This window comes from Microbacterium sp. P5_E9, assembly GCF_054049175.1.
This window is the reverse complement of record NZ_JBFUMV010000012.1, coordinates 57,672-111,238: the sequence shown is the minus strand read 5'-3', so window position 1 is coordinate 111,238 and position 53,567 is coordinate 57,672. Positions and strand designations below refer to the sequence as shown.

The 53,567-nt window shown below is 69.2% G+C and carries 46 protein-coding genes (1 of these 46 only partly in view); 19 read left to right on the top strand and 27 right to left on the bottom strand.

What is annotated here, in order from left to right:
• Window positions 1–2,700 (bottom strand): preprotein translocase subunit SecA (secA, locus tag ACXJ3V_RS14620; RefSeq protein WP_457101054.1); only part of this gene is annotated, 2,700 nt, incomplete at its 3' end.
• Window positions 2,701–2,918: 218 nt separating this feature from the next.
• On the opposite strand from secA, the gene ACXJ3V_RS14615 reads away from it, so the two are divergent.
• Window positions 2,919–3,521 carry a PadR family transcriptional regulator gene (locus tag ACXJ3V_RS14615; RefSeq protein WP_457101053.1) on the top strand — a complete coding sequence of 201 codons (603 nt, stop codon included), beginning with the start codon at window positions 2,919–2,921 and terminating at the stop codon, window positions 3,519–3,521.
• 67 nt (window positions 3,522–3,588) lie between these two features.
• Window positions 3,589–5,331 (top strand): DEAD/DEAH box helicase, encoded by a 1,743-nt coding sequence (locus ACXJ3V_RS14610; protein ID WP_457101052.1) that lies wholly within the window; start codon window positions 3,589–3,591, stop codon window positions 5,329–5,331.
• 26 nt (window positions 5,332–5,357) lie between these two features.
• On the opposite strand, the gene ACXJ3V_RS14605 is transcribed toward ACXJ3V_RS14610, so the two are convergent.
• The 6 genes from ACXJ3V_RS14605 to mtrA all read right to left on the bottom strand — a co-directional run bounded on the left by ACXJ3V_RS14605 (window position 5,358) and on the right by mtrA (window position 12,741).
• Window positions 5,358–7,037, bottom strand: coding sequence for a SulP family inorganic anion transporter (locus ACXJ3V_RS14605; protein ID WP_457101051.1), 1,680 nt, complete (start codon window positions 7,035–7,037; stop codon window positions 5,358–5,360).
• Window positions 7,038–7,148: 111 nt separating this feature from the next.
• Window positions 7,149–7,805: a ribosome hibernation-promoting factor, HPF/YfiA family gene (gene hpf / locus ACXJ3V_RS14600; RefSeq protein WP_457101050.1), complete on the bottom strand. Its 657-nt coding sequence runs from the start codon at window positions 7,803–7,805 to the stop codon at window positions 7,149–7,151.
• A 66-nt stretch (window positions 7,806–7,871) separates the two neighbouring features.
• Window positions 7,872–8,588 carry a ComF family protein gene (locus tag ACXJ3V_RS14595; protein WP_457101049.1) on the bottom strand — a complete coding sequence of 239 codons (717 nt, stop codon included), beginning with the start codon at window positions 8,586–8,588 and terminating at the stop codon, window positions 7,872–7,874.
• A gap of 100 nt (window positions 8,589–8,688) precedes the next feature.
• Complete coding sequence (locus ACXJ3V_RS14590; protein ID WP_457101048.1) at window positions 8,689–10,368, bottom strand: GerMN domain-containing protein; 1,680 nt, start codon at window positions 10,366–10,368, stop codon at window positions 8,689–8,691.
• On the bottom strand, window positions 10,365–12,053 hold the full coding sequence (gene mtrB, locus ACXJ3V_RS14585) for an MtrAB system histidine kinase MtrB (RefSeq protein WP_457101047.1): 1,689 nt from the start codon (window positions 12,051–12,053) through the stop codon (window positions 10,365–10,367). The genes ACXJ3V_RS14590 and mtrB overlap by 4 nt, the downstream gene beginning before the upstream one ends.
• Before the next feature lie 7 nt (window positions 12,054–12,060).
• Window positions 12,061–12,741, bottom strand: coding sequence for an MtrAB system response regulator MtrA (gene mtrA, locus ACXJ3V_RS14580; protein WP_457101046.1), 681 nt, complete (start codon window positions 12,739–12,741; stop codon window positions 12,061–12,063).
• 182 nt (window positions 12,742–12,923) lie between these two features.
• Here mtrA and ACXJ3V_RS14575 point away from each other — a divergent pair, with 182 nt between their 5' ends.
• The 6 genes from ACXJ3V_RS14575 to ACXJ3V_RS14550 all read left to right on the top strand — a co-directional run bounded on the left by ACXJ3V_RS14575 (window position 12,924) and on the right by ACXJ3V_RS14550 (window position 19,385).
• Complete coding sequence (locus ACXJ3V_RS14575) at window positions 12,924–14,267, top strand: glycerophosphoryl diester phosphodiesterase membrane domain-containing protein (protein ID WP_457101045.1); 1,344 nt, start codon at window positions 12,924–12,926, stop codon at window positions 14,265–14,267.
• Window positions 14,264–14,941, top strand: coding sequence for a DUF4129 domain-containing protein (locus ACXJ3V_RS14570; RefSeq protein ID WP_457101044.1), 678 nt, complete (start codon window positions 14,264–14,266; stop codon window positions 14,939–14,941). The genes ACXJ3V_RS14575 and ACXJ3V_RS14570 overlap by 4 nt, the downstream gene beginning before the upstream one ends.
• The gene (locus tag ACXJ3V_RS14565; RefSeq protein ID WP_457101043.1) at window positions 14,938–16,128 is read left to right on the top strand and encodes a DUF4350 domain-containing protein; all 1,191 of its coding nucleotides are present in this window, start codon (window positions 14,938–14,940) and stop codon (window positions 16,126–16,128) included. Before ACXJ3V_RS14570 ends, ACXJ3V_RS14565 begins: the two co-directional genes overlap by 4 nt.
• Window positions 16,125–17,144: an AAA family ATPase gene (locus ACXJ3V_RS14560; protein ID WP_457101042.1), complete on the top strand. Its 1,020-nt coding sequence runs from the start codon at window positions 16,125–16,127 to the stop codon at window positions 17,142–17,144. The genes ACXJ3V_RS14565 and ACXJ3V_RS14560 overlap by 4 nt, the downstream gene beginning before the upstream one ends.
• Before the next feature lie 5 nt (window positions 17,145–17,149).
• Window positions 17,150–18,451 carry a DUF58 domain-containing protein gene (locus ACXJ3V_RS14555; protein ID WP_457101041.1) on the top strand — a complete coding sequence of 434 codons (1,302 nt, stop codon included), beginning with the start codon at window positions 17,150–17,152 and terminating at the stop codon, window positions 18,449–18,451.
• 133 nt (window positions 18,452–18,584) lie between these two features.
• Entirely contained in the window at window positions 18,585–19,385 is an 801-nt protein-coding gene (locus ACXJ3V_RS14550; protein ID WP_457101040.1) for an aquaporin, read from the top strand.
• 69 nt (window positions 19,386–19,454) lie between these two features.
• On the opposite strand, the gene ACXJ3V_RS14545 is transcribed toward ACXJ3V_RS14550, so the two are convergent.
• Window positions 19,455–20,450, bottom strand: coding sequence for a stage II sporulation protein M (locus ACXJ3V_RS14545; protein ID WP_457101039.1), 996 nt, complete (start codon window positions 20,448–20,450; stop codon window positions 19,455–19,457).
• A 15-nt stretch (window positions 20,451–20,465) separates the two neighbouring features.
• Here ACXJ3V_RS14545 and ACXJ3V_RS14540 point away from each other — a divergent pair, with 15 nt between their 5' ends.
• Window positions 20,466–21,347: an RDD family protein gene (locus ACXJ3V_RS14540; protein ID WP_457101038.1), complete on the top strand. Its 882-nt coding sequence runs from the start codon at window positions 20,466–20,468 to the stop codon at window positions 21,345–21,347.
• A gap of 3 nt (window positions 21,348–21,350) precedes the next feature.
• On the opposite strand, the gene ahcY is transcribed toward ACXJ3V_RS14540, so the two are convergent.
• Together ahcY and ACXJ3V_RS14530 are read right to left on the bottom strand one after the other, a co-directional pair.
• A complete protein-coding gene (gene ahcY / locus ACXJ3V_RS14535) occupies window positions 21,351–22,835 on the bottom strand; it encodes an adenosylhomocysteinase (protein WP_457101037.1) in 1,485 nt (494 codons plus the stop codon).
• Between the two features lie 40 nt (window positions 22,836–22,875).
• Entirely contained in the window at window positions 22,876–23,082 is a 207-nt protein-coding gene (locus tag ACXJ3V_RS14530) for a DUF3499 family protein (RefSeq protein ID WP_457101036.1), read from the bottom strand.
• A 133-nt stretch (window positions 23,083–23,215) separates the two neighbouring features.
• On the opposite strand from ACXJ3V_RS14530, the gene ACXJ3V_RS14525 reads away from it, so the two are divergent.
• A complete protein-coding gene (locus tag ACXJ3V_RS14525; RefSeq protein ID WP_457101035.1) occupies window positions 23,216–23,656 on the top strand; it encodes a metallopeptidase family protein in 441 nt (146 codons plus the stop codon).
• A gap of 12 nt (window positions 23,657–23,668) precedes the next feature.
• On the opposite strand, the gene ACXJ3V_RS14520 is transcribed toward ACXJ3V_RS14525, so the two are convergent.
• The 4 genes from ACXJ3V_RS14520 to manA all read right to left on the bottom strand — a co-directional run bounded on the left by ACXJ3V_RS14520 (window position 23,669) and on the right by manA (window position 29,678).
• Window positions 23,669–25,075, bottom strand: coding sequence for a DUF5719 family protein (locus ACXJ3V_RS14520; protein ID WP_457101034.1), 1,407 nt, complete (start codon window positions 25,073–25,075; stop codon window positions 23,669–23,671).
• Window positions 25,072–27,909, bottom strand: coding sequence for a glycosyltransferase (locus ACXJ3V_RS14515; protein ID WP_457101033.1), 2,838 nt, complete (start codon window positions 27,907–27,909; stop codon window positions 25,072–25,074). Before ACXJ3V_RS14515 ends, ACXJ3V_RS14520 begins: the two co-directional genes overlap by 4 nt.
• A gap of 78 nt (window positions 27,910–27,987) precedes the next feature.
• Window positions 27,988–28,314 carry a WhiB family transcriptional regulator gene (locus ACXJ3V_RS14510; protein ID WP_457101056.1) on the bottom strand — a complete coding sequence of 109 codons (327 nt, stop codon included), beginning with the start codon at window positions 28,312–28,314 and terminating at the stop codon, window positions 27,988–27,990.
• A gap of 194 nt (window positions 28,315–28,508) precedes the next feature.
• Window positions 28,509–29,678: a mannose-6-phosphate isomerase, class I gene (manA, locus tag ACXJ3V_RS14505; protein WP_457101032.1), complete on the bottom strand. Its 1,170-nt coding sequence runs from the start codon at window positions 29,676–29,678 to the stop codon at window positions 28,509–28,511.
• Window positions 29,679–29,720: 42 nt separating this feature from the next.
• Between manA and ACXJ3V_RS14500 the strand changes: the two genes are divergently transcribed.
• From ACXJ3V_RS14500 to ACXJ3V_RS14490, 3 genes are read left to right on the top strand one after another with little or no spacing between them, the layout of a single operon-like run.
• Window positions 29,721–31,121, top strand: a complete 1,401-nt coding sequence (locus ACXJ3V_RS14500) for an O-antigen ligase family protein (RefSeq protein ID WP_457101031.1) — start codon at window positions 29,721–29,723, stop codon at window positions 31,119–31,121.
• Window positions 31,118–32,425 carry an O-antigen ligase family protein gene (locus ACXJ3V_RS14495; protein ID WP_457101030.1) on the top strand — a complete coding sequence of 436 codons (1,308 nt, stop codon included), beginning with the start codon at window positions 31,118–31,120 and terminating at the stop codon, window positions 32,423–32,425. The genes ACXJ3V_RS14500 and ACXJ3V_RS14495 overlap by 4 nt, the downstream gene beginning before the upstream one ends.
• 55 nt (window positions 32,426–32,480) lie before the next feature.
• Window positions 32,481–33,443, top strand: a complete 963-nt coding sequence (locus tag ACXJ3V_RS14490) for a glycosyltransferase (RefSeq protein ID WP_457101029.1) — start codon at window positions 32,481–32,483, stop codon at window positions 33,441–33,443.
• Here the strand turns inward: ACXJ3V_RS14490 and ACXJ3V_RS14485 are convergent.
• Genes ACXJ3V_RS14485 through ACXJ3V_RS14475 form a run of 3 tightly spaced genes read right to left on the bottom strand, consistent with a single transcriptional unit; the run spans window position 33,440 to window position 35,482 of the window.
• Window positions 33,440–34,189, bottom strand: a complete 750-nt coding sequence (locus tag ACXJ3V_RS14485) for an ABC transporter ATP-binding protein (RefSeq protein WP_457101028.1) — start codon at window positions 34,187–34,189, stop codon at window positions 33,440–33,442. The two genes, ACXJ3V_RS14490 and ACXJ3V_RS14485, sit on opposite strands and share 4 nt — an antisense overlap.
• Window positions 34,189–34,980 carry an ABC transporter permease gene (locus tag ACXJ3V_RS14480; RefSeq protein ID WP_457101027.1) on the bottom strand — a complete coding sequence of 264 codons (792 nt, stop codon included), beginning with the start codon at window positions 34,978–34,980 and terminating at the stop codon, window positions 34,189–34,191. Before ACXJ3V_RS14480 ends, ACXJ3V_RS14485 begins: the two co-directional genes overlap by 1 nt.
• A 10-nt stretch (window positions 34,981–34,990) precedes the next feature.
• Window positions 34,991–35,482 (bottom strand): GtrA family protein, encoded by a 492-nt coding sequence (locus tag ACXJ3V_RS14475; RefSeq protein WP_457101026.1) that lies wholly within the window; start codon window positions 35,480–35,482, stop codon window positions 34,991–34,993.
• A gap of 88 nt (window positions 35,483–35,570) precedes the next feature.
• On the opposite strand from ACXJ3V_RS14475, the gene ACXJ3V_RS14470 reads away from it, so the two are divergent.
• Together ACXJ3V_RS14470 and ACXJ3V_RS14465 are read left to right on the top strand one after the other, a co-directional pair.
• A complete protein-coding gene (locus ACXJ3V_RS14470; protein WP_457101025.1) occupies window positions 35,571–36,572 on the top strand; it encodes a glycosyltransferase in 1,002 nt (333 codons plus the stop codon).
• A complete protein-coding gene (locus ACXJ3V_RS14465) occupies window positions 36,569–37,510 on the top strand; it encodes an NAD-dependent epimerase/dehydratase family protein (protein WP_457101024.1) in 942 nt (313 codons plus the stop codon). The genes ACXJ3V_RS14470 and ACXJ3V_RS14465 overlap by 4 nt, the downstream gene beginning before the upstream one ends.
• A 15-nt stretch (window positions 37,511–37,525) precedes the next feature.
• On the opposite strand, the gene ACXJ3V_RS14460 is transcribed toward ACXJ3V_RS14465, so the two are convergent.
• From ACXJ3V_RS14460 to ACXJ3V_RS14445, 4 genes are read right to left on the bottom strand one after another with little or no spacing between them, the layout of a single operon-like run.
• Entirely contained in the window at window positions 37,526–39,643 is a 2,118-nt protein-coding gene (locus ACXJ3V_RS14460) for a hypothetical protein (RefSeq protein WP_457101023.1), read from the bottom strand.
• The gene (gene gmd, locus ACXJ3V_RS14455; RefSeq protein ID WP_457101022.1) at window positions 39,640–40,671 is read right to left on the bottom strand and encodes a GDP-mannose 4,6-dehydratase; all 1,032 of its coding nucleotides are present in this window, start codon (window positions 40,669–40,671) and stop codon (window positions 39,640–39,642) included. Before gmd ends, ACXJ3V_RS14460 begins: the two co-directional genes overlap by 4 nt.
• Window positions 40,672–40,716: 45 nt before the next feature.
• A complete protein-coding gene (locus ACXJ3V_RS14450) occupies window positions 40,717–41,886 on the bottom strand; it encodes a DegT/DnrJ/EryC1/StrS family aminotransferase (RefSeq protein WP_457101021.1) in 1,170 nt (389 codons plus the stop codon).
• A 2-nt stretch (window positions 41,887–41,888) separates the two neighbouring features.
• Window positions 41,889–42,830: an NAD-dependent epimerase/dehydratase family protein gene (locus ACXJ3V_RS14445; protein ID WP_457101020.1), complete on the bottom strand. Its 942-nt coding sequence runs from the start codon at window positions 42,828–42,830 to the stop codon at window positions 41,889–41,891.
• Between the two features lie 218 nt (window positions 42,831–43,048).
• On the opposite strand from ACXJ3V_RS14445, the gene ACXJ3V_RS14440 reads away from it, so the two are divergent.
• Window positions 43,049–44,329 (top strand): oligosaccharide flippase family protein, encoded by a 1,281-nt coding sequence (locus tag ACXJ3V_RS14440; RefSeq protein WP_457101019.1) that lies wholly within the window; start codon window positions 43,049–43,051, stop codon window positions 44,327–44,329.
• Complete coding sequence (locus ACXJ3V_RS14435; RefSeq protein ID WP_457101018.1) at window positions 44,326–45,213, top strand: alpha-1,2-fucosyltransferase; 888 nt, start codon at window positions 44,326–44,328, stop codon at window positions 45,211–45,213. The genes ACXJ3V_RS14440 and ACXJ3V_RS14435 overlap by 4 nt, the downstream gene beginning before the upstream one ends.
• 23 nt (window positions 45,214–45,236) lie before the next feature.
• On the opposite strand, the gene ACXJ3V_RS14430 is transcribed toward ACXJ3V_RS14435, so the two are convergent.
• Window positions 45,237–46,343 (bottom strand): UDP-N-acetylglucosamine 2-epimerase, encoded by a 1,107-nt coding sequence (locus ACXJ3V_RS14430; RefSeq protein WP_457101017.1) that lies wholly within the window; start codon window positions 46,341–46,343, stop codon window positions 45,237–45,239.
• A gap of 226 nt (window positions 46,344–46,569) precedes the next feature.
• On the opposite strand from ACXJ3V_RS14430, the gene ACXJ3V_RS14425 reads away from it, so the two are divergent.
• Both ACXJ3V_RS14425 and ACXJ3V_RS14420 read left to right on the top strand, forming a co-directional pair.
• Complete coding sequence (locus ACXJ3V_RS14425) at window positions 46,570–47,697, top strand: glycosyltransferase family 2 protein (protein WP_457101016.1); 1,128 nt, start codon at window positions 46,570–46,572, stop codon at window positions 47,695–47,697.
• Between the two features lie 106 nt (window positions 47,698–47,803).
• The gene (locus ACXJ3V_RS14420; RefSeq protein ID WP_457101015.1) at window positions 47,804–49,366 is read left to right on the top strand and encodes a DUF2142 domain-containing protein; all 1,563 of its coding nucleotides are present in this window, start codon (window positions 47,804–47,806) and stop codon (window positions 49,364–49,366) included.
• Here the strand turns inward: ACXJ3V_RS14420 and ACXJ3V_RS14415 are convergent.
• The 5 genes from ACXJ3V_RS14415 to ACXJ3V_RS14395 all read right to left on the bottom strand — a co-directional run.
• The gene (locus tag ACXJ3V_RS14415) at window positions 49,339–49,713 is read right to left on the bottom strand and encodes a DUF2304 domain-containing protein (RefSeq protein ID WP_457101014.1); all 375 of its coding nucleotides are present in this window, start codon (window positions 49,711–49,713) and stop codon (window positions 49,339–49,341) included. The two genes, ACXJ3V_RS14420 and ACXJ3V_RS14415, sit on opposite strands and share 28 nt — an antisense overlap.
• A complete protein-coding gene (locus ACXJ3V_RS14410; RefSeq protein WP_457101013.1) occupies window positions 49,710–50,447 on the bottom strand; it encodes a glycosyltransferase family 2 protein in 738 nt (245 codons plus the stop codon). The genes ACXJ3V_RS14415 and ACXJ3V_RS14410 overlap by 4 nt, the downstream gene beginning before the upstream one ends.
• A gap of 54 nt (window positions 50,448–50,501) precedes the next feature.
• A complete protein-coding gene (gene glf, locus ACXJ3V_RS14405) occupies window positions 50,502–51,638 on the bottom strand; it encodes a UDP-galactopyranose mutase (protein ID WP_457101012.1) in 1,137 nt (378 codons plus the stop codon).
• A 126-nt stretch (window positions 51,639–51,764) separates the two neighbouring features.
• Window positions 51,765–52,766: a Gfo/Idh/MocA family oxidoreductase gene (locus ACXJ3V_RS14400; protein WP_457101011.1), complete on the bottom strand. Its 1,002-nt coding sequence runs from the start codon at window positions 52,764–52,766 to the stop codon at window positions 51,765–51,767.
• Window positions 52,766–53,567, bottom strand: the 3' portion of a protein-coding gene (locus ACXJ3V_RS14395) for a DegT/DnrJ/EryC1/StrS family aminotransferase (protein ID WP_457101010.1). Its footprint extends 296 nt past the window's final position; the window shows 802 of its 1,098 coding nt (coding positions 297–1,098); the start codon falls outside the window, past its right edge — the gene reads right to left on this strand; the stop codon is at window positions 52,766–52,768. The genes ACXJ3V_RS14400 and ACXJ3V_RS14395 overlap by 1 nt, the downstream gene beginning before the upstream one ends.

Here is a 53,567-nt window from a genome sequence, read left to right as displayed (position 1 = left end):
CGCGGCGGGCGCGGGGGTGGCCGCCGCGGCGGCAGYGGCCTGGCGCACGCGGCTGGTGGCCGCCTGCTGCACCTGGCCGCGGTCGTTGCGGACCTCGACCTCGCCGGCGTCGTTCGCCGCAGAGTACTCCAGGCGCTGGCCCTCGATCGGCGTGGCGCCGAGTCCCTTGGCCTCGACCTCGGTGGCGTCGCCGTCGGCGCGGCGCACCTCGACCTCGAGGTTGTAGAGGTAGCCGACCGACTCCTCCTTGATCTGCCCCATCATCGACTGGAACATCTGGTAACCCTCGCGCTGGTACTCGATGAGCGGGTCGCGCTGGGCCATGGCGCGCAGGCCGATGCCGTCCTTCAGGTAGTCCATCTCGTAGAGGTGATCGCGCCAGCGGCGGTCCAGCACCTGCAGCACCACGCGGCGCTCGAGTTCGCGCACGGCCGTCTCGCCGAGGGTCTCCTCGCGCTTGCGGTAGGCGATCATGGCGTCCGAGAGCAGCTCGCGCTTGAGGCCCTCCGGTGTGATCCGACCCTTCGTCCCCGCCTCGGCGACGACCTCGTCGATCGTCACCGACACCGGGTAGAGCGTCTTGAGCTCGGTCCAGAGAGCGTCGAAGTCCCAGCTCTCGGTGTGGCCAGTGGAGGTGTGATCGTCGATGACAGCCTTGATCGCATCCTCGATGAAGTGTCCGACGCGGTCCGCGATGTCATCGCCCTGGAGCATGTGACGGCGGTCCGAGTAGATGGCCTCGCGCTGGCGGTTGAGGACATCGTCGTACTTGAGCACGTTCTTGCGGATCTCCGCGTTGCGCGCCTCGACCTGCGACTGGGCGCTCTTGATCGCGCGTGACACCATGCCGGACTCGATGGCGACGTCATCCGGGAAGTTCGTGCGCGCGAGGATCGCCTCGGCGGCGCCGGACTGGAACAGGCGCATGAGGTCGTCGGTCAGCGACAGGTAGAAGCGGCTCTCGCCGGGGTCGCCCTGACGGCCCGAGCGTCCGCGCAGCTGGTTGTCGATGCGCCGCGACTCGTGGCGCTCGGTGCCGAGCACGTACAGGCCGCCGGTCTCGACGACCTTCGACGCCTCTTCAGCCACACTCGCCTTGGTGGCCTCGTACACCGAGTCCCACTCGGACTCGTACGCCTCGGGGGTCTCGACCGGGTCGAGGCCCTTGGCCTTGAGGTCCTGGACGGCGAGGAACTCGGCGTTGCCGCCGAGCATGATGTCGGTGCCGCGGCCGGCCATGTTGGTCGCGACGGTGACCGCGCCGTAGCGGCCGGCGCGGGCGACGATCTCGGCCTCGCGCGCGTGGTTCTTCGCGTTGAGCACCTCGTGCTTGATGCCCTTCTTGGCGAGGAGCCGCGAGAGGTACTCGCTCTTCTCGACGCTCACCGTGCCCACGAGGACGGGCTGGCCGGTCTCGTGGCGGCGCGCGATGTCTTCGACGACCTGGGCGAACTTGGCCGGCTCGTTCTTGTAGACGAGGTCGGCCTGGTCCTTGCGGACCATCGGCCGGTTGGTCGGGATGGGCACGACACCGAGCTCGTAGGTCGACATGAACTCCGCGGCCTCGGTCTCGGCCGTTCCGGTCATGCCGGCGAGCTTGTCGTACAGGCGGAAGTAGTTCTGCAGCGTGACGGTGGCGAGGGTCTGGTTCTCGGCCTTGACCGGCACCGCCTCTTTCGCCTCGATGGCCTGGTGGATGCCCTCGTTGTAGCGGCGGCCGACCAGGATGCGGCCGGTGTGCTCGTCGACGATCATGACCTCGTCGTTCATCACGACGTAGTCGGTGTCGCGCTTGAAGAGGGCGAGGGCCTTGATCGAGTTGTTGAGGAAGGAGATCAGCGGCGTGTTGGCCGACTCGTACAGGTTGTCGATGCCGAGGTAGTCCTCGACCTTCTCGATGCCGGGCTCGAGCACGCCGATGGTGCGCTTCTTCTCGTCGACCTCGTAGTCGACGCCGACCTCGAGCGTCTTGGCGATCTTGGCGAACTCGACGAACCAGCGGTTCGCCTCCCCCGAGGACGGACCCGAGATGATCAGCGGCGTGCGTGCCTCGTCGATCAGGATCGAGTCGACCTCATCGACGATCGCGAAGAAGTGACCGCGCTGGACGAGATCCTCCTTGCGCCACGCCATGTTGTCGCGCAGGTAGTCGAAGCCGAACTCGTTGTTGGTGCCGTAAGTGATGTCGGCGTCGTACTGCTCGCGGCGCACCTGCGGGGTCTGTCCCGCGATGATCGTTCCGTTCGTCATCCCCAGGGCCCGGTAGATGCGGCCCATCAGCTCGGACTGGTAGCTCGCGAGGTAGTCGTTGACGGTGATGACGTGCACGCCCTTGCCGGCGATCGCATTGAGGTACACCGGGAACACAGCGGTGAGGGTCTTGCCCTCACCGGTCTTCATCTCGGCGATGTTCCCCAGGTGCAGCGCGGCACCGCCCATGATCTGCACGTCGTAGGGGCGCTGACCGAGCGTGCGCTTGGCGGCCTCGCGGACGGCCGCAAACGCCTCCGGCATGAGCTGGTCGAGAGTCGCGCCGGCTTCATAGCGGGCCCGCAGCTCGGCGGTCTCGCCGCGCAGCTCGTCGTCCGTGAGCTGGGTGTACTCGTCTTCGAGGGCACCGACGGCCTTCACGATCTGCTGTAGGCGTCGCAGGATCCGGCCTTCGCCGGCGCGGAGCAGTTTCTCGAGCGGATTGACCACGGAAAGTTCCCATCTATCGGGTCAGCGCGCGGAACTCCGGGGCGACCGGCTTCCGCGCGCAGGCATACCTCCCCATGTTACCTGCCCGTGATCTTGGAGTGGGCTGTGGATGCCGCGGCACCCGGCCCCGGCGACACGCCGGTTGCGGCATCCGATGAATTCGCTTCTCGGTATTCATATACTCGGCAACGAGATCGACTGACCCGAAGAGGAGATCCATGTCCGTGAGGGGAAGTCTGCTCGCGATCCTCGATCAGGGTCCGTGCTACGGCTATCAGCTGCGGGCGGAGTTCGACCGCCGCACCGGTTCGGTGTGGCCCCTCAACGTCGGGCAGATCTACAACACCCTCGAACGACTCGAGCGCGAGGGCCTCGTCGCGAAGAGCGAGATCGACGACGAGGGTCACGTCTACTGGGAGATCACGGATGCCGGGCGCGCGGGCGCGCGCGATTGGCTGACCGCGCCCTTGGATCGGCCGCAGGGCGGGCGTGATGAGCTCGCGGTGAAGATCGCACTCGCGGCGACCCTCCCAGGCGCCGACGTCGCGGCGGTCATCCAGACGGAACGGCTCGCTGCGCTCGCGCGGCTCGAGCGCCTCACCGATGCCAGGACCCCACGAGGGCCGCACGACCACCGGGAGGAGTTCGCGCGGGCGCTCGTCGTCGACGCGATGATCTCCCGAGCCGAGGCGGAGATGCGCTGGCTCGACCGGACCGAGGACCGCCTCGCGGGGCACCAGCACCACACCATGGCGCTCGGTCTCTCGACGGCGCGGCCCAAGCGCGGACGGCCCGCCAAACTCGGCACTACGGCGGCGTGACGCACTCGCGGGCAGCCTCTGGGCGTCGGATCCTGTCGGAGACCCACTGCGCGGACTAGCCTGAAGCGTGCCCACATCCGATGACCACGTCGAGTCCGAGGCTCCCGCCGAGCCCGAAACGACCACATTCCGCGACCTCGGCCTGGGCGAGTCGGTGCTCAAGGCATTGAGCGACGTCGGCTACGAGACGCCCTCCGCCATCCAGGCGGCGACGATCCCGACCCTCCTCGCCGGCCGCGATGTCGTCGGCCTCGCACAGACCGGAACGGGCAAGACGGCCGCCTTCGCCCTGCCGATCCTCGACCGGCTCGATCTCGCGCAGAAGACCCCGCAGGCCCTCGTCCTCGCCCCGACGCGCGAGCTCGCCCTGCAGGTCTGCGAAGCGTTCGAGAAGTACGCGGGGCATGTCCGCGGCGTCCACATCCTGCCCGTCTACGGCGGCCAGGGCTACGGCGTGCAGCTCTCGGCGCTTCGCCGAGGCGTGCACATCGTGGTGGGAACGCCCGGCCGCATCATGGACCACCTCGACAAGGGCACGCTCGATCTGTCGGAGCTGAGATTCCTCGTGCTCGACGAGGCCGACGAGATGCTGAAGATGGGGTTCGCCGAGGACGTCGAGACGATCCTCAAGGACACTCCGGCGACCAAGCAGGTCGCCCTCTTCTCTGCCACGATGCCCTCGACGATCCGGCGCATGTCGAAGCAGTACCTGAACGACCCCGAAGAGATCACGGTCAAGACGAAGACCACGACCTCGGCGACGACCACCCAGCGCTATCTGATCGTGTCCTACCAGCAGAAGATCGACGCCCTGACTCGGATCCTGGAGACGGAGAACTTCGAGGGCATGATCGTGTTCGCGCGCACCAAGAGCGCGACCGAGGAGATCGCCGAGAAGCTGCGGGCGCGAGGCTACTCCGCGGCGGCGATCAACGGCGACGTCGCCCAGCCCGTCCGCGAGAGGACCGTCAACCAGCTCAAGTCGGGCAAGCTCGACATCCTCGTCGCCACCGACGTCGCCGCCCGCGGCCTCGACGTCGAGCGCATCTCGCACGTGGTCAACTTCGACATCTCGACCGACACCGAGTCGTACGTGCACCGGATCGGGCGCACCGGTCGCGCAGGCCGCTCGGGAGACGCGATCAGCTTCGTGACACCGCGCGAGCGCAACCTCGTGTCATCGATCGAGCGGGCGACGCGCCAGCCGATCACCCAGATGCAGCTGCCGAGCGTCGACGACGTCAACATCACCCGCCTGACCCGGTTCGATGACCGCATCAGCGCGGCGCTGGCCCAGACCGACCGCATCGACGGATTCCGCGACGTCATCGCACACTACGTGCGCAATCACGACGTGCCCGAGGTCGATGTCGCCGCCGCACTCGCGGTGGTCGCGCAGGGCGAGTCGCCGCTGCTGCTCGAGCCCGAGCCCGAGCAGCAGCGCCGAGGGTTCGACGACCGCGCAGACCGGGGAGACCGCCCCGGCCGATTCGATCGCGACGACCGTGGCGACCGCGGCGAGCGTCGGCAGCGACCGAGCAACGGCCGTCTGGCGACGTATCGGATCGCGGTCGGCAAGCGCCACCGCGTCGAACCCCGACAGATCGTGGGCGCCCTCGCCAACGAAGGCGGACTCAGCCGCGGCGACTTCGGCGCCATCCAGATCCGCCCGGACTTCTCGCTCGTCGAACTGCCGGCGAACCTGCCGCCCGAGACGTTCGCGCGGCTCGCGGAGACCCGGATCTCCGGCAAGCTCATCGAGATCCGCCCCGACACCGGCGGCCCCCGCCGCACTCACGGAGACCGCTAGCCGCGGCACGCGGCGCCCGCGCGGCGCTAGGTGCGCGGGAAGGCGGCGACGGCGGCGCTGAGATCGTCGAAGACGTGGTCTGCGGGGATGCGCGACTCGATGCCGTAGCGGCGCAGCGTCTCCAGCAGCACCTCGTCGGGCCGGGCAAGGATCAGGGTCACTCCGCGCGAGTCGAGGAAGTCCATGATCCCGGACATCACCTGGCCGGCCGAGTAGTCGATGTCGCTGATGCCGGCGCAGTCGAGGATGACCCAGCGGACCTTGTCCGGCGCCCCGTCCACCACTGCCTGGACGTCGTCGGCGAATCGGCTCGCGTTCGCGAAGAAGAGGTCGGCCTCGTAGCGGAACACGACGAGCCCCGGCTCGCTCTGCTGGCCGGGCTTGGCGGGGTTGTAGGCATAGCCGCCGTTGCTGCCGGTGCCGAGCACGAAGTCGCGAGCCCGGTACTGCCGCGCGATCACGTCGAGCAGCGACAGGGCGAGCGCGAGGAAGATGCCCGCGGTCACACCCACGAGGAACACCGTGAGCGCGGTGACGATGGCGATGCCGAACTCGATGGGCCGGCGGCGCAGGATGCGGCGCAGGCCCTTCACGTCGATGAGGTCGATGCCGATCAGGAACACGATCCCGCCGAGGACGGCCTTCGGCAGGTCGGTGAGCAGGTTCGTCAGGAACAGCAGCACGACCAGCGTGACGAGCACCACGGTCAGGTTGGCGATCTGCGATCGGCCCTTCTGCTCGTCGAGGATCTGCGTCTTGGTCGGTGAGCCGTTCACGACGAAGGTGCCGCTCAGGCCCGCCGCGAGGTTCGCCGCGGCCAGTCCGACGATGTCGCGATTCACATCGACGCGGTCGCCGTGCTTCATCGCGAAGCTCCGGGAGGTCGCGGCGCTCTGCGCGATGATCAGGACGAAGCACGCGAACGCCGTCGACGCGACCGCAGGCACATCACCCCAGGTGATGCCTACGGGAAGGCCGATCGGCGGGAGTCCGCCCTGGATCGCCCCGACGACGTCCACCCCGTAGGACGACGCGTCGGTGATGGTCGCGACCGCGAGCAGTCCGACCACGGCGATGATGGGCCCTGGCACCTTCGGCAGGAACAGCTTGAAGCCGAGGATGATCGCGATCGTCCCGGCCCCGTAGGCGAAGGTCGGCCAGGACACCTCACCCAGCGAGGTCATCCACGCCCACTGCTGCTGGAACCAGTTGCCGCTTCCCTTCGGGATCCCGAGGATGTCCGGGATCTGCCCTGTGGCGACCTGGATCCCGACGCCGGTCAGGAAGCCGATCAGCACCGAGGCCGAGAGGAAGTCGCCGAGGAAGCCGAGCCGCAGCACCCGCGCGAGCACCAGCAGCACGGCGCACAGCAGCGCCGCGAGCCCGCAGAGCGCGACCCACTTCGCGGAGCCCGGCTGCAGCCCTCCGATCCCCGCCGCGAGCAGGCCAGCGGACAGGATCGCCGCGGTCGCCGAGTCCCCGCCGACGACCAGCAGCTTCGAGGAGCCGAGCAGCGCGAACGCCGCGAGCGGGAACAGGATCGTGTACAGCCCGGTCACGATGGGCGTCTGCGAGATCGACGTGTAGCCCATCACCTCGGGGATGGCCACGGCGGCGAGGATCACTCCGGCGAGGATGTCCGGCCCCAGCCAGCTGCGCTGATATCCGCGGAGCGACACCGGAACGATCCACTTCGGAGCTGGCATGCAGCGTCCTCCCCCTGTTTCGGGTGATTCTGACGTGCCGCGGCATATCGCCGCAAGTGCATACGACGAAGCGGATGCCTCGAGCCGAGGCATCCGCTTCGTGTCGTCAGGTCAGGACGCGAGCTCTGACGCCGCTTGGGCCGTCAGTGCGATCACCCCGTAGTCCCAGCCCTTGCGTCGGTAGACGACGCTCGGATGATCGCTGCGCGCATCGATGAACAGGAAGAAGTCATGGCCGACGAGCTCCATACGGTCGACGGCCTCTTCGACGGTCATCCACTCCGCATCGAAGCTCTTCTGACGGATGACGACCGGGGTGTAGTCCGCCTCGTCCTCGGGTCCGGTGATGACCGGAATCTCGCCGGTCGCCACAGCGCGGAGCCTTTCGACGGACACCGGCTGCACGTCGATGCCCAGGAGGGCGCCAGTCTCCTTCTCGTACTTCGCGCCACGCGGGTGATTGCGCGAATCGACCCGCTTGTCCTTCGCTCGACGCAGCTGCTCGCACAGCTTGTCGACCGCGAGGTCGAGCGCCGCGAACTTGTCGGCGTCGGTCGCCTCGGCGCGGACGATCGGGCCCTTCCCGGTGAGGGTGAGCTCCACGGTGTCGTCTTCCATGCGTCCGTTGTGGTACGCCCGGTGCGTCACCTTGATGTCGACTCGCTGCGCGCGAGGAGCAAGGTGCTCTATCCGGAGGGTTTTCTCTTCGACAACCGATCGGAAGCGGTCGGTGATACCCACTCCCACGCCGACGATGCTCGATTCCATCCTTGACCTCCTTGTTCCGGTCCGCCCGGTCAAGGGCGGACCGTCAGTCGCCTTGTCCTCCCCACGCTATCTCCGCGTCACCGGGAAGTCACCTATGACTTTCGAATGTGTCGCGCCGGTGACCATTCGGGGCGTCGCGGCGATCGTCGCCGCCCCGACGACGTCCCATCCAGCAGCGCGCAACGCGCGTGCCGCCTCGTCGAGCGTCGCGCCGGTGGTGACGACGTCGTCGATGATGACGACGCGCCGGATGCCGGCAGCCGGCGCACTCGTCCGCGCCGCGAGCGACGCGGCGACGTTCGCCTGCCGCTGGTCGCGGTCGAGGCCGCGCTGGTCAGCGGTGCGGCGGGTCGGCGCGAGCAGAGACCTGCCCGTGAGCCCGGCGCGGCACGCGACGAGGTCGGGAACCCGGAACCCTCGACGCCGCATGGCCGCGCGCGAGGTGGGGATCGGCACGACGAGGGCTCGATCGCGGCCGGCCGCCGCGATGAAAGCGGCGCGCAGCGCAGGGGCAAGTGCCCGGGCGAGCCCGGTGCGGCCGTCCTCCTTGAGAGAGCGGATGACGCGTGCCGCCGTCCCCTCGAAGGTCAGCCCACTCCACACCGCCAGTCCGGAGGGGAGCACGCGCCGGGTCGGGGCCGGCTCCAGCGCGCGGCTGCACGCATCGCACAGCACGATGTCGGGCTCGTCGCAGCCGGCGCAGTCGACCGGAAAGAGGAGCGTGAGGGCATCCGCGAGCGCACGGCGGACGGGCGCTGGGAGGGCGACGGGAGGAGACTCCATCGGGCCAGCCTGAACGGCCGGCGGCAGGCACGTCGCCCCGATCGGTCCGACCGCGCGTTCTCACGCCGCCCGACGGCGTGGGGAGGAGAGGACGCCGCTGTCAGCGGGACAGGCCCTGCTGGGTCGCCAGCACCAGGATCCCCTCCGCCGTCTGAGTCCAGTTCGACCCGCGCTGGACATAGAGGGCGCCCTCGGCGGCGCGCAGCCGCACCGTGGTCGCCTGGTTCGCCCCGGCGATCTGCGTGACGCCCTCCGGCGCGAGCGTCGTGACGGTGGGTCCGCCGACGACGAGATCGACGACCGCCGGCACGTCGCCGCTGCGGGTGAGCACCCCGACGGAGATGTCGTCCAGCCAGGCGAGCGCCGCCCCAGGTCCCGGCAGCTGCGTAAGCAGGAGCGGCTGTTCGCCGAGGCCCGACGGCACACCGTCGGAGTTGCGGATCACTCCGGCGATCCACAGTGCCGGTCGTCCGCCGCTGGTCACGACCGCGGCGAGCCGAGTCCCGTCGCGGGACAGCGACATGGCGGCGATCTGCGTCGCGTCGGGCCAGGCACCCGTCATGTCGATCCGCTCCCCGCTGCCGCTGAACGCGGCGAGCCCTGCCGGCGCGTCACGGGGGGCGCTCCAGGTGTAGCCCCACGGGTCCACAGTGGGGTCCACGAGGCCCGCACGGGTGTCGAAGACGGCGACCTCCCCGTCCGCCGACACCCGGGCCACCGTCCCGTCGACCAGGCGCACGCCGGCGAAGTCGCCGTCCGGTGCCACTTGGATGGCCGCGGGCACGACGGTGGCCATCGTGGCCGACAGCCCGTCGAGCGGCTCCAGCTGGTCACCGGAGAGGAAGCCGAAGCCGTCGGCGGTGTCCACCAGGGGCAGGGTGCTCACCCGGGTCGAGCGGGTCTTGACGGGCTCGATCTCGAGCGGCGTCGACGACACCGAGATCTCCACGCTCGATACGTTCGCCGATGCCAGGCTCGCATCGAGCTGCGTCTGCATCCGCGACAGCGTGTCCGGCGTCGCGGCGAGCGCGCTGTCATCGAGTTCGACGTGCGCGACGCCGTCGACGACCGGCACCGACGGCCGCGCGAGCGAGACGTCTTGGAACGCCGTGAAGACGGATGCCGCCAGCCACGGGCTCGGTCCGCCCTGGATGAGCGCGTCGGCGATGTGGGTCGCCGCGTTCACGGCGGGGAACCACCGGACGTCCGGCACGAGGAACTCCCACGTCGGGTCGAAGTACATGAGCGAGTAGCGATGGAACACGGACGCGAACTGGTCCCGATCCAGGACGATGCCGTCCCGGGCCTCGGTGATGCGCCATTCGCCGTCTTCCTGCTTCGCCAGCTGGAAGGGGACTTCCGTCGGACCGGCCTCGACCTGGGCGTAGGCGCCGATCGCGTCGGTGGAGGCCACAGCGGTGAGGGTCAGCACGACCTGGTCCTCGGCCGGCGATTCGTAGTCGCGGTCGCTCTCCACGTCGATCGTCACCCCGGCGCTCGGGTCCCAGGTGCTGCTGATCGAGGGCGCGAGATACTCGCGGGCGATCGCCCAGTTGTCGGCCGGGCCGGAGCCGGCCCGGATGAACCCGGTGACGATCTGCTCGGGCGTCGCCCCCGGCTGCGGGCTGTCGGGCCGGAACGAGAAGTCGGGGTTGCCGGCATCCGTCCCTGCCGGGAGTCCCGGGGTCACCGGTCCGCTCGTCGGAAGGCCCGCACACGCCGAGAGCGCGAGCGCCGCCGTCGCCAGGAAGGCGGCCAGGATGCCGCGGCGCCGGGTCATGCCGACCCTCCTCGCCGCGAGGCATCCGTCTCCACCACGATCGGCTGCGTGAGTCCGAGCTCATCGGTCGCGGTCTCGCCCGGGTCGACCGGGATCGGCGACGGCGCGGTGAGCCTCGTTCCCCGGCGAGGCAAGGTGAGCACGAAGTGGGACCCGCGACCGGGCTCCGACCACACCGCCAGCTCGCCGCCGTGCAGCCGCGCGTCGCCGAGCGCGATCGACAGCCCAAGACCCGTCCCGCCGATCGTGCGGGTGCGCGAAGGGTCCGCGCGCCAGAACCGGTCGAAGACCCGTTCGACGTCCTGGGGCTTCATGCCCATGCCGTAGTCGCGCACGCTCACCGCCACCGCCTGCTGGTCGCTGTCGACCGTGACGACGATCGGCCGGCCCTCGCCGTGCTCGATCGCGTTGCCGAGAAGATTCCGCACGATCCGGCGGACGCGACGGGGGTCCATCTCGACGGGCGAGTAGCCACCAGGGGCGACCAGCCGCACGTCGGTGCCGTGCTGGTGGGCGAGCTGCTCCATCGAGGCGATCTCGCCCTCCGCCAGCTGGGCGAGGCTGGTCGGCTCGAGTTCGAGCTGCACGGATCCGGCGTCGTAGCGGCTGATCTCGAGGAGGTCGGTCAGGAGCACTTCGAAGCGCTGGACCTGCGCGTTGAGCAGCTCGGCGGCGCGCGCCGTCGCGGGGTCGAAGTCGGCGCGCTGGTCGTTGATCATGTCTGCCGCCAGCCGGATCGTCGTCAACGGCGTGCGCAGCTCGTGCGAGACATCCGAGACGAAGCGCTGCTGCACGAGCGACAGGTCGGCGAGCTCCTTGATCTGTGATTCGATGCTGTCGGCCATCGCGTTGAACGACCGTCCGAGCGTGGCGAGCTCGTCCTCGCCCCGCACCGGGATGCGCACGGTGAGCTCGCCGGCGGCCAGCCGGGCGCTCGTGTCAGCGGCCTCCGAGATGGGTGTCGTGACCGACCGGAGCACGAACCAGGCGATTCCGCCGATGAGGATGACGAGCCCGATTCCGACGGTCCACAGCGTCACCTGGATGAACCCGAGGGTCTGCTCCGCGCTGCCGAGGTCGTAGGCGAGGTAGAGCTCGTACGGACCGACGTCCGGCACCAGCAGCTGCTGACCGACGACGATCCCGGGCATTGTGCCGCCGAGCGGCGCGGGGAGCGCGACGGACTGCCACCACTGCTGCTCCGCGTCGGCGCGCACAGCCGTCCGCAGGCCCGGCGAGATGAGGTCCTCCTCGAGTCCCCCCGAGGTGAAGTCCTGCGGCGCGATCTGGGACGGCGTGCGGTCGATGCGGAAGGCGGCGATCATGTCGCTCGAGGACTGCTCGGCGAGCGTCGCCTGGACGCTGCGCATGAGGTTCTGCAGCTGCACTCCATCGCCCTGCGCGGCGGCGGAGTCGAGCGACTCCTGCGCGGCTTGCGTGGCGCGGCGCGAGTCGACCAGCACCTGGTCCCGCCGCGAGACGAACAGGTCGTTCTGCACCTGGAGCGCCATCCAGACGCACGCCACGAGCACGGCGAGCGCCGTGAGCCCCAGCGTGACCACCACAATCCGGAACCGCAGCGAGCGCCGCCATAGCCGCGCCAGGTCGTCCGGCCACTCGCGCCACTCCCGCAGCCAGGCGAAAATGCGGCGGGATGCCGAGGCCGGCGCCTCCGCCAGGGTCATGGTGGGCTCAGACCACCGCGCCGGCGCGGTAGCCGACGCCGCGCACCGTCGTGACGATCTTCGGGTTGTCGGGGTCGAGCTCGACCTTCGCACGCAGCCGCTGCACGTGGACGTTCACGAGGCGCGTGTCTGCCTTGTAGTGGTAGCCCCACACCTGCTCGAGCAGCATCTCGCGCGAGAAGACCTGCTGCGGCTTGGAGGCGAGTGCCACGAGGAGCTCGAACTCCAGCGGCGTGAGCGCGATCGCCTCGTCGGCCCGGCGCACCTCGTGCGCCGCGACATCCACGGTGAGGTCACCGATCCGCAGCGCCTCGCCACCGGGCTGGGCGGCCGGGCGGAGCCTCGTGCGGATGCGGGCGACGAGCTCCTTCGGGTTGAACGGCTTGACGATGTAGTCATCGGCGCCCGACTCCAGGCCCTTCACGACATCGGCCGTGTCGGTGCGGGCGGTCAGCATGATGATGGGCACGCCGGACTCGGCGCGCACGCGCGTGCAGATCTCGATGCCGTCCATGCCCGGGAGCATCAGGTCGAGCAGGATCAGGTCGGGGCGCTCGGCGCGCCAGGCGTCGACGGCCTTGCTTCCGTCTGCGCAGAAAGCGGTCTCGAACCCCTCCGTGCGCAGCACGATGCCGATCATCTCGGCCAGAGCGGTGTCATCGTCGACCACCAGGATGCGTGAAGTCATCGCGCGGGTTTCGTCCTTCTCTCGCGGCCTCGGGGCGCGTGCAGCGCACACGCCGGTCCGTGACGCTCTCCACAGAGTAATGGACAGTGTCTGAGACCGCGCCGAGCACGCGCGGAGGGGTGTGACACGATAGGGATCGCCCGGTGCGCCGAGAGGACGGCGAGGCCGCGCGAGGAGGCACAGTGACGACCTATCCGGCATGGACGCCCGCATCCCGCCCGGGCATCATCCCGCTGCACCCGCTGTCGTTCGGCACCATCCTCGGGCGCTCGTTCGCCGCCCTCCGGCAGAACCCGAAGGTCCTCCTCGGATTCGCGCTGTGCGTGCAGGCGGTCGCCTACCTGGTCGTTCTCGTCGCGGTCGGCGCCGTGGGATGGGCGTCGTTCTCGCGCTTGGACACCCTCACCCCGGGCAGCGAGGACTACGACGCCGTGATGGCGGGCTCGATCGCGCTGACCGCGATCGCGGGCATCGTGCTGGGCCTCGCCGCAGGGGCACTGGGCGTCATCGTCCAGGGCGTGGTCGTGGCCGAGGTCGCGCACGCCGCCCTCGCCGAGAAGCTGACCCTCGGCGCGCTTTGGCGCCGCGTGAAGCCCGTCGCCTGGCGCCTGCTCGGCTACTCGTTCCTGCTCGTGCTCGCGACGCTGGCCCTGGTCGCCGTGGGCGGCGTCGTCGTCTTCGCGACCGGTACGGTCGCGCCGCCCGCCGCGATCGCGCTCTTCCTGCTGCTCGGGCTCGGCGCGGTGCCCCTCACCCTCTGGCTGACCGTGAAGCTGCTGCTCGCGCCCTCGGCGATCATCCTCGAGCACGCGACGATCGGCGGCGCGATCGGACGATCGTGGCGACTCACCCGCGGACGGTTCTGGCCGGCCCTCGGCATCGTCGTCATCGTCTCGCTGATCTTCGGCGCGATCGCCCAGGTCGTCGGTCTGCCGTTCCAGCTGATCACCACGGGACTGACGTCGATCATCGCGCCCACCGGCGACCCCGGACCGACCGACGTCATCGGCCTGATCGTGTCGCTCCTGCTGGTGCAGGCCGTCACCCTGCTGATCCAGTCGGTAGGCTCCGTCGTCCAGTCCACCTCGACGGCGCTCATCTACCTCGACTGCCGCATGCGCCACGAAGGGCTCGACCTCGACATGCTCTCGTACGTGGAGCGACGGGATGCCGGGGTCACCGGCCTCCCGGATCCCTACCGCGAGCACATCGGCCGCGTACTGGTGCCCCGCCTCGCGCCCCCGCCGCCGATGGCGGGTTACGCCGCGTATCCGCCGTACTCGCCCTACGTGCAGCCGCAGCCGTACTCGCAGTACTCGCAGTCGTACCCGCCCTCCGCGCAGCCGCAGCAGTACCCGCAGTATCCGCAGCCGTACGCGGCCGCTCCGGCGGCGGCCGCCCCGACGCCGCCGGTTCCATCGGCCGAGGGCGATGTCGCGGCGCCGCCCGCAGGCGAATCCCCGCCCAGCGCGACCCGCTGGACCGCGCCCGATGCGGCCGCCGACCGTGAGTCGCCGTGGGCGTGAGCGTCGCATCGGCCTTCCGGCTTGCCGACGCGGTGCCACCGCTGACGCCGGACGGCGAGGAGGCGCGTCGCTGGGCGCAGGAGGAGCTGGCCGACCCGGTTTACACGGCCGCCGAGCCCACCCCGCTCGATCGGGTCGCCCGGGCGATCGGAGGATTCTTCGACCAGCTGTTCTCCTCGGAGATCCCGAACGGCTGGGGGCCGACGCTCGCCGTCGTGGCCGCGCTCGTGGTCATCGTCCTGATCGTCGCAGCGTTCCTGATCTGGGGTCTCCCCCGCGCCTCCCGCCGCACCAGGGCGGCGGGAGCTGAGCTCTTCGGGGTCGCCGAGGAGCGCAGCGCGGCCCGCCTGCGGCGGGACGCGGCATCCCTCGCCGACCGCGGCGATTGGGACGGCGCCATCGTGCTCCGCTTCCGCGGGCTCGCGCGCGCCATCGTGGAGCGGGACCTCCTCGAGGTGCCGCCTGGCGCCACCGTTCACACGTTCGCGCGCACCGCGGGGCGCGTGTTCCCCGGCTGCGCGGCCGCCCTCGAGGAGGCCGCGGCGGCGTTCGACGACGTGCGCTACCTGCGCAGACCGGGAACGCCGGACCTGTACGCCCGGGTCGTGGCGGTCGACGAGGCGATCATGGCCGCACGACCGCTGCTCGCGGAGTCGGGGGCTGTGCCTCGATGACCGCCGCCATCGACACCGCCGCCGATCCCGCCACCGCGCCGCGCACGCGCCGTCGCAGCATCGGCACCTGGATCGCGATCGGCGTGACTCTGCTAATGATCGGGGCGATCGGTGCGGGTCTTTCCGGCCTCTCACGCTGGGCGGAGCGCGACGTGCTCGACCCGGATTCGGCGGGTCCGGATGGAACTCGGGCGCTCGTGCAGATCCTGCGCGACCAGGGCATCGACGTCGTGGTGGCGCGCGATCGCGCGGCCGCCACCGAGGCGCTGACCGGCGCCGCCGACACCCTCGTCCTCACCGACCCGCCTGCTCTCTCGGACGACGCCGTGTCGTCCATCGCCGATGCCGCGACCGACGTCATCCTCGTGGATCCCCGAGCCCGCACCCTGCGACTGCTGCTTCCCGGCGCCGCACCCGCGGGGGTCTCCGCCGGAGAGCTGGTCGATCCGCAGTGCGATCTGCCGGAGGCCACGCGGTCCGGGCCGGTCGCTCCCGGATCGATCTTCGACCCAGGGGACTCCGGGCTGGTCTGCTATCCGACCGATGCCGGCGCGGGGGTCATCGGGCGTGACGACGGCCCACAGCGCGTCGTGGCCGTAGACGCGCGAGCACTGTTCGTGAACGCCCACCTCGCCGAGAACGGCAACGCCGCCCTGGCGCTGAACCTCATGGGGCGGCATCCGCTCGTCGTCTGGTACTCCCCCGGCGTCGACGACACCGACCTCGAAGGCGGCGATCCGACCCTCGGTGAGCTCACTCCACCCTGGGTGAGCCCCGCCATCCTGATCCTGCTGTGCGCGGCCGCGGCAGCCGGGGTGTGGCGTGGGCGACGGTTCGGTCCGCTCGTGCCCGAGCGGCTGCCGGTCACGGTGCGCGCCGCCGAGACGACCGAAGGCCGCGCGCGCCTCTACGCACGCTCCCGCGACGCCGTCCACGCCGCCGATCAGCTCCGCATCGCCGCACTCACCCGCATCGGCCGCCTGCTCGCCCTCGGACCCGGGGCAGCCGCGACGGAGATCTCCGACGCCGCCGCGGCGCGGCTCGGGTGGGATCCGCGCGTGGTGCGCGGCATCCTCCTCGACGAGATCCCCCGCGGCGACGCCGACCTCGTCGCGCTCTACGAACGCCTCCGCCACCTCGAGGACGCGGTGCGCACCGCCGTCCGCCCGGAAAGGAACCTGCCATGACCGACCCGACGCCGCACTCCGCCCCGCCGGCCGCGAGCCCGCCCCCTCTGCCCGGCGCGTCTTCGCCCGAGCAGCTGCGCGAGGCGATGAACCGCGTCCGCATCGAGGTGGGCAAGGCCGTCGTCGGCCAGGACGGGACCGTGACCGGCCTGCTGATCGCCCTGCTGTCGCGCGGGCACGTGCTGCTCGAGGGCGTCCCCGGCGTCGCCAAGACCCTCCTCGTGCGCGCCTTCAGCCGTGCGCTCGGGCTCGACACCAAGCGGATCCAGTTCACGCCCGACCTCATGCCCGGCGACGTGTCCGGCTCGCTCGTCTACGACGCCCGCACCGGCGAGTTCGAGTTCCGCGAGGGCCCGATCTTCACGCACGTCGTGCTGGCGGATGAGATCAACCGCACACCCCCGAAGACCCAGGCGGCGCTGCTGGAGGCCATGGAGGAGCGCCAGGTCTCGACCGACGGCGTGACCCGGCCGCTCCCCGACCCGTTCCTCGTGGCCGCGACGCAGAACCCCATCGAGCACGAGGGAACCTACTCGCTGCCCGAGGCGCAGCTCGACCGGTTCCTGCTGAAGCTCATCGTCGAGGTGCCCGCGCGCGACGCCGAGTTCGCCGTCCTGCGGCGGCACGCGAACGGATTCGACCCCCGCGACCTCGCGGCCGCAGGGCTCACCCAGGTCGTGACGGCGGAGGAGATCCGCGGCGCGCAGCGGGCCGCGGCATCCGTCACCGTCTCCGACGACGTGCTCGGCTACGTCGTCGATCTCGCCCAGGCCACCCGCCGCAGTCCCTCGGTGCAGCTCGGGGTGAGCCCGCGCGCGGCGACGGCGCTGCTGGCGGCGGCGAAGTCGTGGGCGTGGCTCGGCGGCTACCCCGCGATCACCCCCGACCACGTGCAGACCATGATGGTGCCGACCTGGCGCCACCGCATCCGGCTGCGGCCCGACGCCGAGCTCGAGGGCGTGTCGGTCGACGCCGTGCTGACGTCGGTCCTGCAGCAGACCCGCGTCCCGATCTGATCTCCGTGTACGTCACCGGCCGGCTCCCCCTGCTCGTCGCCCTCGGCGTCGTTCCCCTCGTGCTGCTCACCGCGGCCGGGGTGAACGCGTGGGCCGTCGGGGCGGGCTGGGTGCTCCTGTGCACGGTGCTGGCGCTCCTGGATGCCCTGCTCGCTGCCCCGGCCGCCGGCATCCGGATCGAACGACGGATGCCGCGCCGCTCCCTGCTCGGCCAGCCGGTGGAGACCGAGCTCGCTCTCGTCAACACGAGCGGGCGGCGGATCCGAGGGCGCCTGCGCGATGCCTGGCAGCCGACGGCCGGCGCGCCGGCAGAGCGGATCCCGCTGGACCTCCCGGCCGGAGAACGCCGCCGGATCACTGTGCCGCTGCTCCCCCGCCGCCGAGGTGAGCTGCGCAGCGAGTTCGTCGTGATCCGCTCGGACGGTCCGCTTCGACTCGCGGGCCGCCAGGCGCGCATCGCGGCGCGCGGCGTCGTCCGCGTGCTCCCGCCCTTCACAGCGCGCCGGCACCTGCCGTCGCGCCTGGCGCGGCTTCGCGAGCTGGACGGCAACACCAGCGTGCAGGTGCGCGGGCAGGGCACCGAGTTCGACAGCCTGCGCGAGTATGTGCGCGGCGACGACGTGCGCTCGATCGACTGGCGTGCCACGGCGCGCGCCGGCAGCACGATGCTGCGCACCTGGCGGCCCGAGCGCGACCGGCACATCGTCATCGTCATCGACACCGGTCGCACCGCCGCGGCGCGGGTCGGCGACGGCGTGCGCCTGGACGCCGCGATGGAGGCCGCCCTGCTGCTCGCCGCGCTGAGCGCGCGGGCCGGCGATCACACCCACCTGCTGATGTTCGACCGCGTGGTCCGCGCCCGCGTGACGCGGGTCGAGGGTGCAGGTCTCCTCCCGGCACTCGTGGACGCGATGGCTCCGGTCGAGGCGCAGCTCATCGACACGGACTGGGACGCCGCCTTCGCCCAGGTGCGCGCGTTCACCTCGCGACCCTCGCTCGTCGTGCTGCTGACCGCCCAGGACGCCCCTGCGGCGGCACGGGGCTTCCTCGGCTCGCTGCCCGCGCTCAGCCGGCGAACGCGGGTGCTGGTGGGCACCGTGACGGACGATCCCAGCCCCGACGCCGAGCGGCCGGACGCCGCGGACGTGTACCGCGCGGCGGCGGCGGCCCGCACGGAGCGGGATGCCGCCGCCGTCGCCGTCGCGATCGGCCGGGCGGGCGCCGAGGCCATCGCAGCCTCCCCCGAGGCGCTGCCACCCCGGATCGCGGACCGCTACCTGGCGCTCAAGGCGGCCGGGCGCCTCTGAGCCCGCACGATGACGCCGTGTTGCGCGAATCCGCGAACGCGCGCACCGGTTGCCTGAGAGTTCGCTGAACACGCTCTAGGCTCACGGTGAGCGGCCAGTCGGCCGTCATCCCTCTGCGAAGGAGACTCCCGCCATGAGCGACCCGCGCCCCGAGAAGCCCGTCACACCGACGCCTCTCGAACACACCCCCACGGCCCCCTCCACTGCCGCCGTCCTCACCGCCGAGGCGTTCGGCACGTTCCTGCTCGTGCTCGGCGTCATCAGCACCGCGCTGTTCGCCGCCGGATTCGGCGAGGGCACCGACTCCGCCAACAAGGGAGTCGGATTCCTCGGCGTCTCGCTCGCCGTCGGCCTCACCGTCGTCGCGGGCGCCTACGCCTTCGGTCCCATCTCGGGCGGCCACTTCAATCCGGCGGTGACGCTGGGCCTCGCCGCGGCCGGACGGTTCCCGTGGAAGGGCACCCCCGCCTACATCATCGCCCAGGTGATCGGCGGCCTCGTCGCCACGACGCTCATCTACCTGATCGGTCTGAACGGCCCGGACGGCTGGCTCACCGCCGCCGCGGATGGCGGATTCGCCAGCAACGGCTGGGACAAGCTCTCACCCGGTGGCTTCGGCATCGGCGGCGCGATCATCGTCGAGGTGCTCTTCACGGCACTCTTCGTGATCGTCATCCTCGCCGTCACGCACTCGACGCGCGGCAACCCCGCGTTCGCCGGCCTCGTGATCGGCCTGACGCTGACACTGATCCACCTCGCCACGATTCCGATCGACAACACCTCGGTCAACCCGGCCCGCTCGATCGCGACCGCGGTCTACGGCGGCGGCCTGGCACTGTCTCAGGTGTGGGTGTTCATCGTGTTCCCGATCATCGGCGCCCTGATCGCGGGCTTCGCCTACCGCGCCCTGTTCGACGGCACGAAGAAAGCCTGACCAGCTCGACGAAGAAGGGCCCGACCTCGTGGTCGGGCCCTTCTTCGTGCGTCGTGACGGATGCCGCGCTCAGCCGGCGACGAGGGTCGGCGTGCCGGCCTCGAACTCGGTCAGATCGCCGGTCTCGCCGCGGCGGTGCGCACGCCCGCCGACGACCAGCACGTAGACGATCACGAGCGCCAGCGCCGCCGCCCCGATGCCGATCTTGATCGGCCACGGCCACGGCTGTGCGGTGACGAACCCCTCGATGGCGCCTGAGATCGCGAGGCCGATGACCAGGCCGATCGCGACGATGGCGAGGGAGCGTCCGGCTGCGGCGAGCGCCTCACCGCGCGGCCGCGGCCCTGGAGCGACCCACGCCCAGAAGATGTGCAGCCCTGCCGCGCCGGCGATGAAGATGCAGGTGAGCTCGAGCATCCCGTGCGGGAGGATGAACAGCAGGAAGACGTCGCCCCGGCCGAACGCGAACATGATCGCCGCGGCCATCCCGACCCCGACGGCATTCTGCACGAGGACCATGACGGGCCAGATGCCGGTGATGCCGAACAGCACGCACTGGGCGGCGATCCACGCGTTGTTCGTCCACACCGTCCCGGCGAACACCGCGGCGGGGTTCTCGCTGTAGTACTCGGTGAACGAGTGGTCGGCGTAGTACTCCAGGTCGGCTCGGCTGCCCAGCGAGGCGACGAGCGCCGGATCGCCCGACACCCAGAGCGCGACGATCGTGACGACCACGACGAAGGAGACGGCGATCACGAGCGTCGTCCACCTCAGGCGGTAGAGGGCGGCAGGCAGCTGCAGCCAGAAGAACCGCGGGATCTGCCGCAGCACGTTCTCGGGTCCACCGGTCAGGCGCAGCCGCGCCCGGGCGAGCATGGTCGAGACGTGGTCGCCCTGCGGCGTCCGTCCCGCCGAGGTCTTGATGTCGGCGAGATCCGCGGAGGCCGCCCGGTAGCGGGTGACGAGTTCGTCGATGTCCGCGCCGTGAAGGCGGCGCGTGCGGCTCAGCCGGTCAAGCTCCGCCCACTCCTCGCGACGCGCGGCCGTGAGGGCGTCGAGATCCATGTGCATACTGTACGCATGCCGGACGCCCCCGCCCCCGCCGCGTCCGATGCACGCGGCGAGATCCCCACCACGGTGCTCGAGGTGCGCAGCGAGGAGATCCTCACCGGTGAGGCGGTCGCCCTCGACGTCCAACCCGTGGGCTTCTTCCTCCGCGCGCTCGGCTGCCTCATCGATGTCCTCATCGCGATCGTGCTGTTCATCCTGTTCCTGCTCGCCTCGTCGTGGCTCGTCGGTGCGAACGTGCTCGAAAGCACGGTCGTGCCGATCCTGACGATCGTCGTGCTGGTGCTGATCACCGTCGCGCTGCCCACCACGGTCGAGACCGTGACCCGCGGACGCAGCCTCGGCCGCTTGGCCGTCGGCAGCCGCATCGTCCGGATCGACGGCGGTGCGGCGGGATTCCGGCATGCGTTCATCCGCGCCCTGGTCGGCGTGATCGAGATCTGGTTCACGCTCGGCGCGATCGCCGCCGTGGTCGGTGCCTTCACCCCTCGCGCGCAGCGCCTCGGCGACCTGCTCGCCGGCACGTATGCCGAGCGCACCCGCACCCCCGCGCTCCCCGACCAGCACGCGCCCATGCCCCCGATGCTCGCCGAATGGGGCGCGGTCGCCGACGTCGCCCGGCTTCCAGACCGCCTCGCGCGGCGGATCGCGCAGTTCACCCGGAGCGCGCCGCAGCTCGAGCCGGCCGCACGCGAGCGGCTCGCGGCATCCCTCTCCACCGAGGCCGCGCGCTACGTCTCGCCGGTGCCGGCGGTGGAGCCTGCGGCGTTCCTCTACGGGGTGGTCGCCATCCGCCGCGATCGCGAGCTGCGCGCGCTCATGTTGGAGACCCAGCGGGTCGCCGCGCTCACCGCCCATGCGGACGGCGTGCCGCGCGGGTTCCCGCGCGGCTGAGCGTCAATAGCGGTAGTGATCCAGCTTGTAGGGGCCGTCGACCGGAATGCCGAGGTAGTCCGACTGCTCGGCGGTGAGCTCGGTGAGCTGCACGCCGAGAGCGCCGAGATGCAGGCGCGCCACCTTCTCATCGAGGGCCTTCGGCAGCGTGTACACGCCGATCGGGTAGGCCTCGGGGCGCGCGTAGAGCTCGAGCTGGGCGAGCACCTGGTTCGCGAACGATGCGCTCATGACGAACGACGGATGCCCCGTCGCATTGCCGAGATTCATCAGGCGTCCCTCGCTCATCACGAGCACGCTGCGTCCGTTCGGCAGGCGCCACTCGTGCACCTGAGGCTTGATCTCGATGCGTTCGGCACCGGGGATGGCGGCGAGTCCGGCCATGTCGATCTCGTCGTCGAAGTGGCCGACGTTGCCGACGATCGCGAGGTGCTTGAGGCCGAGCAGGTGCTCCGCCGTGACGACCCGGGTGTTGCCGGTGCAGGTGATGACGATGTCGACCTCGCCGATGACATCGATCAGACGCGCGACCTGGAAGCCATCCATCGCGGCCTGGAGCGCGCAGATCGGGTCGATCTCACTGACGATCACCCGGGCGCCCTGGCCGCGGAGCGCCTCCGCGGCGCCCTTGCCCACATCGCCGTAGCCCACGACGAAGGCGACCTTGCCCCCGATCAGCACGTCGGTCGCGCGGTTCAGACCGTCGGGCAGGGAGTGGCGGATGCCGTAGGTGTTGTCGAACTTCGACTTCGTCACGGAATCGTTGACGTTGATCGCCGGGAAGAGCAGCTTTCCGGCGGCGGCGAGCTCGTAGAGGCGGTGCACGCCGGTGGTCGTCTCCTCGGTCACGCCGATGAGGCCGGCCGCGATGCGGGTGAACCGTTCCGGGTCGCGCTGGAGGCTCGCCCGCAGGGTGGCCAGGACGATCCGGTACTCGTCGGAAGCGTTGGACTCGGCATTCGGAACCGCGCCCGCCTTCTCGAACTCGGCGCCGCGGTGCACGAGCAGCGTCGCGTCGCCGCCATCGTCGAGGATGAGGTTCGGACCGTCGAAACCCTCCGCCGACCAGTCGAAGATGCGATCGGCGAGGCGCCAGTACTCCTCGAGCGTCTCGCCCTTCCACGCGAACACCGGTACGCCGGCCGGGCTGTCCACCGTGCCGGTGGGGCCGACGACCACGGCCGCGGCCGCCTCATCCTGCGTCGAGAAGATGTTGCAGCTCGCCCAGCGCACCTGCGCGCCGAGGGCGGTGAGCGTCTCGATCAGCACGGCCGTCTGCACTGTCATGTGCAGCGAGCCCGCGATCCGCGCGCCTTTGAGCGGCTGCTGCGCACCGAACTCACGGCGCAGCGCCATCAGGCCGGGCATCTCGTTCTCGGCGAGACGCAGCTGGTGACGGCCCGCTTCGGCGAGCGCGAGATCAGCGACCTCGAACTCGAACGGTCGAACGGTTGCCTGAGGGGCGGCGACGGAGGTGTGGCTCGGCATCCGGCCATTCTCCCATGTGAGCGGCGGACGACCGGCGGGGTCAGACGCGGAGGGTCTCGTGCCGCACGACGACCCAGCCCTTGGGCACGGAGAGCCGGTCGGTGTGCACCGCGCACAGGTCATGGGCGTGCGGGTCGAGCGCGCGGCCGAGAGGCCCGACCGCGGCCATCTGGTCGGCGTAGTCGTACGTCAGGGTCGACACCGCTTCGCGGGCGCAGCCCACCTTCGAACAGAGTCTCTCGCGCATTTCCCTCACGCTACCCGCGCGATCCTTCGCCGGATGGATGCCGCGCCGCCGGCCGGTTCGGGTGGCGCCCGCGCCGGCGCACCGGGCGACGGAGCAACGCGTCCGCCACACTCGTGCGACTTAGGATGGGGGCATGCCGTGGCGGAAGACGAGGGAAGCTGCGCGGCCCGCGCGCCGTCCGGGGCGGCACGGCCGGCACGGCCGCGAGGACCGCAGTCCGGTGGTCAGGCCTCCGCTCCCTCCGCTGGACACCCGCGCCGAGCGATTCGACCTCGCGGTGGGCACAGCCGCGGAGTTCCTGCGGTCGGCATGGCCGGAGCTGCGCGATGTCAGCTTCGAGATCGGCGACATGCCGCCTGCCACGGATGCGGACGGCATCCCCCGCTGGCAGGTGCTCACCGACGAGAAGCGGATCATCCTCTACCGGCTGCCGATCGAGCGCCTCAGCCACCTGCACCACGACGACGACCTGCACCGCCGCATCATGATCGAGGGCAGCGTCTTCCGTGCCGCCGCGGAGTACCTCGACCGCGACCCGTGGGATCTCGGGCCCGAGCGGTTCAGATACTTCTAGCCCGCCGCCCGGTCAGGGATACACGGTGATCGGCTTCGCCGCCTGGTCCGCCGACCACACCGGGTAGCCGGCGAGCGCGCCGTCACCCGACATGGTCACGCTCGCACGGATGGGCGCAGCGCCGGCGTCGAGCGAGTAGACCGTGCCTGGGCGCACGCTCAGCCGAGCCTCGCGGCCGGCGGCGACCGTGATCTGCGACGAACTGGAGCCGTCCACGGCCTCGAGAGTGACCTGCGCGTCGGAGTCCGATGGGTTCGCGACGATGATCGCGGCCGCGGGGCCCGCCGGGATCGCGACGAGACTCGGCACGGCGATAGCCGGCGCAGGCATGTACCAGGCGAAGTCGGAGCCCTCGCCGAAGCCGGTCGTCTCCCAGACCGCGCCGACGAGGGGGGCCTCGGCCGCCACCCGCACCGTGTATTCGCCGGGCGCGAGCCCTGGCAGCTCCAGGTCGACCGGCAGGCCCGCCGGCAGCGCCACGGAGAGCGGCTCGATCCCCTGGCTGGACGTGCCCACCGCAGTGGCGGTCACGGTGGCCGTCGTGTCGGCGGAGGGCGACAGGAGGCGCACGACCGTGCCGGACTCGCCCGAGCCGTCGCCCGGGGGAAGCGTCACGGTGACGCCGGGAATGAGCAGCAGCGGGTCGGGCACGATCATCGCGCCGACCTGGTCGACGCCACCGGGGAGGAGGGTGCGGGTCAGCGAGGTCTGCAGCGCGGCGACGACCGGAGCGCCGGTCGCCGTCACCCGGATCACGGGGCTCGCCTCGCCCAGCGCGAGGCCGGAGAGGGGAACGGCGCGTTGCGAGTTCGGCGCGATCACGAGGTCGCCGCCGGCCGGCACCGTCGGACCGGCGGTGCCGAAGACGGTGAGCTGCACCGTGGAGGCGACGGCTCCTGGGTTGGCGAGGATGACGAGATCCGATGCGCCGGTGCTCGTGGAGCCGCCGACCAGCCAGGACTCCATCAGCGGCGGGCGGCAGGCGGCAGCGGCGAACCCGACGAGATCCGGCGCGCTCGCCGTCGCGGAGCCTGCGGCCGCGACATCCGTCCGCTCCCCGCCCTGTGGGAGCGCGGTGAACACCGCAGCGACCGAGTCGGGCACGGGCGTCGTGAGCTGGCTCTGCGTCGGCGCGGCCGCGCCGGCCCGTACCCCCGACGTCGTCGACTGGGGCGCCGCCGCCGCCAGGGTGCCCGCGGCGGCCGCGTCCCGGCCCTGGACCAGGAGCGCCCCATCGCACGCGAGGACATTCGCCTCCGGCGCCGGCACGGCGACGATCGACACCGGTTCGCGGGTGACGGTGGGCCAGGGCAGCGCGACCGCCGTGACCGTGGCGACGACGAAGCCGGCCGCCACAAGGGTGCCGGCCAGCACCCGGGTTCCCGTGGTCGCCCAGCGGAAGGGCAGTCGATCGCTCATCGGCCCTCCCGCCAGTACGGCCCGACGATGCGCGAGGTGCGCTGCGCGGCGCGGCGGGTCGATGACGTCGGCACCGCCAGCAGGAGCGCGATCGCGATGATCGCGAGCTGCGCCGGAGCGATCCAGCCCGCCCACGCGGGGACGGATGCCTCGGCCCGCGGCGCGACCGGGATCGTGACGCGCCACAGCGTGCCCTTGGTGGTCTCCCCGACCGCGTCGAGGCCGTCGCGCTGGTCTAGCGAGGTCTGGGCCGCGAGCCGGAACCCCCTGGTTGCATCGGACTCGGTCGGCGCCGTCGGCGCCAGCAGCACGAATTCCACGCCCTGGGCTGCGAGGTCCTCGACGGCGGGGCCGGCCGCCTCGGCGACGAGGTCGGCGGCGAGATGGGCGAGCGCGACATCGCCATCGTCGGCCTCGGACCGGGTGGAGACGATCGTCGCCTGCCCGCCGATCGTCTCGCTCCCACCCCAGACGACTTCGGCGGCGACACCGCCCGCGCTCTGCGGGGTGAGGATCATGGTGCCGACATTCGGATCGTCACGGCCCTCGGCCGCGACGTAGGCGGGCAGCGTGCTCGCAGGTCCGGTCGTGAGGAAAGCGGCACCGCGCGACGTCGCCGTCAGGGCGGGCACCGCGAGCACGGCAAGCGCCCCGAGCACCACGACAGCCGTCACCGCCCTCGCGGCCCCGAGTCGCGGTGCGAGCCCGGAGTCCAGAGCCACCAGGGCGCCGCCGATCGCGCCCAGCCAGGCGAGACTCACGCCCGCCCCGGGCCAGATCGGGACCACGGCGGACTGTGCGAACGCCACGGCGATCCCGACCGCGGCGAAGGAGGTGGCGATTCCGGCCGCCGCCACGACGAGGCACGCCACCCCGGCCGCCCACCGCTGGGTGAGGGGGGAGATCAGCGCCAGCACGGCGAGAGGCGCCGCGAGCAGCGGCACCCACCAGGTCGGGGCGCCGGCGAGGAACGCGCCCCACCCGCCGGGATCCGCGGTCGGGAAGCCGGCAGCGAGCATCGCTCGACCGGCGGCGTCGGCGGCGACCTGGGGACCTGCCCAGGGCACGCCCGGGTCGGCGAGCAGCCCCCACGGCTCGCCGGCGAGCAGCTGGTGCAGCACGAGCGGCGCCGCGAACACGAGCGCGGGCACCATCACCCAGATGAGGTGCGCGGTGCCACGGCCGGCCTGGCGCACGATCGCCAGGAGCAGCGCCAGCACCCAGAGCGCGACGAGGGCGGGCGCGAGCGACGGCGCGCAGGCGATCACGCCGACCAGGAGGACGGATGCCGCACCCGCCGCCACCCAGGAGCGGTGCGCCACCGCGCCGGCGTAGAACAGCCAGGGAAGCAGCAGATGCGCGATCACCGCGGTCGGTCTGCCCTCGACGAGGGCTGCGAGGAACGTCGGCGCCAGCGCCCAGGCGGCGCCGCCGGTGATCCGCAGCACGGAGCGATCGGTGACGCGGGTCGCGACGAACCAGCCCCCCAGTGCGGCGACCGGGAGCGCGAGCACCCACAGCAGGACGATCGCGCGAGAGGGCTCGGACGGCCACGCGCTGCCGATCACCGCGATCACAGCGGCGAACGGGTCGGCGGGGCCGATCGTGTCCAAGCCCAGGGCGCGCCGGCCGTAGGCGGCGTCGCCCCACAGCTGGGCGACCACCGTTCGCAGCGGCTGGAGCGCCCCGCCCCCGATCACGGGGGCGGCGAGCAGCGCGGGGAAGGCGGCGATCGAGGCGACGAGCGCCGCCAGGACGAGCCACGCACCCCCGCCGGAGAAGAATCGCAGCTCGCCGCGGAGGGCGTCTGAATCGGTCTCGCCCGCGTCCCATCGGGATCGCAGCTCCGAACCGGACACCCGCAGGGGTGCGAGCTGCGACCAACCGGTCCGGCGCGCGCGGCGGATGCGAGCGCGGGCCCGCGCCACCGCCCCGACTCGCACGAGGGCGAGGACCGATGCGGCCCATTCCGCCGGGATGAGCCCTGGCTGCTTGCGAACGAGCAGCACGAGCGTCTGCCACGCGGCGAGCGGCAGCAGCGCGAGCCAGAGGAAGGGCAGTGCGACGACATTCGCGTACGCCAGTCGGCGGTGCAGCTCGGCGGTCCGCGTCGCGATCGCACGCTGGACACGACTTCCGGTGGTGCGAGGTGTCGCCCGCTCTGCCACGCCGTCGCCGGCGACCGCCACGAGGGCGCGCGGCACGAGCGCGATGCGCGCGCCGGCCAGGCGCGCCCGCACCCCGAGGTCGAGGCCCTCATCCGCACCGGCCAGGGCGGGGTCGATCTCGCCGATTTCGCGCCAGTTCTCGCTGCGGATCAGGATGCCGCGCACATCCGCGCCGAGCACGTCCTCGACGGCGTCATGCTGGCCCTGGTCCAGCTCGCCGTCCGCGAGTCCGACCGTTCGCCCGAGGCGGGTCACGCTCACGCCGAGGGAGACGATCGTGGACCGGTCGTCCCAGCGCACGAGCTTGGGCGCGACGAAGGCGACCGAGGGCGACAGCTCGAGGGCCCCGGCGAGGCGGCTCAGCGCTTCCCGCTCCGGCGCCGTGTCCTGAGCGAGCAGCCAGATCGCGTCGGCGTCGACCCGCCGAGCGGCGATCGCGGTGGCCTCCGCGAACCGGGTGCGCGCGGGCGCGGTGATCACCGATTCCGCCGGTGCCGCGGCAGCGATCTCGGCGATCCCCAGGTCATCGCCGCAGATGACGATGGTCAGGGCATCGACAGGACGCGACTGCGCCGCGACGGCCGCCAGCGTCCGGCGCAGATGGAACGCCGCCGGTGCGCGCCCGTCGGGGCGCACGACGAGAAGGGCGTGGACTCGGCCGGGCATGACGTCGTCAGCCTAGGCCGGGCATCCATCAGAGTCGGGCGCCGCCTCGGCGCGCCCCGCGATCCCGGTTCTCGGTCGTCAGCTGGCGCGGCGCTTGAGCTTGCGACGTTCGCGCTCGCTCAACCCGCCCCAGATCCCGAAGCGCTCGTCGTTCTGCAGCGCGTATTCGAGGCACTCACCGCGCACGTCGCACGTCGTGCAGACGCGTTTCGCATCGCGCGTCGAGCCGCCCTTCTCCGGGAAGAAAGCTTCCGGATCGGTCTGCGCGCAGAGCGCATCTGTCTGCCATCCGAGCGGATTTCCGTCGTCGGCCTCGAGCGGCCGCCGTACTCCTGGTACGCCGAGATTGACCGGATCGACGAACCAATTGTCGGGAACGCCGGAACGGTACTGTGAGCCCGCCATCTCGTCTCCCACCTGTGTAGCCCCCCACGCAGGTTCGCGTGTACGTGTAATTACACCCGTGTAGTTCGCCTGGGTCAAGTCGCAGATCGTAAAGCCTCACCCCTGGATTGAGGGTTCACGACGCGCCGACGGCGTGTCGCGGGCACGTAACGAATTCTCCAGACGGGCGGCCCAGCCCCGTTCGACGCCGCAGATCAGCCGGTGGCGCCGGGCACGGCGACGAAGACCTCGCCCGATCCGCGGAGGCGCAGCATCCGCTCGTCCGCTGTCGCGAGCACCGCCGCGCCGGGGATCAGCGTCGCGTGCTCCGCGGAGGCTCCCCCGGAGATCTCCACCGACCCGCGGGTCGCGAGCGCGATGGCCACCCCCGTGATCGGCACGTCCACCGGGCCGTCCTCGACGACCCGCAGGTGCAGAAGGGCGAAGTCAGGCACGCCAGGGTCGAAGCGCTCGATCCCGCCGGCGAGCCGCGCAGGCTGAAGGATCGGCGCGGGTCCGGGGGTGGAATCGAGCACCGTCAGCAGTTCTGCGACATCGATGTGCTTCGGCGTGAGCCCGCCGCGCAGCACGTTGTCGCTCGCCGCCATCAGCTCGACGCCGAGGCCCTCCAGATAGGCGTGCAGCACTCCGGCGGGCACGAAGATCGCCTCGCCGCGACGCAGCGTCACGAGATTCATGAGCAGGGCCACCACGATGCCGGGGTCGCGGGGATCCGCGGAGCCGATGATCCGGCGGGCCGTGGCGAGTTCCGCGCCGAACTCCGGGGCATCCGCCGACGCGACCGCCGAGACGATCCCGTCGACCTCGGCCTGCGCATCACCGGAGAGCAGCCACGCGATCGCGTCCCGGAGCGCACCCGCGTCGTCCGGCGAGTCGAGGCGCCGGGCCAGCGCCGCACCGGCCGGCCCCAATGCGTCGAGCAGGCGCCGGGTGGCGTCGAGGGGCCGCAGGCCCGCCAGCGCGGTGAAGGTCTCGCTCACCGCCACGATCAGCTCGGGCTTGTGGTTGTCGTCGCGGTAGGTCCGCTCCCCCGCGTCGCGAGGCACTCCGGCCACCTCTTCGCGGGCGAAGCCCTCCTCCGCCTGCGCTTTGGAGGGATGGGCCTGGATGGAGAGGGGGGATGCCGCGGCCAGGAGCTTGAGCAGGTACGGCAGTCGCGCGGGGCCACCCGCTGCGGCGCCCTCGGTCGCGAGCCATGCCCCGAGCGGCCGCCCGTCGGGCACCAGCGCGGGGTCTCCCGGGTGGTCGCCGAACCAGATCTCCGCCTCCGGGTGCGGTGCCGGAGCCCGCCCCTCCAGGTCGGCGATGAGGGTGCGGGACCCCCAGGCGTAATTGCGCGGCTCGTTCACGAGGGGCACCAGCATGGGCCCAGCCTAACGGCGCCTGCGCGGTACCCTGATTGCACCATGGCGCTGCACACGAAGCACCCGGCGTCGGCTCTGCCGACAGCACCGGAACGCGAGACGACGCGTCACCTCCTGCTGCGGGCGTGGTGCATCTTCGTGCTCTTCATGGCGCTGTCCGGAACCGCCTGGGTGCACGCCATCGGCCAGCTGCCGACCACCTTCCTGACCATCGCGGGAGGAATCCTCTCCGCGGTCCTCTGGTTCGTCGTCCGCCCCCTCGTGCAGTGGCGCCGGCTGCCCGAGTTCGCGCTGGCCTACGTCGCGTGGGCGATGCTCTCGCTGCTGTGGTCGGCCTGGCCGCAGACCACCGCGCTCACGCTGCTGCTGCTGGTCATCACGACGCTGCAGGCGCTCTTCGTCGGAGCGGCGCTCACCTGGCGAGAGCTCGTGCGTGCCATCGCGTCGGCCCTCAAGTGGGTCATCGGGCTGTCGCTGCTCTTCGAGCTGTTCGTATCGATCTTCATCCAGCATGCCGTGATGCCCGGGTTCGCGCCGCTCCCGGAGAACGCGGATCCGATCGAATACTGGTCGCGCAACAACCTCTTCGAGGGCGGGCGCATCCAGGGGATCGTCGGCAACGCCAACCTCCTCGGCCCGCTGTGCCTCCTCGCCATCATCGTGTTCGCCATCCGCCTCGCCGCCGGCGCCCCGAGGCGGGCCCTGCTCTGGGTGTGGATCGGACTGTCCGCCTACCTGATGATCCGCGCCGGCTCCGCGACCGCGTACGTCGCGGCCTGCGCCGTCGTGGTCGTGCTGGTCACGGTGCTGCTGATGCGCCGAGCCCGAAAGCCCGGAGATCGCCTGCCGTACTACATCGGCTATCTCGTCGTCGGAGTCGGCGGAGCGATCACCGCGTGGCTCCTGCGCGACCGGATCTTCGCGGCCTTCGGGCGCGACTCCGATCTCACCGGCCGCGAGGACATCTGGCAGGCCGTGATCGCCAAGGCCCAGGAGCGACCGATCGCCGGCTGGGGATTCGCCACGCCGTGGAACCCCGCCGATCCAGCCTTCGACGCCTGGATCACCGACCACGGCCAGACCGTGATGCAGGCCCACAACATGTGGGTCGACGTCTTCTTCCAGCTGGGTGTCATCGGGCTGATCCTGATGGGCCTGACCTATCTCGCCTTCATCTGGCGTGCCTGGTTCTTCGCCGTGGACCGTCCCCGCTGGGATCTCCGCGACGACCGGCCGTACTCCGCGCTGTCGCTGCTGCCCACGCTCGTCGGCGCCGTCCTGCTCGTGCAGGGGTTCGCCGAGTCCTCGCCGCTGCTGCTCTGGGGCTGGATGTTCCTGGTCATGCTCGGCTTCAAGATCAAGCAGGCACCCCATATCGGGGAGGGCCCCGCTGAGCAGTACCTCGCGATCGAACGCGGCGAGCCTGCGAAGCAGGCGTCGTGACGGACGCGCCCCGCGGGCTGGGCGGCGTGCTGGCCTCGGCATCCTTCGCCCGCGCATTCACCCTCGCGGCTTTGGGTGCGGTGTTCGGCTCGGTCCTGATCGAACGTCTCGCCGGACGCGTGACCTACGCGACGATCCTCGCCGGGCTGTGCGCGTTCGCGATCGGGATGCTGGTCGCCCGGCGTCGCGAGATCTCCCTCATCCGGCTGGTCCCGACCACACTGCTCGCCTTCCTCGGCTGGGCGCTGGTGAGCGCATTCTGGACCACCGATGTGACGCAGACGCTGTGGAGCTGGGTCGCCGCGGCGGCGCTGGCCCTGATCGCCGTGACGATCGGCCACGTCCGCGACACGCTCCAGACCGTGCGGTCGCTCGGCGACGTGCTCCGCGTGCTGCTCACGCTGTCACTCGGCCTCGAGATCCTCTCCGGCATCCTCCTGGACACGCCGCTCGGCTTCCTCGGCATCCAGGGGAACATCGCCCAGCTGGGGCCCATCCAGGGCGTCTTCGGCACGAGGAACCTCCTCGGGTTGGCCGCGGTCATCGCGCTGATCACCTTCCTCATCGAGTACCGCACCCAGTCCGTCCCCCCTGGCCTGTCGCTGTATTCCGTCGTGCTGGGGGGGTTCAGCGCGGTGCTCTCGGACTCTCCGACCGTCGTCGTCCTCGCCGCCGCCGTGGCCGTTGCCACCGGCGCGCTGGCGCTCGTGCGGCACACCACGCCGGACCGCAGGACCGCCGTGCAGTGGGTGTTCGCGGGCGTGCTCGTGGTCGGGATCGGAGTCGCGTACACGCTGCGGCACCAGATCATCGCCTGGCTCGGTGCGGGCAGCGACTTCTCGATGCGGGCCAACCTCTGGGCGACCCTGCTCACCTATGTCCGCGTGCACCCGGTGCAGGGCTGGGGCTGGTTCGGCCCGTGGGCGCAGGGCGAGTTCCCCTTCATCGCGATGAACTACTCGCTGGGCCGCTCGCACGCGACCGCCCTGAACGCCTACTTCGATGTACTCCTCCAGCTCGGCTGGATCGGGCTGCTGGCCTTCCTGGCCCTGGCCGTCGTCGCCTTCGTCCGCGCGTGGCTCGTCGCGAGCGAGCGCCGCTCGATCATCTACGCCTGGACGCCGCTGACCCTGGTCGCGCTCCTGGTCGACTCGATGTTCGAGAGCTTCACACTGTCGGGCTTCGGGTGGCTTCTCCTGGTGCTCTGCGCCGTGCGGGCGGGCCAGTCGCGTTCGTGGCGGGAGCGGATGGACATCACCGAGGTCGAACCGGAGCTTCCGCACGTCCAGGGGGAACCGCGGTGAGGCACGGTAGGATTCTCGGGCCATGCCTCTTGCCTCCGACAGTTCCCCTGCCTTGATGACAACTGCAGCTTTCGACCCCGCCTCCGCGACGATCGCGATCGTCACCTACAACCGGTCCCCCCTCCTCACGCGACTCCTCGAGAGCATCGTCGTGATGGATCCGAAGCCGGGCCACGTCGTCATCGTCGACAACGCCTCCGTCGACGACACGACCGAGGTCGTCGAGTCGTACCGCGAGCGTCTCGGCACCGAACTCGTCTACCACCGGCTCGACACCAACACGGGCGGCTCCGGCGGGTTCAGCGAGGGCATGCGCGTCGCGTACGAGCTCGGCTCGACCTGGATGTGGCTCATGGACGACGACGTCGAGGTCATCCCCGACGGGCTCGCCCGTATGGGCGCGTGGGCGCCCCGGTTCAAGAGCATCCAGGGACGTCGCTACGACTACGACGGCAGCGAGTTCTACTGGCAGTACCGGCTGTCCATTCCGCTCGGCATCCCGATCCCGTTCGCCCCGGCGACGTTCGACGAACGCGGCTTCCGGCCGATGAACAGCGGATGCTTCGAGGGCATGTTCATCCACCGCGACGTGGTCGCCGAGATCGGTCTGCCCGACCCCCGATTCTTCATCTACTGGGACGACTCGGTCTACGGCTACCTCGCCTCGCGCAAGACCCGCTCGGTGATCGTCAACGAGTTCGTGCTGCGCCGCACCCGCGAGATCAAGCAGTGGGACATGGGCATCCGGCACCTCAACGCCTCGAGCGACGCGTACCGGTACTACATCATGCGCAACCGCGGCCACATGAAGCACTACTTCCAGACGCAGGGCACCTACCGCCCGGTCTACTTCGCCGTGGGGTCGTTCCTGACCTTCGCGAAGGAGATCATCCGGCTGCTCTTCGTGGAGCGCAAGGTGCGCGGCACTTCGAATCTGTTCCGGGGTATCCGCGACGGGCGGAAGATCGCGAAGGATGCCTCCTGGCGGCCGATGCCGCCGCTCAAGGTCGACGCTTAACCTGTGACATAGTCCGAGTTGTATCGATCGAGCACCTCGGCGATCGGGGCATCCATCGCCAGTCGTCCCTTGTCGAGATACAGTCCCCGCGTGCAGAACCGGCGCAGGTCCTTCTCGCTGTGACTCACGAAGAAGAGCGTCCTGCCCTCAGCCAGCAGCTCGTCGATCCGCTTGTAGCACTTCTCGCGGAACGCCCGGTCGCCCACGGCGAGCACCTCGTCGACGAGGAGGATGGGCTCGTCCAGTTGCGAGACCACGGAGAAAGCGAGGCGCACCTTCATCCCGTTGGACAGGTGCTTGTAGGGGGTGTCCACGAAGTCGGCGATCTCGGCGAACTCGATGATGCCGTCGAACCGCCGTGAGACCTCGGCGCGCGACATCCCGTGCAGACCAGCCGCCAGGCGGACGTTCTCGCGCACCGTCAGGTCCCCGACGAAGCCGCCCGTGATCTCGATGAGCGGCGCGACGCCGCCATTGACCGCTACGGTGCCTTCGTCCTCGATGAGCACGCCGGCGACCAGCTTGAGCAGCGTCGACTTGCCCTGACCGTTTCGCCCGACGACCCCGATCGACTCCCCCGGCTTGACGGTGAACGACACGTCTCGCAACGCCCAGAACTCGCCAGGGCGCGAGCGGCGCTTGGCGCCCGCGAAGAGGTCTTTGAAGCTCCGGCGCCCTCGGCGGTTTCGCCGGAATCGGATGCCGAGACCCGAGACCTCCATCGCGTAATCGGATGCCGCGGCCATCACAGCTCCTTCAGCACAGGTCGCTCAAGCCGGCCGAAGACGAACATCCCGACCGCGAGGAACGCGAAGCACATGATGGCCCCCACGATGACGACGAACCCATCCCACGTCTCGGTGAAGAACGCCGCGCGGTAGAGGGTGAAGATCCCGGAGAGCGGGTTGAACGCCGCGAGCGTCTCGAACGGCCCGGGCAGATCGGACACTCCGTAGATGATCGGCGACGCGTAGAAGAGCGCCCGCAGGATGAGCCTGGTCGTGCGCTCCAGGTCGGTGTACAGCACGCAGAGCGGCGCGACCAGCAGGCCCAGCCCGACCAGGAGCACGGTCTGGAGGATCACGGCGAGGGGGAACCACAGCACGCCCCAGCCCACGTGAGCGCCGGTGAGGATCGCGAAGGCGATGACGACGGGCAGTGAGAAGAGGAACTCGATCCCCTTGGTGAGAACAACCCGGTTCGCCCAGATGGAACGCGGGATGGCCGTGGAGCGAACCAGCCGCGCGTCCTTGCTGAACGCCTTCGTGAAGTCCGAGACCGAGGAGTTGAACCACACCCATGGAAGGAGCGCCGTGAGCAGGAAGACGATGTACGGCTCGTGCCCGACGGTGCGGTGGAACACCTGCGTGAACACGAACCAGTAGATGGCGCTCATCACGAGCGGGTCGAGCACCGACCACAGGTATCCGAGGGCGCTCGTGGCATAGCGCACGCGAAGATCGCGCGAGGAGAGGAGCCACAGCGAGTGGAGATAGCGCCGCGGCGAACCGGGGGCGCCGACGGCGGCTGTGGTCACGGAGAGGAGTCTATTGTCCGCTCGCCGAGGCGGGCGACGCGCCCTCCTGCGTCGGCGCACCGACCGCGGGCTCTGTGGTCGGCTTTCGTCGGAATGAGAAGTACTTGTGGCCGACGAAGCTCAGCACCGTCGTCGCAATCAGCACAATGGCCTGCGCCGGGAGGGGGTGCAGGCGCAGCACCTCGACAAGCAGCGGAAGGGCAGCCGCGTTCGCCAAGATCGCGACGATGTACACGCTCACGAACCGGATGAAGTCGCCGACGACGTTGCCCTTGACCACGAACACGAACCGGCGGTAGAGAACGAAAGCGAGGGTGATGGCGATCACGTAGGAGATCACGAGACTGACCAGATATCCGAGGTACACGTCAGCGAACACCCACGTCGCGAGGGCCGCGAAAACCGCGTAGCCGACGATCGTGTTGGTCCCGCCGACCATCAGGAAGCGGATTCGCTGATCCGCCGCCACCCGAGCAGTCAGCCGAGTGATCCGATTCGCCATGGATCACCCTCCGCAATCGTCCGACTATCTCGGATTGGTAGTCTAGTCGAGCGAAGAATCCTGCTTCGCTGGACCAGCGAAAGCCCGAATGACCGCATCTGCTGCACAACCGCACTTCGTCTCCGTGGTGGTTCCGGTCTACAAGGGCGAGTCGACGCTGCGATCCCTTGTCGAGGAGATTGCCCAGGTCACTGCCCCGAGCAGTTCTCCCGGCGGCGCAACGTGGCAAGTGACCGAGGTGCTGTTGGTCCACGACAACGGCCCCGATCGATCGGCCGACGTCATCCGTGAGCTCGCTGAGGAATACGACTTCGTGCGCGGCATCTGGTTGAGTCGCAACTTCGGCCAGCACTCGGCGACGCTCGCAGGCATGGCCTCAAGTGGATCGGAATGGATCGCCACGGTCGATGAAGACGGTCAGCACGATCCAGCCGACATCGCGTTGCTGATCGATTCCGCGCTCGCGAACAACGCTCCACTCGTCTACGCAAAGCCCACCAACGCGAAACCGCACGGTGTGCTGCGCAACGCTTCGTCCCGGTCCGCCAAGGCACTCATCGCCGGGCTGTCCGGAAATGCGCACACGCCCGACTTCCAGAGCTTCCGACTGGTTCTCGGTGAGATCGGCCGGAGCGTCGCCGCGTACGCCGGGTCCGGTGTATACCTCGATATCGCGCTTGGATGGGTTGCCTCGCGTATCGCGACGGCGGACGTGAAATTCCGAGCTGAAGGCGAGCGGGCATCTGGATACTCCCCTCGCAAGCTGCTGAGCCACTTCTGGCGTCTTGTCCTCTCCAGCGGCACTCGCGCATTGCGCATTGTCGCCGTCACGGGAGCGATCTTCGCCGGGATCGGCGTTATCCTCGCGATCTGGTTCATCCTCCAGTGGCTCCTCGGCGCCACTCTCCCGGAGGGCTGGACCTCTCTGATGACCGTCGTACTCCTCACCTCGGGGGCATTGCTCATCTCGGTCGGAATGGTCGCCGAGTATCTCGGCATGGCAGTCAACATGGCCATGGGCAAGCCGCTCTATCTGATCGTGAGCGACCCGGCGAATGGTCCGCTAGGGCGGCGAACCGAACGCGGATGAGCACCCTGAACTGGGTGATCGGCGCCCGTGGCCTGCTGGGTTCGGCGGTCACTCGCTGTCTGCAGAGTGCACGGGAGGAGGTCTTCGATGGACCTTCGATCCGCTGGGCGACCCCTCTGGCCGTCGAGGACCTGAACCGTGGCCTCGAGGAGCTCATCGATGCCGCCGCGGACGGCGGGTGGCAGGTGCTCTGGTGCGCCGGCGCCGGAGTGACCGGCTCCAGCGCCGCGGAGCTTCAGACGGAGGTCGCGACGTTCGAGGCGCTGCTCGCATCCATGCGCTCACTCCCGGCTGAAATCCAAAGCCGCGGGAGCCTGTTCGTCGCCTCATCGGCCGGGGCGGTCTACGCAGGGTCGCGTGGCGCGCCGTTCGACGAGTGGTCCGAACCCGTCCCCCTGGGCGAATACGGGCGCGCCAAACTCGCGCTCGAAGCCGCCACCAGCGCCTTCGCTGAGGCCGGCGCCGTCCGGTGCTTCGTCGGTAGGATCTCAAACCTCTATGGCCCCGGACAGAGCCTCTCGAAGCCGCAGGGCCTGATTTCGCACCTCTCCATGGCGAGCGTGCGCCGAACGCCGCTGTCCGTGTACGTCCCGTTGGACACTCTGCGCGACTACATCTTCGTGGACGACTGCGCAGCGCTGATCGTGGACGGCTGCCGCACGATGAGGGCATCCGACGCCCACCACCACCTGAAAATCATGGCCTCGGGGCGCTCGGTGAGCATCGGGGCGCTGCTCGCTGAATTCCGCCGCATAGTCGGACGCCGTCCCGAGGTCGTGATGGCCACCTCGCCGCAATCTGCACTTCAAAGCGTCGATCTTCGTGTGCAGTCGCGATACTGGGTCGCACTCGACCGCCGGCCATCGACGAACCTCACGGACGGCATCGCGAGGACCCTTCAAGGCATCCGCACGTCCTACCTCCGCGGTGGTGCCTGAACCTCCTCGTCGCCGCTAGACGGGCAGAGCCGCGTTGCGACGAGGCGCGCTTACGAGATCGCCGTAATCCGCACGGTTGAGCGCGATCCGCGCAAACCCGACGACGTCTCGCCATTCCCGCCGAGCCCGGCCTCGCGACAGCGTGACCTCGGAGCGCGCGCCGGCAGGTGTCCAGTCCAGCGGGACACTGGTCGCTGCGGCGGCGAATTCGAGCTCGTCGAACCACAGCGCGTCGGTCTCACGCGACGCCGCGGCGAACCGCCTGACCCAGGGCCCCTCGACACCGACGGCACCGAAAGCTTCGACGACTGGTGTGCCCAGGAGGAGCTTGCGGAGAGACTCGACCGACCGCGCGAGCGCAGGTCGGTCCTCCTCTGCAATGAACAGCTGCACGCGATCGCCTGCACTTGCGCGCACACCCGCCCGCAGCTGTGATCCGGCCCCGCCTCCCGAACTCACCAGGACGCGTGTGCAGGCATGATGCCAGGGAACTTCCGAGATGTCGGACTCCGGATCGAAGACCAGGACGATCTCGTCGCGCTCGGTGAGTGTCGCCGCGACTTCATCGACTCGTGCCGCGTCGACCGCGTGAGAGCCGCCGACACGAAGGATCGCGCTCACGCGACGTGACCCACCGTCTTCGGAAGTCCGGAGCGGTACCAGTGCGCCTGTTCTGCGGCGCTCAGCGGCGCGCACGCGCGATGGCCAGGAAGTCACAGCCCACGCCAGCACGCCCAGCGCCACGGCGGCGAGCAGCCCCAGCGCGGCCGAGAGCTCGGAATAGTAGTAGAGCATGGGCATCACCAGCACGGCGGGCAGCAGCCCGAGCAGCACAAGCGGCGTGACGATGGCGATGACCCGCCAGAGCCGGCTGCGAAGCTTCCCGCGTCGTGCCATGCCGACGATGAAACCGATTGCGATAAAGAGAAGGAGGCCGCCGAACTGCTTCACGACGAAGATCGCCTTCTGGATGTACAGCTTGATCGCGCCGACCGGGTCTCCGAGCACCTCGTGCAGATAGAGCCCGCGGAGAATCTGGTCATACTCCTCGCTTGCGACCAGGACGTCAGGCTCGACCTCGCGCGCCTTCGCCCAGGCGAACTCGTCGGACCACGTCACGTCGAACCGCGAGGGCTGCCCTGTGAGGGGTTGAGGATACGACAGGCCTAGATACAGCGAATGCCACGCTGTGTGGGCGTCCGGCACCTCTTCCATCGGCTGACCGGTCGTGTCCGCGCGGGTCACGTTGATCGCCGTCATGATGCCGGTCTGCACCGTCACCGCGAGGAGGATCGCTGCGACCGCTCCGCCGATCGAGGCGAGCCAGCGCCAGCGTCCGCGGGTGTGGATCCACCACAGCACACCGACGGCTGCGGCGACGCCGATGCCGGAAAGCGATCGCGACAGATTGCCGAACGCGGCCAGGACACCAATCCCGACAGTCGCCCCGATAAGACCCATCCAGCGGAGTCGATACGTGCTCAACAGGACGACAAGCGACAACGACAAGAAAGCAAGCGATGCCGCGGTGCCGTAGAGCGAATATACGGCCAATGGGCTCACGCGGTCGGAAAGCCCGTACTCCGTGCCTGCGAGGACGGTGCCGTAGTTGAACAGCCAGGTGACAAGCGGGAGCACAACCAGCGCGAACCCAGCACGAGCCGACCCGACGACACGTGCGACGGCGAGAGGAAGCCACAGCAGCGGTATCGCGACCAGGACTGCCTGTGCGAGCTTCAACCCAGGGTAGGGCGAGTCGGAGCCGGTGACATGGCTCATCAGGCTCGCGATGATGTACGAGCCGGGGTCATCGTCCCAGGTCGCAAACGTGAGCGGTCCGTCTGCCGGCGCCTGCACTCCGTACGAGCCGGAACCCGTCTCCTTGATGAGCAGTGTGCCGGTCTCCACGTACGCGGCGTAGGTCGCGCCCAATTCCGCGTCACGAGCGGGGTGCCAAACCATGCGGGGCATCGACATGACCACCGCGAACGACACCGCGCCCATCACGACCCCGAGCAGCAGCAGGAGAAGGGTCGTCGATCGCGGCCACCGCCGAAGGTCGGCACCCGAGGGGGCGACAGTGGTCGCCGGCCGCGCCGCTGGCGCCGCGTCTCGATGGGCAGCGCTGCTCATTGGAACCAGTCCACGATGTCGAGCGCGTGCGGGCGTCCGCTCGCCAGCGCCGCGACGTCGTGATCGACCATGATCTCTGCGAGGCGCGGGGCGGTCACCGCGGGCTTCCACCCGAGTTCGCTCTCGGCCAGCCCATAGTCGCCCACCAGCGCGTCCACCTCGGTCGGGCGCAGATAGCGCTCGTCGAAACGGACGTACTTCTCCCATTCGAGCCCTACGCGAGAGAAGGAGAACTGCAGGAAGTCGCGAACCGTGTAGGCCGTGTTGGTGGCGACGACGTAGTCCTGCGGAGTGTCGTGCTGCAGCATCCGCCACATCGCCTCGACGTACTCCGGCGCGTAGCCCCAGTCTCGGATCGCGTCGAGATTGCCCATGTAGAGCTCCTGCTGCTCACCCGCAGCGATGCGCGCCACAGCCCGAGTGATCTTCCGGGTGACGAACGTCTCTCCACGGCGTGGCGACTCGTGGTTGAAGAGGATTCCGTTGACCGCGAACAGTCCGAACGCCTCACGGTAGTTCTTGGTGATCCAGTACGAGTAGACCTTCGCCACCCCGTACGGCGAACGCGGATAGAACGGGGTGGCTTCGTTCTGAGGCGGAGGCRTCGCCCCGAACATCTCGGAGCTGCTGGCCTGGTAGTACCTGCAGTCGATGCCCGCGACGCGCACGGCCTCGAGCAGTCGGACTGATCCGAGCCCGGTCGTGTCACCGGTGAACTCCGGTTCGTCGAAGCTGACCCGCACGTGCGACTGCGCAGCGAGGTTGTACACCTCATGAGGCTGGATCGCGCTCAGCAGCGTCGCGAGACGCGATCCGTCGGTGAGGTCGCCGTAGTGCAGAGTAAGACGGTGCCCCGGGGCGTGCGGGTCCTCGAAGAGATGGTCGATGCGCGCGGTGTTGAAGGTCGAGGCGCGACGGATCAGGCCATGGACCTCATATCCCTTGGCGAGGAGCAGCTCTGCCAGATAGCTGCCGTCCTGACCCGTGATCCCGGTGATGAACGCGCGCTTCGGAGCTATCTCGGTCATTTCAGTGATTCCTTGATTTCAGTGGGTAGCGCGGACTCGCGGGAGTCAGACGCTGTCGATCGCGTCGGCGAGCAGCTCGAATTCTGACGCCATCGGATAGTGGTGATTGCCCACGAACAGGCCATCGTCGTGCACGCGGTCTGCGGCCGGCAATTCATCGGGCACGACGGCGTTCAGGTGCTGCATGACCGGGTTGCGTACGAAGTTGCCTGCCACGATCGGGCGACAATCGATGCCCGAGGCTTCGAGCGCCCTGACGACGTCGGCGCGCCGCCCGCGAAGTGGCCCCTCGAGCACGAACGAGAACCCGAACCAGCTGCTCTCGCCGTTCTCCTGCTGGATGCGGAGATCTTCGCGCCCTCCGAAGGCTTCCGTGAATCGCGCCGCATTGGCCTGTCGGCCCGCCACGAGATCGGGGAGCTTCTTGAGCTGCTCACGCCCCAGGGCTCCGGACATCTCGAGCGGCCGCACGTTGTACCCCGGGAGCACGAAACGGAAGAGGTCGTCGAACGGCTCTCCGGTCTTCGGGTGGATCAGGTTGTCGGCCGGCAGTTCGCGAGTCCATCCATGCGCGCGGAGCGAGACCGCCGCCTGATAGGTGTACTCGTCGTCCATCGTGACCAGTCCGCCCTCCATCGTTGAGATGTGGTGCGAGAAGAAGGAGCTGTAGGTACCGGCGAGCCCGAATGTGCCTGCGCTCCGGCCGCCCAGCGTCGCGCCGAGCGACTCGCAATTGTCCTCGATGAGGGTGAGCCCATGCTCCTGCGCGAGCGCAGACAGCGTCACGAGATCCGCCGGATTGCCGAGGAGATTCACCGCCAGGATGGCCTTGGTGCTCGATGTGATCGCTGCCGCAGCGAGGGCTGCGTCGATGTTCAGTGTGTCGAGGTCGATGTCGACGAAGCGGAGCCGCAGTCCGAGCTGGTGCACCGGATAGTAGGTCGTCGCCCACGACACCGCCGGGACGAGCACCTCGTCCCCGGGGTTGAGATCCACATCAGGGTTGGCCACGGCCGCCGCGAGGGCGATCAGATTCGCACTGCTTCCGGAGTTGACCATCACCGCGTGACGGGTGCCCAGCGCCGCGGCGAACTCCTCCTCGAACGCGCGCACTTCCGGTCCCATCGTGAAGCGACCGCCGGCGATGACGCGCTGCAGCGCCGCGTACTCCGAGTCGTCCCACGTCGTCGTTGCCAGCGGATACCGACTGCCCATGATCACTCCACCTCCGTCTTCGCGACCTGCGTGCGGAGAAATGCCTCGTAGGAAAGCCGCATTCCATCCAGCAGCTCAGTGGACGGCCGCCAGCCGAGACCGGAGGCGAGCGAGGAGTCCATCAGCTTCTGCTTCATCCCGGCGGGCTTGGAGGCATCCGTGATCAGTTCGCACTCGTATCCCACAGTGCGCAAGGCCGCCTCGTAGTACTCGAGGACGGTGTGGTCTTCGCCTTTGCCCACGTTCAGGAGGGTGGGCCATTCGGGCATCGAGTCGAGGTTCGCGACGATCCATCCCGCGAGATCGCCGACGTAGGTGAACTCACGGCGCGCCGTGCCATCTCCCCACACGTCGATCGCGGGTGCGCCCTCGACCTTCGCGCGGTGCGCCTTGGCGATCGTCGCAGCGACGAGGTGACTGCGGACGGGAGTGAAGTCGTCGTTCGGTCCGTACAGATTCGAGGGGATGACGACGCGATAGTCGTACCCGAGCTGCCGTGAGACGTATTCGCAGTAGCGCGCCGAGGTGATCTTCGACAGCGCGTAGCCCTCGTTCGTCGGCTCCAGCGGTGCCGCGAGGACGTCCGACTCCACAAGTGGCTGCCGGTAGTCCCTGGGATACATACACGAGCTGCCGAAGTAGAGGAACCGCGGTATGCCCGTCTCCACGGATGCCGACAGCAGGTTCGCATCCATCTGCACGTTGTCCATGAGGAACCCGGTGGGATCGGCGAGATTCGCCGCGATGCCTCCGACACGTGCGGCCGCGTGGATGACCAGATCTGGAGACACCCGCCCGATGAGTGCGCGCACGGCAGCCTGGTCGCGAAGGTCGGCGTCGGCACGCGTGACGGGCACCAGCTCATCGGCTCGCCCCGCCGCCTTCCAGGCGTCCTGGATGGCGCGCGCAAGCATGCCGTTTCCACCGGTCAGAAGTACACGCATCCGTATCCTCACTCGTTGCGGGCGCGATAAAACGCCGTCACCGCGTCGAGCCCTCCTAAATCCTAGTTGATGGGTCCGGCGCCCCGATCGGCCGCTGGGTGTGCTCTTGCTAGGCTGGAATGTCGGCCGCTGCGGCCGGCAGGCCACTGATGTCGCGCGATTCCGGCGCGAGGGCACTCCTGGCTGAAGGTACCTGGACACGGTCAAGGCGGCGCCCGATGGCACAAGACAAGAAGCGCGGACCGCGCGCTGCCGCGGCCGAGGGCCTCGGCGCGCACGTCAGATCGCACGCCAGAGGCCTCTCTGCGGTCGCAGTCGCCAGTATCGTCGGAATCCTCGCGTCCTTCGTCTTTCAGGTGGTGAGTGCGCGATACCTCGCACCTGCGGACTTCGGGCTTCTCTCCGCCTTCCTGGTCATCGTGAGCACCGCCGCCGTCGGCAGCTCGTCGCTGCAGAACATCGTGACCGTCCAGACTGCGACGGCGCTCGCGTCGCCAGAGGCCGCCCGGTCGTCGCGCCGCGTTCCGTGGGAGGCGATCGCGATCGGCGCGGTGGGCGGAGGCTGCGTTGCGGCCGTCTCGCCCTGGCTGGCCGATGCGCTCGACACCTCTCCGGCCGTGGTGCTGGCCGCGGCAGCGTGCATCCCCCTCAGCTTCGTCTTCGCCGATGCCCTCGGTCTGCTGCAGGGCGCGGGCGATGTATCGCGCGCCGTCTGGTGGTCAACGATCTCTCTGGTCGCTCGCATTGCCCTCCTCGCCGTCGGGATCGCGATCGGCGCGGGTCTTGCGGGCGTCATCGGGTCGATCGTCGCGGCGACCGCCCTGGCTGTCGGGGGCGCGCTCTGGTCGGCGAGACGCGTCACTCGGCCGCGGCAGGGCGCCTTCACGGGTGATGGACTCACGATCGTCCTTCTCACCGTTGCGTTCGCGTGGCTGATCTCGTCCGATGTGCTCTTTCTGCGCGCGGGCGCCCCGGAGTCTCTTGTCGGCGCCTACGCGGCCGTGACTGTGCTCGTCAAGGCGGGGTTCCTCGTGCCTTCGACCCTGTCCCTCTACCTGCTGCCTCGGTTCGTGCGCAACCGCGACAATCCGCACCTGTCCCGACTGGGCGTGCTGGTCACCCTGGGGCTGTCACTCGCGACGAGCGTCGCGATGACAGTGTTCTTCGCGCTGTTCGGCCACTGGCTCATCCGCGTGCTCTACGGCCCGGCCTTCGCGCTCGCGGGCGATCTGCTCGTGCCTGTGTCGCTCGCTTACCTCCCATGGATGGCCGCCCAGGGCATGCTCATCAAGCTGACCTCATCCGCGTCACGAGGCAGCGCCGCGCTCCTCGTCGTGGCAGTCGCGGTGCAATGGGTGGCCTTCCGCGCCGTCGTCCCCGACATTCCCGCTCTGCTCATCTGGTTCGCCTCGATCGGCGTGGTGGTACTCGGCGCCTTCCTCCTGCTCGACAGGCGGCATACCCGGCGGATCTCCGCCCAACGAAGGAGTCAGTCATGACCGCCAATCGCGACGGCGTCACCGGCTATGTGATGGGAGGTCTCGGGAACCAGCTCTTCATCCTCGCTGCCGCATGGGAGCAGGCCGAGCGGCTGGGCGTGCCGCTCTACCTCGACACTTCGCACTTCCGGGTCGGCGGAACCTTCGGCTATGGTCTCGACGCGATCGAGCATCCCGGCCGGGTGCTCGCGCCCACCGACAGCCCCTGGCGATCGGTGCGCATCAATCGGGAGCGGGTGCTTCCCCTGCCACGCCGACCGTGGGGATCGATCTTCCTCGAGCGCGACGGAGACACGTACCAGCCTGCTATCGAGAAAGTGCGCCCCGGCACGACGCTGATCGGCTACTTCCAGTCGCCGAAGTACTTCCCGTCGGTTCGCGATCGAATCGGCGCAGCGATGCTTGCGACTCCCGACACCCCCGAGGAAGCCGCCCGCATTCAGGGGATGCTCGACTCCCCCGCGATCTCCCTCCACCTTCGGCGCGGCGACTATCTCGCCGTGTCGGTGGACAGGCAGTTCGTGGCATCCGTCGCGTACGCGGTCCGGGCGGTGCGACTGCTCCGGGCGATGGGACTCGACCTGCCGGTGCGCGTCTTCTCCGACTCGGTCGACCTCGTCAAAAGCGAGCTGAGCGGAGTGGAGGGCGACTTCGAGTTCGTCGAAGACGACGGCGTTCTCGGGACGTGGGCGAGCCTCAAGGCCATGTCGGCAGGACGGGCGATGGTGATGAGCAACTCCAGCTTCAGCTGGTGGGGCGCCGATTTGATGCGCCGGCGTGCCGGCGATCACGCTCCGATCATCGCACCACGACCCTGGACCCAGACGGGTACTGCGAAGTCCGACCTGCTCGATCCCGACTGGATCACGCTGGACGCACGTTAGGCGCGATCAGCCGAGCGACAGGATCAGCTCTCCGCGCGACCGCCGACCGGCCGAGCCAGCCCTCGCCGGATGAGGTCGTCCACGATGATGTCGGACGGAGACGCATCGGAGTCGACATCGTCCCGCCGGTACTGCTCATATGACGTGAGGAATTCCCGAAGCACTCCCTGATCCCACCCGGAGAGGACGGCGCTCGTACCAAACCCCTCGCGGCCCTCCGTCACCTTGCGATGGATCAGAGTGGGCACTCCGAGCGCCGCAGCTTCCTGCTGGACTCCACCCGAGTCGGTGACAATGAATCGTGCGGATTTCATCGCCGCGACGAACTCGCCGTGCTCCAGCTTTGTCATGACGGAGAACTTTTCGAGTCCGAGCTCGTCGATCGTTTCTTCGATCGCACCTCGGGAGTAGGAATCCACGATGAGCCTGAGCGGGATCGGGCTCGATGCGTTCAGCGTCTGGAGCGTCTCGCGGACGAATGCAGGGTTGGAGATGAACTCGTAGCGGTGGAGGAGGACGAGGGCGAATTCGTCCCGATCGTCGCTCGCATGGGCCTCCCGCCCGGCTGCCGCATCCCGGACGGCATCCTTCGCGGTGTTCCCGTGAGTGAGCACGACATTCGGCCGGCCGGCGAGGTTGTCGGCGGCTTCCTGCGAGGGCACGTAGTGGATGTTCGCGAACCGCCCGACCACGCGGCGGTCGAGTTCCTCCGGGAACGGATGCCTCCAGTTGCCCGAGCGCAGCCCCGCCTCGACATGCGCGACCGGCACACGGAGCCGCCGGCCGATGAAGGTGCCGAGGACTGTGGTCATCGTGTCGCCGTGKACGATCACGACGGAGTCCGCGGGCAGAGCGCGGCGAATCGACCGAAGGTTCCGCAGGGACCAGCCGACGACATCGAAAGCCCAGCCCACCATCTGCAGGGGTGTCTTGAGCGGCTTGCCGCGCCAGCCGTTCGCGATGACTCTGTCCGGCGGGGTGAGGCCCAGTTCAGGGATCGCGCGACGAAGCGCCTCAGTGTGCTGCTGCGTGACCCACTGCTGGTAGGGGACGCCCCGGGCGGCGAGGCGACGTGCAACCGGCGCCACCTTGATCGCCTCGGCCGTCGTGCCGTAGATGAAGATGATCAAGCGAACTCCTGCATGACAGCGCTCGTGCGCGTTCGCCTGCCTTGGCCAGCGCGCGGACGCGGCGCGGCCGGCACGAATCGCGGATCAGTCAAAGGTGGCACGACTGACGATTCTACCGGCGGTCTCAGATCGTCTCGTACAGCTCTCGGTATACTCGTGACGTAAACGTCCGAGGTCATCTAATCGACCCCGCCCCGTCAGCCTGCAGCCGGTCAACCGTGTATGCGTGGGCCACCGGCAGTGCCACCTCTTCTGGGAGCCGTCTCGTTCGATGTCTGAAACTTCGTCTGTCCCTATGCTCTCGGTCGTCATCGCCGCGTACAACTCAGCGCCATGGCTGCCCTCGACGCTCGACTCCGTGCGGGTCGCTTTAGAACAGACATCTTGGTCAGCGGAGATCGTCATCGTCAATGACGGCTCGACTGATGGCAGTCAGGCTCTGCTGGCTAACCTGGCGCAGAGCTATCCGTACGAGATTCGCGTCATCAATCAGGAGAACCAGGGCATCTTCTTCGCAACGTGGAATGGCCTCACCGCTGCCCGTTCACGCCGAGTCCTGCTCGTGAATTCCCGGCTCCTCTTGCATGAGGACTGCCTTGCATACCTCGAACGTCAGGATGCGCTTGAATCCGACACAACCTGGAACGGACATGTGATTACCGATCCCAGCGCCCCCTTGGTGGGGCAGTTCTGGGATGTCCCCCTCCGCGTGTTCTGGGGTCAGTACCTGCGAAACCCGAAGCCCACGATCATCACCGCGGAGAACTTCGACCGATTGCCGACTGGCACCACATACTTGCTCGTGTCGAGGGACACGATGCTCGAAGCGAGCCGGGTAGGCTGGCCGACTGCGAATTCGCGGTTCACATCGGATGACACTCGGGTGCTCAGGCACATCGTCGCACAGGAAGCCATGGTGCTCGATCCCGGGTTCTCGGCGACATACCGCCCGCGCGTGACCTTCGGGAAGTTCATCAGTCATGCCAACGAGCGCGGAACGAAGTTCGTCGACAGCTACGCCGGAACCTCGCCGGCGCGCAGCCTGACACTCGTCGCGCTGGCACTGGCGCCCGTGGTCATCGTCCTCACGGTGACGCGAGCAGTCACCACGGGAAATTGGCGGCTCGCTGCGGGCGTCGGCGGAGTCGCAGCGATGGTAGTGAGTACACCCGCTGTGATCGCAGCCGCCTACGGCGCGCGTCCGCGGGCGATGGCGGCCTACTTCAAGTACATCGTCCCCTTCGGGGTCGCGTTCTGGCCCGGTCTCGTCCGTGGAATCGTGATGCACCGCGGCGCGTTCAAGGATCGTGGCCGTCGCTCGGCGGCGGGGAACGCTGGCACTGGAAGGCCATAGACCTCCGGAGATACCGCCCGGACGAAGCCTGGCGTCGATCGGACGTCTGGGAGGGCGGCCCCTCACCGGCTAGTGGTGGACAGACCGGATCAGCGGCCCGATTAGCATGGTCCGGGAGCCGTTGTCTCCCGTCAGCATGACAAAAGTCCACCCCCGAGGAGCCCTCGAGTCCATGAGACCCACCCTGCGGTCACGCATCGTTGCCATCGTCGTGCCGCTTGCGATGTTGGGGGCCCTTCTCGCCTGGGCAGTTTCCTCTCCTCCGGGCTCGAGCCCAGACGACGATTACCACATGGCCAGCATCTGGTGCGCGGGCGGCAACGTCGACGGGCGCTGTGAGGCCACCGACTCCGACGAATACAACCGGCTCCCCGGCGACCTGGTGAAGGCAGCGAAGTGCTTCTCCTTCTATCCCGATCAGTCGGCCACCTGCCCCCTGCCTGACAGAATGCTCGTGACCAACCGTGGCAATTGGGTCGATCACTCCTATCCGCCGTATTTCTACGCCGTGATGAGCATCTTCGTCACCGACGACCTGTCGACCTCGATCGTGCTGATGAGGTCTTTCAATGCAGTGCTCTATGTAGGGGTTCTCACGGCCCTCTTCTTCCTCCTCCCTCGCCAGCGGCGCCCGTTGCTCGTCTGGGGAGCGCTGATCTCGATTGTGCCCCTGGGGATGTTCCTGATCGCGAGCGTCAATCCGAGCAGCTGGGCGGTGCTGTCGGCGACGGGCCTATGGCTGGCAGCGTGGGGCTACTTCTCGCAAACCGGACTTCGCAAGTGGCTGCTCGGGGGACTCGCTGCGCTCCTCCTGCTCCTGGGTGCCGGCGCGCGTGCCGACGCGGCGGTCTACGGAGTGCTCGCCCTGATCGTCGCCTCGGTCCTCGGGTTCCGCAGGGATCGACGCTTCGCAATCGACCTGCTCCTTCCAATCGGCCTGGCCGTCGTGGCAGTTCTACTGTTCTTCAGCGGCGGACAGTCGGCGATCGTGTCAGGCGACACTGCAGTCGCAGATCGCCCGCTGTCCCTGGCTTCGCTGGCCTTCGTCAATGCCAAGCTTCTGCCCCAACTGTGGGCGGGGGTCTTCGGGCTGTGGGGCCTCGGCTGGCTCGACACCACAATGCCGGGAGTCGTTTGGGTGACCACGCTGACGCTCTTCGGTGCGCTGTCCTTCTGGGGTCTCAAGACCGGCGGAATGCGCAAGTGGATCGCCCTCGCGGGCATGGCTGCGAGCCTCGTGGCGGTGCCGATGTACATCCTGATCCACGATGCGGTGATCGTCGGGTCGTATGTGCAGCCGCGCTACATCTACCCCCTGATCATCATCTTCGGCGGAGTGGCGCTCGTCGGCCTGACGCGCGGGAATCTGGGCCTCAGTGGCGTCCAGTCGGTCGTCGTCGCCGCCGGACTCGCGACGGCCAACAGCATCGCCCTCCACGTCAACATGCGTCGGTACACCACTGGCCTCGACATCCAGAACTTCAACCTGAACTCGCCCATCGAATGGTGGTGGAATGTGCCCGTCACACCCATGGTGGTGTGGGCAGCGGGCTCGGCCGCGTTCGCCCTCGTCCTCGGCGTGCTCACGTGGTACGCGTGGGAGACTCGTCGGCCCGTCGAAGAGGAGCCGGCGTGGGAGCCTCAGGCCTCGGTGTCGTCGGACGCTTGAGCCGACTCCAGTTGGCGTACGCGGTGCTCGAGTAGCGCTGTACGCTCTGCGAGCACGCGCGTTTCCGCCTCGAGATCGGTGAGTTCCGCGCTGTGCTGAATGCAGACGAGCACCAGGATGGCGATGCTCACGAAGAAGACCAGGTTGCTGGGGAGCACAACGCCCGCGACCGAAGTCGCCCACATCAGGACGCTCGGGAACAGCCCGACGATCAGCGCGAGCAGCGCGGCGAGAAGCCACCACACCGCGTGACGCTCGCGCAGTCGGCGGCGTCGGAGCAGCTCGATCACGACCACGAATGTGATGACCGCCGCCACGACGCCGAGGATGTAGCTCGTCTGGGTCATGCGGGGGCTCCGAGATCGGTCACGGACTGCGCGGGCCGCAGGTAGGCGAATCCGAGTGCGAGGAATGCGCGCATCAGATACACCGCGGCCTTGAAGGGATTGTGCGACGGCCGACCACCGGCGCGCGCCCTCATGGCGACCGGGACCTGGGAAATGCGACATCCGGCTCGCGCGGCGATCACAAGAGCCTCAATGGTGTCGCCGAGATACTCCGCGGGATAGTTCTCCGCGAAGAGCGCGACCGCGCGCGGCCCGCAGGCTTTGAACCCGGACGTCGTGTCCGTCAATGTCGTCTTCGCCGTCCGGCTGAGCACGCCCGCGATGATGCGCATGGCCATGCGTCGCACACCGTGGGCCTGATAGTCGCCGACACCGGCGAATCGTGCGCCGATGACGATGTCCGAATCGTCGAGTTTCTCCAGCAGCTGCGGGACCGAGGCCGGGTCGTGCTGACCATCGGCGTCGATCTGGACCACCGTGTCGTAGCCGTTCTCGAGGGCGAACTTGAACCCGAGCCGCATCGCACCGCCCACGCCCAGGTTGAAGGGAAGACGAACCACCGTCGCGCCCGCTGCCTGCGCGACTCGTGCCGTGGCATCCTTCGACCCGTCGTCCACGACGAGGCAGGTGAAGTCGGGAAGCGCCGAGCGGACCTCGCGGATCACGTCGCCGATCGCCTCTTCCTCGTTGAACGCCGGGAGCACGATGAGCACCCGCCCAGGTGGAAAGGACATGCGATCGATCCTAGCTTTCAGGTCTGTGCGTCCCGCCCAGGGCGCGACTGCCGGTCAGGCGAGCTGGTTGCTCCACATCGACAGCGCCGACCCGATTGCCATGTGCATGTCGAGGTATTGGTACGTGCCGAGCCGACCGCCGAAGAAGACATCCTTCTCACCCTTGGCCAGGTCGCGGTACCCCAGGAGGCCGGCACGGTCCTCCGGCGTGTTGACCGGGTAGTACGGCTCATCGTCGCGTTTGGCGAAGCGCGAGAACTCCCGCATGATGACCGTCTTGTCGGCCGGGTAGCGGTCCGCTCGTTCGGGATGGAAGTGGCGGAACTCGTGGATGCGCGTGTATGGGACCCCGGCATCCGCGTAGTTCATCACGCTCGTACCCTGGAAGTCGCCCACCGGCAGCACCTCCTGCTCGAGGTCGATCGTCCGCCAGCTGAGGGCACCCTCGACGTAGTCGAAGTAGCGATCGACGGGACCGGTGTAGACGATGGGCAGCTGCCCGACGGTTGCGCGCCTGTGGAGCGGCTGCGACTCATCGAAGAAGTCGACGCCGAGCTTCACCTCGATGTTCGGGTGGTCCGCCATCCGCTCGATCCACGCGGTGTAGCCGTCGGTCGGGAGCCCCTCCCACGTGTCGTTGAAGTAGCGATTGTCGTAGGTGTAGCGCACGGGGAGTCGGCTGATGACCTCGGCCGGCAGCTCCTTGGGGTCGGTCTGCCACTGCTTCGCGGTGTAGTCGCGGATGAATGCCTCGTAGAGCGGCCGTCCGATGAGGGCGATGCCTTTCTCCTCGAGGTTGGCGGCATCCTTCGCGTCGAACTCCCCCGCGAGTTCGTGCACCAGCGCCTTCGCCTCATCCGGCGTGTAGGCGGACTGGAAGAACTGGTTGATCGTGCCGAGATTGATCGGCAGGGGGAACACCACGCCCTTGTGGTTCGTGTAGACCCGGTGCACGTAGTTCGTGAAGGTGGTGAAGCGGTTGACGTACTCCCACACAGTGGGGTTCGACGTGTGGAAGAGATGCGCACCGTAGCGATGCACCTCGATGCCCGTCTCCGGTTCGTCCTCGCTGTACGCGTTGCCGCCGATGTGGGGGCGGCGGTCGATGACGGTGACCTTGCGACCGGATGCCGCAGCCCGCTCTGCGACCGTGAGGCCGAAGAAGCCTGAGCCGACGATGAGGAGATCCATGGCGCGCATCCTTTCGGGTCGGACGCCCGCCCCAGCCTACTGGGGCGGCGACAAGCGCCCGGTGTGTGATCAGTGCCTCGAGACTCGCGCGGCCCGATGGGCCCGCCCCGTCCGTGAGGCTGAAGGTCAGGAAGTCGAGCGCGTGGAGACGAGTGCGCCGCCCGCCTCGGCTGACCGAAGCGCGGCTTCCACGACCTCAAGGGTGTGAGCGGCTTCGGCCATGGTGGAAAGCTCGGTGGGCTCGCCTCGAACCGCGTCGCGGAACGCTTCCAACTCGGCGCGCAGCGGCTCCTTCTTGGGAAACGCGAAGCGGGTGATGTCGCCCTCCGAAACGCCGCGGAAGGTGGTCACGGACTCCCATTCGAGCGACACCGTGCCGTTGGCGTAGAAGGTCAGGTCTCCGGTTGCGGTGTCGGCGATGAACGTGCCGCGTTCACCGGTCACGACCGTCACTCGCTCCTTCATCGGACTGAGCCAGTTGATCAGATGGTTCGTGATGATGCCGTCGTGGAGGCGTCCCGTGATCGAGATCATGTCTTCGTAGGCGCGGCCGCTCTTGTGCGCGGTCTGTGCCGAGACGGATGCGTAGAGGGACTGCGCCACCCAGGCGGTGAGATCGATGTCGTGGGTCGCGAGATCCTTGGCGACGCCGACATCTCCGATGCGGGCGGGAAAGCTGCTCTGCCGACGGGTGGCGATCTGATAGACGTCGCCCGCATCGCCCGCGGCGAGGCGCGAACGCAGTTGCTGCAGCGCCGGGTTGAACCGCTCGACATGACCCACAGCGCCGACGAGTCCACGCTCTCGGAAGGCAGCACCCAACCGGTACCCGGTGGGGGCATCGTCGGCGATCGGCTTCTCCACGAGCGTGTGGACGCCCGCGTCTGCCAGCGCGAACGCGGCATCCGCATGGAATCGGGTGGGAATGGCCACGACGGCCAAATCGATCCCTGCGCTGATCAGCGCTTCGACGTCCGGCAGAACGTCGAGATCCCCCGCGACCCGATGCGGATCACCCCCAGGATCGGCGATCGCCACGAGCTCGACGCCATCGAGCTCGCGCAATACTCGTGCATGGTGTCGCCCCATCATGCCCACACCGAGCAGGCCCGCCCGCAGACCGGACATCAGGCCCCTGCTCGCGACACGGCGTTCACCGCTTCGACGATGCGGTCGAGGTCGTTCTGCGACAGCGACGGATGGACTGGCAGCGAGACCACCTCGCGAGCAGCCTTCTCGGTCTCGGGCAGCTCGAGTCCCGGCGCATAGGGCTCGAGCGACGGCAGCCGATGGTTGGGGATCGGGTAGTACACGCCGCTGCCCACATTGTGCTCGTCCTTGAGCGCCTTGACGAAGCCGTCGCGGTCGTCGGCGACACGGACCGTGTACTGGTGGTAGACGTGCACTGCCCCGGCCGCCACGGGCGGAACCCCGACGCCGCGCAGATTCGCATCGAAGAATGAGGCGTTGTCACGGCGCGTCTGGGTCCATGCATCCACCTTGGTGAGCTGCACACGGCCGATCGCCGCGTGGATGTCTGTCATGCGGGCGTTGAAGCCCACGATCTCGTTCTCGTACTGGCGCTCCATGCCCTGATTGCGCAGGAGGCGCGCACGCCGCGCGACGGCCTCATCGGCGGCCGAGATCATGCCGCCCTCGCCGCTCGTCATGTTCTTCGTCGGATACAGGGAGAACATGCCGAAGCTTCCGAAGGTGCCGACCGGGCGCCCATCCAACGACGCCCCATGCGCTTGGGCAGCATCCTCGTACAGTGCGATGCCGTGCTTCTGCGCGATCGCGCCCAGTTCTCGCATGAGCGCGGGGTGGCCGTACAGATGCACGGGCATGATCCCCTTGGTGTTCGCGGTGATCGATGCCTCGACGGACGCTGGATCGAGCGTGAACGAATCGGGCTCGATGTCCGCGAAC

Excerpts from the sequence above, each read along its gene's own strand:
- ACXJ3V_RS14445 (WP_457101020.1), bottom strand. The coding sequence starts at position 42,830 with ATGCGTGTACTTCTGACCGGTGGAAACGGCATGCTTGCGCGCGCCATC.
- manA (WP_457101032.1), bottom strand. The coding sequence starts at position 29,678 with ATGCTGGTGCCCCTCGTGAACGAGCCGCGCAATTACGCCTGGGGGTCC.
- ACXJ3V_RS14465 (WP_457101024.1), top strand. The coding sequence starts at position 36,569 with ATGAGCACCCTGAACTGGGTGATCGGCGCCCGTGGCCTGCTGGGTTCG.
- ACXJ3V_RS14500 (WP_457101031.1), top strand. The coding sequence starts at position 29,721 with ATGGCGCTGCACACGAAGCACCCGGCGTCGGCTCTGCCGACAGCACCG.
- ACXJ3V_RS14560 (WP_457101042.1), top strand. The coding sequence starts at position 16,125 with ATGACCGACCCGACGCCGCACTCCGCCCCGCCGGCCGCGAGCCCGCCC.
- ACXJ3V_RS14510 (WP_457101056.1), bottom strand. The coding sequence starts at position 28,314 with ATGGCGGGCTCACAGTACCGTTCCGGCGTTCCCGACAATTGGTTCGTC.
- ACXJ3V_RS14605 (WP_457101051.1), bottom strand. The coding sequence starts at position 7,037 with ATGCCAGCTCCGAAGTGGATCGTTCCGGTGTCGCTCCGCGGATATCAG.
- ACXJ3V_RS14565 (WP_457101043.1), top strand. The coding sequence starts at position 14,938 with ATGACCGCCGCCATCGACACCGCCGCCGATCCCGCCACCGCGCCGCGC.
- ACXJ3V_RS14595 (WP_457101049.1), bottom strand. The coding sequence starts at position 8,588 with ATGGAGTCTCCTCCCGTCGCCCTCCCAGCGCCCGTCCGCCGTGCGCTC.
- ACXJ3V_RS14450 (WP_457101021.1), bottom strand. The coding sequence starts at position 41,886 with ATGGGCAGTCGGTATCCGCTGGCAACGACGACGTGGGACGACTCGGAG.
- ACXJ3V_RS14440 (WP_457101019.1), top strand. The coding sequence starts at position 43,049 with ATGGCACAAGACAAGAAGCGCGGACCGCGCGCTGCCGCGGCCGAGGGC.
- ACXJ3V_RS14540 (WP_457101038.1), top strand. The coding sequence starts at position 20,466 with ATGCCGGACGCCCCCGCCCCCGCCGCGTCCGATGCACGCGGCGAGATC.
- ACXJ3V_RS14525 (WP_457101035.1), top strand. The coding sequence starts at position 23,216 with ATGCCGTGGCGGAAGACGAGGGAAGCTGCGCGGCCCGCGCGCCGTCCG.
- glf (WP_457101012.1), bottom strand. The coding sequence starts at position 51,638 with ATGGATCTCCTCATCGTCGGCTCAGGCTTCTTCGGCCTCACGGTCGCA.
- ACXJ3V_RS14435 (WP_457101018.1), top strand. The coding sequence starts at position 44,326 with ATGACCGCCAATCGCGACGGCGTCACCGGCTATGTGATGGGAGGTCTC.
- ACXJ3V_RS14420 (WP_457101015.1), top strand. The coding sequence starts at position 47,804 with ATGGTCCGGGAGCCGTTGTCTCCCGTCAGCATGACAAAAGTCCACCCC.
- ACXJ3V_RS14520 (WP_457101034.1), bottom strand. The coding sequence starts at position 25,075 with ATGAGCGATCGACTGCCCTTCCGCTGGGCGACCACGGGAACCCGGGTG.
- ACXJ3V_RS14590 (WP_457101048.1), bottom strand. The coding sequence starts at position 10,368 with ATGACCCGGCGCCGCGGCATCCTGGCCGCCTTCCTGGCGACGGCGGCG.
- ACXJ3V_RS14470 (WP_457101025.1), top strand. The coding sequence starts at position 35,571 with ATGACCGCATCTGCTGCACAACCGCACTTCGTCTCCGTGGTGGTTCCG.
- ACXJ3V_RS14460 (WP_457101023.1), bottom strand. The coding sequence starts at position 39,643 with ATGAGCAGCGCTGCCCATCGAGACGCGGCGCCAGCGGCGCGGCCGGCG.
- ACXJ3V_RS14615 (WP_457101053.1), top strand. The coding sequence starts at position 2,919 with ATGTCCGTGAGGGGAAGTCTGCTCGCGATCCTCGATCAGGGTCCGTGC.
- hpf (WP_457101050.1), bottom strand. The coding sequence starts at position 7,805 with ATGGAATCGAGCATCGTCGGCGTGGGAGTGGGTATCACCGACCGCTTC.
- mtrB (WP_457101047.1), bottom strand. The coding sequence starts at position 12,053 with ATGACCCTGGCGGAGGCGCCGGCCTCGGCATCCCGCCGCATTTTCGCC.
- mtrA (WP_457101046.1), bottom strand. The coding sequence starts at position 12,741 with ATGACTTCACGCATCCTGGTGGTCGACGATGACACCGCTCTGGCCGAG.
- ACXJ3V_RS14515 (WP_457101033.1), bottom strand. The coding sequence starts at position 27,909 with ATGCCCGGCCGAGTCCACGCCCTTCTCGTCGTGCGCCCCGACGGGCGC.
- ahcY (WP_457101037.1), bottom strand. The coding sequence starts at position 22,835 with ATGCCGAGCCACACCTCCGTCGCCGCCCCTCAGGCAACCGTTCGACCG.
- ACXJ3V_RS14545 (WP_457101039.1), bottom strand. The coding sequence starts at position 20,450 with ATGGATCTCGACGCCCTCACGGCCGCGCGTCGCGAGGAGTGGGCGGAG.
- ACXJ3V_RS14550 (WP_457101040.1), top strand. The coding sequence starts at position 18,585 with ATGAGCGACCCGCGCCCCGAGAAGCCCGTCACACCGACGCCTCTCGAA.
- ACXJ3V_RS14410 (WP_457101013.1), bottom strand. The coding sequence starts at position 50,447 with ATGTCCTTTCCACCTGGGCGGGTGCTCATCGTGCTCCCGGCGTTCAAC.
- ACXJ3V_RS14475 (WP_457101026.1), bottom strand. The coding sequence starts at position 35,482 with ATGGCGAATCGGATCACTCGGCTGACTGCTCGGGTGGCGGCGGATCAG.
- ACXJ3V_RS14415 (WP_457101014.1), bottom strand. The coding sequence starts at position 49,713 with ATGACCCAGACGAGCTACATCCTCGGCGTCGTGGCGGCGGTCATCACA.
- ACXJ3V_RS14400 (WP_457101011.1), bottom strand. The coding sequence starts at position 52,766 with ATGTCCGGTCTGCGGGCGGGCCTGCTCGGTGTGGGCATGATGGGGCGA.
- ACXJ3V_RS14485 (WP_457101028.1), bottom strand. The coding sequence starts at position 34,189 with ATGGCCGCGGCATCCGATTACGCGATGGAGGTCTCGGGTCTCGGCATC.
- ACXJ3V_RS14490 (WP_457101029.1), top strand. The coding sequence starts at position 32,481 with ATGACAACTGCAGCTTTCGACCCCGCCTCCGCGACGATCGCGATCGTC.
- ACXJ3V_RS14530 (WP_457101036.1), bottom strand. The coding sequence starts at position 23,082 with ATGCGCGAGAGACTCTGTTCGAAGGTGGGCTGCGCCCGCGAAGCGGTG.